Below are 57,671 nucleotides of genomic sequence, written 5' to 3' on the forward strand. Positions count from 1 at the left end.
CTTACGGCGAATAGTTAAATTAGCGTGAGCAAAGGTAAAAAGGGGTTTTTAAGCTACTCCATAATCTGTATAGGGACGTTTATAAGGAGGATGTAAACCTAGTACAATATCCTCTCTGGGAACTCCCATTTTTACTAAGTCTCCGGCGGGATTTTCTTCTGTTAAATTTTGTTGTAGCCAAATTTTGCCATTTTTAATATCTAGGTGTATGACCGTCATATACACGCGGGTTAAATGTTCCCATCCCACGTTCATCCATTGATAATGGTCGTTTTCTGTATCAAAGATGAGTTGTACATCTACTTCGTTAGTGGAAATATCGTCTTTGGCGTAATTTGTGAGTAGAGTTTTAATGTATTCTCGATACTTGCTTATTTTATCCATTCTACAATCACCTCATTCTCTGGTTCATATACCACTAAGAAAACTTGATACCTTTTGAGAGCAATTTGTGTGAACTCCAGTTGAAAAAACGTTTGATAAACTTCAAATGGAACGGCCATATATAGTATACGATCTGGTTCAATAGCTTCCAATGCAAGACGATAACTAAGAAACTGACCCAAAGCAGCGTAAAAATCGGTAATAGCGGAAGGATTGATAAAACTTTTGATTTCTACTGCGATTTTCTCATTTTCTCTTTCAGCAGCAATTACTTTTTCAGCACCTAAGTCAATTTTAAATTTGACGCTGCCAAATTTGAATTTTAATGGATCATCTGTAATTAACCACTGCTCTTTTTCTAAAGCGGTTTTTACTGCTTCGTGAAATATATCTTTTGCAGATACGGGTAACACCAAATATAAACGAGCTACCTACATTTTATGGGGAAGATGGGAGTTGAACCCACAACCGTCCCCTTGGAAAAGGTTCTCGTAAGAACCCTTTTCAAGAGGGGGCTCTACCATTGAGCTACTTCCCCAATAAGTTATTTACTTTATCATAACTCAGTATAGCGCCGAATGTAATTCTTGCAAAGTGCTGAAACTTTTTTATAAGTTTTTCTCTGTCTTTATTTTCCCATGATTTAATAGGCTTATACTCATCTTCAAATTCTTTAATCAGATATTTATAGAGGTTATCTACACCAATCTTGGTAATTATCAGATGATCAATTTTTTCTGATAACCTGTGAATAATATTTAAAATATCAATTACTTCCATAGATTCAAAGTGAGAAACTTCTTTTTTTGTAAAGTCTAGTACCTTGACTTGAAGATTATTTTCTCCTAACCAAAATTTGTTTAGTTCTTTGCCATTGTCTTTTATACATTTTGCAATTTCTTTTTGATATGCACGTTTTTCATCTCTGTGAACAATGCTATTACGTCTCAAAGATATATACTCTAAAGTCTTAAATTCTATTTCTGATAATCCATTGATATCTATCATACCAATGTTTTTCCGTATCTGTTGTAATTTTTTATTAGAAAATAGTTCTTTTAGACTTGTAAGATAAATTCTTGTAAAAGAATAGACATCTGCAAGATAAATTTCAAACTGAGAATAACTCAAAATAAATAAACTGCGTAGAATAAAACTTCTAGTTTTTTCACTCTCATCTATAATTTTTTCCATCTGTGAATTAAACTGATCAGCAAACTTGTTTTCTGTGAATAACTCACTTGTATATTTTTTGGAATTATTTTTGATTTTCAACTGGTTATCAATAATGAATTGCTCAGAAATAAAAAGAAAATGTGAATAATGTGTATTTAGTTCTGAAATTTTTTGATGTAATACCACCAATTCTTTACTACGCATTTTAAATATCCATCCTATGATTTAGCTGTAACTGATTCTGTTTATTATGTTTAAACAAGTCAATAAATTAACTTATTTACATATTATAACAATATAATCTACTTGAGAAAAAATTGAAGAACCTCAGTAAAATAAAAATATAAGGATTCAGATGAGGAGATAAGATCCCCGACTTCTAAGATCAATTAATCATGTATGAACACAATAAATAAAAGAAGTCGGGGATCTGTTACCGTTGGGAGTAGAGAATTTGGATTAGATCCCAATAATTCGTTTTAACAGCGACAATTTACCCTTATATGGTGCATATCGCCAATCTATATCCAAACGAAATGAGTTTTTTAAGACACTTTTATAATGGGAAAAAGTATCAAAACTAGCTTTACCGTGATAGCTACCAATGCCACTATCACCCACACCTCCAAAGGGTAAAGAAGAAACACCAACCTGCATTACTGTGTCATTAATACATACTCCCCCAGATGATGTTTCCTGTAAAATCCGTTTTTGCAGGTTTTTATTTTGGGAAAATAAATATAAAGCCAGGGGTTTTGGTCTAGAGTTAATTAAGCTAATGGCTTCATTAATGTCTGTATATTCAATGATTGGCAAAATTGGCCCGAAAATTTCCTCTTGCATGACTGCATCTTCTAAAGTCACATTTTCTAACAAAGTGGGAGCAATATACAGTTCTTCCCGGTTAGTTTCTCCACCGACAATAATTTTCCCAGCTTTGAGTAAATTAGCCAATCTATCAAAATGTTTTGGATGAATTATTCTCGCATAATCTGGACTGGTAGCAGGATTTTCACCATAGGATGTTTGCAGACATTTTTGCAAAGCATTAACTACATTAGCTTTGATTTTTTTATCTACTAATAGATAATCAGGGGCAATACAAGTTTGTCCAGCATTAATAAATTTACCCCAAGTAATGCGTTTAGCGGTATACTCTAGATTAATGTCTGTATCAATGATACAAGGACTTTTGCCACCTAATTCTAAAGTTACTGGAGTGAGATTTTTAGCAGCAGCTTCCATGACAATTTTACCAATGGCTGTACCACCAGTAAAAAAGATGTGATCAAATTTTTGGGCTAGTAACTGTTGACTAGTTTCTACTGCTCCTTGAATGACGGTAATATATTCTGGAGCAAAGTATTTTTGAATCAATTCGCTGATTAAATTAGAAGTATGGGGTGCAAGTTCTGAAGGTTTAATAATCGTACAATTTCCCGAAGCGATCGCACCAACCAAAGGTGAGATAATTAATTGAAAGGGATAATTCCAAGGGCCAATAATTAAAACCACTCCCAATGGTTCTGGATAAATTTTAGCGGCATAGGGGAAAAATTCTAAAGGAACGGCTGCTTTCTTTGGTTTTGTCCAGTTATTAATATGTTTGAGAGCATAATCAATTTCTTTATTAACACCGATTTCTGTAGCGTAACTTTCAAATTCTGGTTTATGTAAATCTGCCTTTAACGCTTGGATAATTCCCCCTTTATTCTCACTTACTAATTGTTTGAGTATTTTTAATTGAGAAATCCGAAAAGCTACATCTTTAGTTTTACCTGTTTGGAAAAACTGCCGTTGTTTAGCGATTATATCGAGAGGTTTGGATAATTCGGTACTAATCATTTTTTATCTCAAAAATAAGTATTATGGGAGTATTATTATTTAGGTTCTACCGTACTTGTTATGCTAAATAACCAGTCTGAAAGGGGAAAGAGGGAACAGGGAATAGGGAACAGGGAATAGGGAACAGGGAACAGGGAATAGGGAATAGGGAATAGGGTAAAGAGGCAATATTTTTGTACATTAACTAATTATTTGTCAATTTAACAAAATATTGTCACAAAAAATAAAAATTATTGAAACCCTGCTATAACAAGGATCATAGCAGGGTTTAGTTATTATACCTTCTAATCATTTTGTGAAACCTTTTTTAACAAATTAATTGTCAAAAAAGGGAAAATTAACAATTTAAGTGTCAATTCCCAAAATCCATGTAAACTACTCTACTTCTGAAAATTTCACACATTAAATGTCACTTTTGATTTATAATATACAAATATGTTCCAATTAAACATCAATGTATATGAGGAATGAAACACCTATAACTCCAGACAACTTAGAAACTGAAAGTGTTACCGCCAAAGATACTCAAATCATTGTGTCGGAACTTTCCGACGAGGCGAAACTAAAAATGGAGATTATTCAAAGTTTATTAGAAGCAGGCGATCGCACTACCTATGCTCAAAGACTCAAAGAAGCAGCAGTAAAACTGGGTAAATCAGTACGAACAGTAAGGCGACTGATTGATAAATGGGAACAGGAAGGCTTAGTTGGTCTGACGCAAACTGACCGGGTTGATAAGGGTAAGCACCGAGTTGATGAAAACTGGCAGGAGTTTATTCTCAAGACTTATAAGGAAGGTAATAAGGGCGGCAAACGCATGACTCGCCAACAAGTAGCAATCAGAGTGAAGGTAAGAGCGGATCAACTAGGTGTCAAGCCTCCCTCTCACATGACTGTTTACCGTATTCTTGAACCTGTGATTGAAAAGCAAGAAAAAGCAAAAAGCATCCGCACTCCTGGTTGGCGTGGTTCTCGATTATCACTGAAAACTCGTGACGGACTAGATTTATCTGTCGAATACAGCAATCATATCTGGCAATGTGATCATACTCGTGCTGATATTTTACTGGTGGATCAACATGGTGAACTTTTAGCTCGTCCTTGGCTGACAACGGTGATAGATACTTATTCTCGTTGCATCATCGGAATTAATTTAGGTTTTGATGCACCTAGTTCTCAGGTGGTGGCTTTGGCACTGCGTCACGCCATATTACCCAAAAAATATGGAGCAGAATATGGACTACATGAGGAATGGGGAACTTATGGCAAACCAGAACACTTTTTTACTGATGGTGGTAAGGATTTTCGTTCTAACCATTTACAACAAATAGGTGTGCAGTTAGGCTTTGCTTGCCATCTTCGAGATTGCCCCAGTGAAGGCGGTATTGTCGAACGTCCCTTTGGTACTTTGAACACTGATTTATTTTCTACCTTACCAGGATACACAGGCTCAAATGTGCAGGAACGTCCAGAGGAAGCGGAAAAAGAAGCTTGTTTAACTTTACGAGAATTAGAACGTCTATTGGTAAGGTATCTCGTAGACAAATATAACCAAAGTATTGATGCTCGTTTGGGTGATCAAACTCGCTATCAAAGATGGGAAGCTGGGTTAATTGTTGCCCCCAATTTAATCTCTGAGGAGGATTTGCGTATTTGTTTGATGAAGCAAACTCGACGCTCGATTTACAGGGGTGGATATTTGCAATTTGAAAATCTCACCTATCGGGGTGAAAACCTAGCTGGTTATGCTGGGGAAAGCGTGGTGTTGCGATTTGACCCGAAAGACATTACAACTATCTTGGTTTATCGCCAAACAGGTTTTCAAGAGGAATTTTTAGCTCGTGCCTATGCCCAAGATTTGGAGACTGAAGAATTATCTCTGGATGAGGCTAAAGCTATGAGTCGTAGAATTCGCCAAGCAGGTAAAGAAATTAGTAATCGTTCGATTTTGGCTGAGGTAAGAGACAGAGAAACTTTTGTTAAGCAAAAGAAAACGAAGAAGGAACGCCAAAAAGAAGAACAGGTTGTGGTGGAAAAAGCCAGCAGTGAGCGAAGTCGAACTGCTAAAAAACCTGTGATTGTTGAACCTGAAGAAATAGAAGTGGCATCTGTGGAAAGTTCCTCAGATACAGATATGCCAGAGGTTTTTGATTATGAACAAATGCGCGAAGATTACGGGTGGTAAATTATGATTTCACAACAAGCTCAAGGTGTTGCTCAAGAATTAGGTGATATTCTCCCCAATGATGAGAAGTTACAAGCGGAAATTCACCGATTGAATCGGAAGAGTTTTATTCCTTTGGAACAGGTGAAAATGCTCCATGATTGGTTAGATGGTAAGCGACAATCACGGCAGTCTGGGAGGGTGCTAGGAGAGTCAAGAACGGGTAAAACTATGGGTTGTGATGCCTACAGACTCAGGCATAAACCGAAACAAGAACCAGGAAAACCGCCAACTGTGCCTGTTGCTTATATCCAAATACCTCAAGAGTGTAGTGCTAAGGAGTTATTTGCCGCAATTATTGAGCATTTGAAGTATCAAATGACAAAGGGAACGGTGGCAGAGATTAGAGATAGAACGCTGCGGGTTCTCAAAGGTTGTGGGGTGGAAATGCTGATTATTGATGAGGCTGATCGTTTTAAACCTAAGACTTTTGCGGAGGTGCGGGATATTTTTGATAAGTTGGAAATTGCGGTGATTTTGGTGGGTACTGATAGATTAGATGCTGTAATCAAACGAGATGAGCAGGTTTATAACCGTTTTCGCGCCTGTCATCGGTTTGGTAAGTTTTCTGGGGAAGATTTTAAGCGCACTGTGGAGATTTGGGAAAGGCAAGTTTTAAAACTGCCTGTTGCTTCTAATCTTTCCGGTAAGGCTATGCTGAAGACTTTGGGTGAGGCAACTGGGGGTTATATTGGGTTGCTGGATATGATTCTTAGGGAGTCGGCTATTCGGGCTTTAAAGAAGGGATTATCAAAGATTGATTTGGAAACTTTGAAGGAAGTAACGGCGGAGTATAAGTAATGGAAGTTGGGGAAATTAATCCTTGGTTGTTTCAGGTAGAACCTTTTGAGGGGGAAAGTATCAGTCATTTTTTGGGGCGGTTTCGACGGGCAAATGATTTAACAACTACTGGTTTGGGTAAGGCTGCTGGGGTTGGGGGTGCAATATCCAGATGGGAAAAGTTTCGTTTTAATCCTCCTCCTTCTCGGCAGCAATTGGAGGCTTTGGCTAAGGTTGTGGGTGTTGATGCTGATAGGTTAGCGCGGATGTTACCTCCTGCTGGGGTGGGTATGAATCTTGAGCCGATTCGGCTTTGTGCTGCTTGTTATGTGGAGTCGCCTTGTCATCGGATTGAGTGGCAGTTTAAGGTGACTCAGGGGTGTGAGGATCATCATTTAAGTTTGTTGTCTGAGTGTCCTAATTGTGGGGCTAGGTTTAAAGTTCCGGCGTTGTGGGTTGATGGTTGGTGTCTTCGGTGTTTTACGCTGTTTGGGGAGATGGTAAAGAGTCAGAATTTTATTGAATCACATAACAAAATTTAAACATAAATCTTCAAAATTCCTATTCGATAATACTTTCAGCCATTCTTTGATTTTATAAATGCCTAAATTTTTATTTTCAGTCACATAACCGTCACATAAGATTAATTTATTTATTCCATAGATATAAATAATCATTTATGCCCAAAATGGCACATATTTAGCGTGTTTCTTAGATTTATTTTCAGGATCATAGGGCTTAATTAAGTTTTCATTAATTGTATCCGCAATAATTCGGGAAGCCATAGAATAGTTTTTATCATCAATAGCAAATCTTTGTCTTAAGGATTCATTAGTCATTTGCTCACGACAGACAAATCGTAAACAAGCGTGCTGATAACAAGCTCTCATGCGATCGCTTTTATCCATATCTTTTAATTCTCTATAGCTCAATAAAACAGCTTCTGTATGTTGATGTTTAACATTAAAATCTGGAGCAGGTAATTGAAAAAACTCAATTGCATCAATTACTTTATCTATACCACTACCACGTTCTTCACAGATATTAATTCTTCTCATAAAAGCAGCTAAATTTTCATTGCGAGATTGAGGTGGTATATCTATAAAACGCATTGTATCAACTAATGGTTCACCCGGATTCCTAATTTCAATTCTGTCAGAAAATATCTCAATAGTAGAACTAACACCAGTCATATTAAAATCTTGGTGAATCATAGCATTAGCAACTAATTCTCTAATCGCAATCTCTGGATACATTTTGATATTTTGGCGTAATGCTTGACCAATTTGTTCATTCTCAGGTAATTGATCATTAATAAATGCAATTATTTCTTCATAGCTTACAGCATAACCTTTCTCAAATACCCGTTCTCTTTGAGTAAAAATTCTACCTTTATCTTTGTAGATAATAACTCTAATTGCTTTTCTTCCTAGTCTTTCAAAATCGCTTAATTTTTTCGCAAAAAGAATTGCACCTAAATTAGTAATATCATAATAATTATTAGCTTTTATATTAATTAGTTTTTCTTTTTCTAACCGCTCTAAAATCCCTTGTTTGTTGTCTGGTAAATTTTGTTTTGTTAATTCAAAATAACTGGGATAATTAATCTTCGTTAAAATTTCATCTGCTGTTATATTTTCTAAAGCTATTCTTTTTTCAAAAGTTTGATAGGAAAATAAATTCCACAATTCTCTTTCTTTTTCTGGATAGTCTTTAAGTTTTTTCTTATAGCTACCAACTCTAATATATTCTATTCCTTGAAAACTAACAGGTTGATAATTAGCACTAGGAATTTCCAATAATACTAAATTTTGATTTTGAAACGGAAGTTCATAAATTTTAAAGTTAATTCTAGGGAAAAGAAGTCTAAGTAACCAATTTTCCAATTCTTCATTGCCAATTTTTGTTTGTTTAGGTTTAAATTGAGTACCTACAATATTACGAGTATTATCTTCAATTCCCCAAACTAAATAACCTGTATTTTGCCCGTGTAAAGTAGCTGAATTTGATAATGCTGAAATATATTCTCCTATTGCTTCTGGTTTTTCGTTATTTTGTTTAAATTCTACCCACTCGGTTTCTTGAGGAAGTGAAATTAGTTGTTGCACAATGATAGATAATTGACTTAATTCCATAATTTTCCTTTAAATATTAATTATCTATAATATTTTTTCAACATTCCAAGCAGATTGATTACCAATTTTTCCGCATTTAGTAAACTGAAATGCTCCTCTTACAAAAGGTGATTTTCTAGGTTTTACCCCTATGAGTTCTCTAACTTCAGCAGTTGATAAAATCCATCCATTATCAACTACTTGTTGTAATTGTTCCCAATGAAAAATTGTTTTATATTGAGAAGCTCTATTTTTTAATGATTCATATCCAGACATTGTTAAAATAACCTCTCGTTCTTTTTTATCTATATTAGTGTTTTTTGGTGTTGTTATTACTTCTGAATAAAAACTATTAAACAATTCGGGACAATACTGAGAAACATAATTATAATCAGCTTCTAATCTAGCCCATTCTTCAAAAGGACGTTTAAGATTATCTTCAAAAAATTCCTGAAAACTATTATATATTTTAGAGTTATTTAAAGAACTTTCTTTTTTATACAGTTCTTTTTCTTCTACAATTTTAAGAAGTGTATAAATAACACTCCAAGTTTCATTAAGTGCTTCTGAAGATTTAGAAAGCCAAGTTCTGGCAAAAGCAGCCCTAGCATCATCTGATTGAAGTTTATAAAAGTCTGCTAACACTTCAGTATGTGTTAATCCATGAACTGCGTTACCAGCAGACCTTTTTGCTTTACCAGCACCTTGAGCAATTGCAATTTCTCTATCTCGTTGAGAGTTCGACATTTAATTTAATTTTCCTCTTGTTCAATTTCAAAAGCTATAGCTAACTCAGGACAATATCCCTTGGCAATTAATTTATTTCTTACCCATCCTTTGATTTTTTGTGTAACATCTTTACGGGTTAGAATAGCTTGAGCTTGAGGACAATTGTATCTACTTTTATCTGTTAATGATTCATTTGTTCCTAAAACTTGTTTCATTGCACTACCAACTAATGGATAAACTATGTTTTTATCAGATAATTGAAGATATTTACCTAAAGAATTGATAACTTGAGAACCTAGACTTGTACGAATGTCACTCAGTTCAGAAATATTAGGAATATGACCAAGATCAAAATTTTCAGCCCATCTTGTATAGAGTCGCTCTAATACCAAGTATGAATTAGCATCATTTAATAAGCCAATTAAATCAGGTTCATGAGTTTTAATAAACTGTATAAGTTGATCTTGTGTTGGACTAGAATCAATTTTTTCATCCCAAACTACAGGGATTTCAGGTAACATCCCAGTATAATTAATTTCCCGTTCTGCATCTTCAGGAGAATCAACTACTTTTTGTACCCATTCAGAAATTTTCTTACGCTTAGTTTCATTATTATCTCCCCAAATATCCTGGTATTTTCCTGTATTAATTGGTTGTTCGGTATTACTTTGTTTGGTTTTTCCAATATCACCAGCAATTTCTATTTTTTCTTTTGTTTTCAAAATTCCCTGTACAGGAATATCAATACCTGGAGTAACTTGACCTTCCATTAATTCCTCTATTGTTGGTATTGATTCTAAATGATCTCGCATATTGCAAATATAAGAAATTGCTCTGCGGATATCACTAGCATTTTCGTAAGTTTCATGAGTAATAATTTTAACGCTATCTAGTCTACGAGATGGGGTTAATAAGGTAATACATTGTTGATCTAAATCAGTATCTCCAGGTTTAAATTGTTTTTTCAATTTTTCAATTTGATCATAACTACGAATTTGACGACCAATAGCTCTTTGTACAAGTTCAATTAGAGACTGAGTTTTACAAGCATAGCCAATACAACCACAATAACGATTACTTACTCCTTCCCTTGCCATCCCAATTACAACAAGAACACGATTACAATTTTCATTAAGTATTCCTGTTTGTTGATATAACATCCAAGGATGTTTAGGAGACATTTTTTTGCCTTGGATATATTTTTTTTCGGTTGATTTTAGGCTTTTATCTTTGTCTATCTCATCAATGTTTGAATGAATAATATCAGCATGGTATCCTTTACTTTTGGGAAATCTTTTACGATTACTTTCAAAAATTTGATTAATTTGTTCACATATTTTTCTTCCTATTGGTACACTATCTAAAACAATCATAGAATGTACTGGATACCATAACTCTGCCTTAGAACCTTCAGGACGATGAGGCGCAATATCACTGATTACTGAGGTTTTATCCTCAATTTTGTCGCAAGATTCCATATAAGTCAGAACTGCTTGTACAACAGAAAGTTGTGGTATTAAATTTTTGTCATACCCTTCTTGTTTAGCATCATCTGTTTCTTCAAAACCAAGCTCATTATCAGCAATTAATTCTGCTCTTTTAATTCCAACTTCTTCAACAAAATATGTAAATTCTCCTTCTTTGTCACTTACATATTTCATTGAATGATCATTTTCATTAGCATCATCATAATCATAAACAGAAAGCAAAGTAAATTGAGACAGTGTTTTACCATCAGCTTCAATTGGTGTTCCTGTGTAACCAAAAACTAAAGAATCTACCGCTTTTTGAACAATATTTAAAACCTGGTATAAAGCATAATGAGGTTCATCAATAGCAATAAAAGGAAATTGAGCTAAAATCTCAGATAAATTTTCTTTGGGATTGTCATTTGTTTCAAAAAACTGATGAATACAAGCAACCCAAATATCACAACGCTCTAAACTAGGATAATCTTGAACTTGCCAACCTTCAGATAATATTCCTACTCTGGGTGCGTTAGAAGAAATACCATATTTGACAAGCTCATTTTCTCCTTCGCCTTCACCACTTAAAGAATTAGCTATTTGATTTCTAATTGCTTGTTCTTTAGTTAAAATTAAAATTCTATTAATACGAGGATATGACTTTCCTAGTTGTTTCTGGATAATATAATTTAATGCACAAGCCTGTATAACTGGCGCTAAAGTTTTACCTGCACCAACAATCCAAAAATTACCGTAAATAGTACGATTAATTTGATTCCAAGGATGCAAAAACCAATCTTGATAATCAAGAATCCGATCCCAACCTTCGCGTTTTTGGGCTGTTCTTAACTTATCGAGATTTATTCTTGGATGATCAAAAAAGAATGTTTTTGACCAATATTCATCAGGTTTAATACCTTTTTTACTATTATGCTCTCTGCAAAGGGGTTGTAAATTTTCTATTTCATCAGGACCATTATTACGTCTGGCAACAATATGGTCTACTGTATCTGCTGGTTTAATACAACCTGGATGATTACATTGAGGTGAACTACTCCACTTATTAATAAATTGTGTCCATGTATCTGAAGTCATCCAACTTGGTTTTTTAAGAGACATACATTTTTCCTTATACTGGTTTAACTACTTAATAATATTATGCCTTAGATTGTGATAAATAACATCTAACCACACAGGAATTACAGCCTTACCTTCATCCAGGGATACTAGACGCGAAGTAGCTTTTTGTTAGACATCCTTACTTTGGTAACTTGCTTGCTAACCCCTGATAAATAACATCTAACCACACGGGAATCACAGCCTTACCTTCATCTAGGGATGCAATAGCCATCTTCCGATCAAATTCTACCAAAGAAAGCGAATCATCCTGTGATAACAACAACATAAACCGCTTCCCGTGACCAGAAATAAACAACTCCGGTTCTTGTTCCTTCAGTTGTTTCAGAATAAAACAAGCAACATCAAAACTTATCCCCGTAGACAGCCAATATACCAAAGCAGCCAGTTCCACCAGATTAGACCTGGAGTAATAAATACTGCGTCCCGTTCCCGTCTCACTAATCACAGGCACAACAATCCCTTTCTCTCGCCAATACTGGATCTGGCGGAGAGTACAACCTGTAATTTGAGCCGCTTCCTTACTTGTGAAAAATGTTTCTTGCATAAAAAACTATTTTACAGAAAGAAGCTATAGTACAAATATGGTAGTATTAAACAAATATGTTTATTATATGAGCCAAATCACTATTCAGTGCCGTCTACTGGCGAGTGAATCTACCCGTCAACAGTTATGGCAATTGATGGCTGAGAAAAACACGCCACTGATTAACGAATTACTCATGCAAATGGGTAAACATCCAGAATTTGAAACTTGGCGACAAAAAGGTAAACACCCCACAGGTGTAGTCAAAGAACTGTGTGAACCTTTGAAAACTGATCCGCGCTTCATGGGACAACCTGCAAGGTTTTACACCAGTGCCACAGCATCAGTGAACTATATTTATAAATCCTGGTTTGCCTTAATGAAGCGGTTTCAGTCCCAACTAGACGGCAAACTGCGCTGGTTAGAAATGCTCAATAGTGATACTGAATTAGAAGCAGCCAGTGGAGTCTCCTTGGATGTACTTCAGACTAAATCTGCCGAAATTTTGGCTCAATTTGCTGCCCAAAATCCTGCTGAAACTCAACCAGCAAAAGGTAAAAAAGGGAAAAAATCTCCAACTTCAGATAGCGAACGTAATTTATCAAAAAACTTATTTGATGCTTACAGTAATACAGAAGATAATTTAACTCGTTGTGCCATTAGTTATTTACTCAAAAATGGCTGTAAGATTAGCAATAAAGCAGAAAATACCGATAAATTCGCTCAACGTCGCCGCAAAGTAGAAATTCAAATTCAACGTTTGACAGAAAAATTAGCTGCTCGAATCCCTAAAGGACGAGATTTAACTGATACCCTAAGATTGGAAACTCTTTTTAATGCTACTCAGACTGTTCCTGAAAATGAAACCGAGGCGAAATTATGGCAAAATATTCTGTTAAGAAAATCTAGTCAAGTGCCGTTTCCAGTGGCTTACGAAACCAACGAAGATTTAGTTTGGTTTAAAAATCAATTTGGGCGGATATGTGTAAAATTCAGTGGCTTGAGTGAGCATACTTTTCAAATTTATTGTGATTCTCGCCAACTTCACTGGTTTCAAAGATTCCTAGAAGATCAACAAATTAAGAAAGATAGTAAGAATCAACATTCTAGTGCTTTATTTACCCTGCGAAGTGGTCGTATTTCTTGGCAGGAAGGACAAGGCAAGGGAGAACCCTGGAATATTCACCATTTAACTCTTTATTGTTCTGTAGATACTCGTTTGTGGACAGAAGAAGGAACAAATTTAGTCAAAGAAGAAAAAGCCGAAGAAATTGCTAAAACCATCACCCAGACAAAAACCAAAGGTGATCTTAATGATAAACAACAGGCACATCTCAAACGTAAAAGTTCTTCTTTAGCTAGAATTAATAACCATTTCCCTCGTCCTAGCCAACCTTTATATAAGGGACTATCTCATATTCTAGTTGGTGTGAGTTTAGGTTTAGAAAACCCTGCCACAATTGCAGTTGTAGATGGTACAACGGGAAAAGTTTTGACATATCGCAACATTAAACAACTACTTGGTGAAAGTTATAAATTACTCAATAGACAGCGACAACAAAAACACCTGTTATCCCACGAACGCCATGTCGCTCAAAGGATGTCAGCACCAAATCAATTTGGAGATTCAGAGTTAGGGGAATATATAGATAGATTACTTGCAAAAGAAATTATTGCAGTTGCCCAAACATATAAAGCTGGCAGTATTGTTATTCCAAAATTGGGAGATATGCGAGAGCAAATTCAGAGTGAAATTCAATCTAAAGCTGAACAAAAATCAGATATAATAGAGGTTCAACAAAAGTATGCCAAGCAATATCGAACTACTGTTCATCAGTGGAGCTACGGTAGATTAATCTCTAATATTCAAAGTCAGGCAAGTAAAGCAGGAATCGCTATAGAGGAGGGAAAACAACCAATTCGAGCGAGTCCATTAGAGAAAGCCAAAGAATTAGCGATAAGCGCCTATCAATCCCGAAAAGCCTGATTGACAAAATACCGAACCTTAATAATAGAATAGGAATTAACAATAGCGCCGCAGTTCATGTTTTTGATAAACCTCTGTTCGGTGACAAATGCGGGTTAGGTTGACTGTTGTGAGACAGTTGTGCTTTCTGACCCTGGTAGCTGCCTACCTTGATGCTGCTGTTCCTTGTGAACAGGAATAAGGTGCGCCCCCAGTAATAGAGGTGCGGGTTTACCGCAGTGGTGGCTACCGAATCACCTCCGAGCAAGGAGGAATCCACCTTAATTATTTATTTTTGGCGAACCATAAGCGAGGTCAAAAACCCTGGGGTTCTGCCAAAGGTCTAAATCCGTTGTCTAGTCTGTGTTTCAGATGTTAAGATGCTTTGATAATGTTCTCTTCAGAGGGAAATTAGGAGCAAATTTAGGACATCTGCCAAAATTGCTTTTGGAGGTGTCTTTAGATAAGGGTTTGGTCGGGCGGAGTTTTAACACCCCTCCCGGAGTGGGGCGGGTTGAAAGACACAGATGGAAGATCACCACGGCACAGGATTTATAGGTTTCAACACCCCTCCCGGATTGGGGCGGGTTGAAAGACATTTATGCAAGTATAATAAAAAATATCTGGGTGGGTTGAAAGATCAGTAGGTCGTGGGTTTAACTCTGAAAACACTATATAAATACAGTGTTGCTTGTGATAGTTAGGGACAATTAATTTGTTAACAGTGACACGAATTAGTTAAAATGACATTAATCTGTTAACAGTGACAAATAAATTGTTAATGTACACGAACGTACAACCTAAAGCCGATGATGAGATTTGAACTCACGACCTACTGATTACGAATCAGTTGCTCTACCCCTGAGCCACATCGGCGCATACAGTCTAGTATAATAACATAATTTACTAATGATGGAACAAAATTCTCAAAATAATCTTAAACCTCAACAATATCAACGCCTCAAAGCCGAAGCAGCCGCACCCTATCGGGGTTTGCGGAAATTTATCTATATCAGCGTCGGTGCATCGGGCTTTATCGGTGCATTCGTCTTCTTCTTTCAACTCCTAGCAGGACGGGATATTGAACAAGCCCTGCCTAATTTCGCCCTTCAACTAGGAGTAATAGGACTAATGGTACTTCTGTGGCAATGGGAAAACAGAAAGAAGAAGCAATAGGCAAGAGTATGGCTAACGCCACGCTTTGCTATCAGGAGGAAGAAGAAAGAAGGAAGAACTAAAAATATAATTCTCCTCTGCTCCCCTACCCCTGCTCCCGGTTGGTGAGCGACTTGCCCTGAGCGAAGTCGAAGGGAGTCGAACCGCTGCCCCCTACCTATTTACCTGTCACCAAATAGGGAGAATTAATAGGTTTAACCCGTCCAGCATTAACCAGCGCTTGATAGACAAAGGCGGCAATATCGGCTCTAGTTGCTTGACGTTGAGGTGCAAGTTCCTTCACATTGGGATAGTTAATCACCAATTGGCGTAAAGTTGCTGCTGCAACCGGACCGACTGCATAACTAGGAATTTTACCAGCATCCACATAGAAGCTGATGATACTTTGAGAACTAGCAGTTAAACCCAAACCATTAGCCAAAGCTACCAAAGCTTGAACTCTAGGAATTTGTTGCTCTGGTTTAAAAGTGAAATCAGGATAACCAGAGAGGAAAGGACTACTAGAAGCAATTTTAATGGCATTATAAGCCCAATAATTGCTGGCTACATCATTAAAAGTAATAGCCGCCCGTGTTGACTTAGGTTTAAAAGCCTTATTAATAATGGCCGCAAATTGAGCGCGAGTTACAGGTTCATTGGGTTTAAAACTACCATCGGGAAAACCAGCGATAATATTTTGGGAAGCTAAGGCTTCAATATAAGTTTTTGCCCAATAACCTGTTGGAACATCTTTAAAAGCCGTATTCCCAGTATTCCCAGTATTATTATTGGGAGGAATAGTCACAGCAGTCGCCACAAAATCAACTGCGCCAAAAATCTTCTTCTCATTGATATCATTACCAACTGCGGCAATTCTTATACCTTTTGTCGCATTGTTAAGATCATAACGAACGTTATCGCGGATGAGATTACCACCAGGACTGTCATTAGTTCCCAGGTTAGGGACTGCGCTGATAGTAGCAACTATACCATCCTGTGTATTATTGCGAATGGAGTTTTTACGGAGTATGGGTTTTGCCGTGTCATTGATATACAAACCGCTTTTGTTTTGGATGATATTGTTGCCCTCTATCAAAGGTGTGGAACTACCACCAACTGACAGACCAAAACCATTATCTTGAAACAAGTTACTACGAATTGAACCTTGGGCGGATTTAGTTACGGAAATCCCCTGACCCTCGTTTTTCAAAAAGACGTTATTTTCAATTTGGGGATTAGCTGTACCCGTAAGATAAACCCCGTCTCTCTTGCTGTTAATAAAGGTACAGTTTTTGATCACAGGGCTACTCGATTCTAACCAAATAGCCGTTCCCCGTGAATTAGGATTGGTAAAAGTTAAACCTGTAATCGTAGTATTATTGTTAGCTAACAGTGTAATATCCTGTTTTGCCCAAGTACGACTGGTGTAAAAACCACCACCAATAATTATGATTCCTTCACCTTTATTGGATTCATTACCTTGAAGTGTCACACCTGGGTTAAGCACAAGGGGAAATTTTTCACCACTATCCTTAGTATAGCTACCAGGAGCAACCTGAATTACTGTACCTGGTTGAGCCTTAGATAAAGCAAAGGTAATTGTTTTATAAGGTGAGGCAACAGTTCCCGTCCCTGTTACGTCTTGTCCTGTAGCGGAATTAACATAAATGACATTAGCACTAGCTGGAGCTTGGGCAGTTACCACTGGTATATTACCTGCTTTAACCTGAGTAGGTATAAGGGTGGAGCTACCAGCAATTAACAACAAAGCTGTAAAGGTGCTTTGCAAGGATAAATTGGAAATGTGAAAACCCTGATTTTTCATTTTGTTACTGAAGTTATCTACTTAATTGTGGTACTCTCACAAAAGTTTAAGCTAAAACTCATGACAAACTATAGCGGATAATTAGCACTTATTCAGCTAAAATCGGCATTAAAAAATAATATAACTTAAGATAGCAATCCTATTTGATTGTTGGACTACACGTAGGTTTGCTGAATAAGTTCAGGACTTACGCAAACCAAAATTAGGGGTAATTCATGAATTACCCCTACCAAAGAATAAGGGTTTCAGTTACATCTTGCGTAAGTCCTAAAAAATTTGATTTGGAAGTCCCTCAACCAAAATAAAAAAGGATGAATATATGCTTATCTATTGCCATTGGTGCATAGTTACTGATTTCATTGAGTTTTAACTTATCAAGCTTTGCTTAACTCCTGTACAAGTAGCACAAGCAATACCTATAAAAAACACAGTTCAATTAAAAGCGAATCAAAAGTTATTGATTATAGCTTTCAGATGGCTGATAAAGAGTTATATCTTAAGAGGGTGTTTGAAAAGTGATAAACCCTAATTTTCATCACATTTCCACCCTCCTTGTCAAGGCTACGGTCTACACAGAAGTCTAATCAGGCTGCCTAATAGAGTTTTAATGCCTCCTAACCCCCAATACGAAGACAGATAGGACTTGTGTGTACACCGTAGCTTATCAAGGGGAAATAGTGAAAATTTTCAGCCACAATAAAAAATGAGGATAAGATTTCTTATCCCCAAATTTCCTGCCAAGACCAGGGCAACTGGTAAGTATTTACCAAATGGTTAATAAGCTAAAGTTTCTAAAGTTTCTCTTAGATACATTTGTACTTGTTGATCTAGACGTAGACTTTCTAATTGGGTATTACATTCTAGTTGCCATCTTTGAAAGCCAGAACTAGCAGAGATCACGTATTTCAGATTATGCCAAAGTTGAGTGTTAACAGATAATTGGCGATCTCTACGCTCACCCTTGATATAGTCTTTGCTATCGTGGTTATGGGCGTAATCGCTAGAAGTTGGAAATTGAGCCATAATTCCTCATTCCTTATGTGTGACTTCCAGAGTTAGACAATTGGGGATTTGGGATTTAAAATTGATTATTTGTTTCGCACTTAAGGGGAAGACTTGATTTGAGCTACCCAAACCTAAAATTGAAAATTTTTGCTCAATCCTTTCTCAGGATAATGGTTTTATACTGGAAAATTCTGTCTCATTCATCACTAAATTGAGAATTTTCTGCGAGAAATTTCTAAAATAACTTGTTCTTAATTAAACCGAGAACTTTTTTAATTTGTATCAGCAGTCAGGGGATTTATAAACTGAAATTAATCATGAAACTATTTCTCATACCGGGTTTTACTGTTTCTGAATCCTCAATTACGGAGTGCTGAGTTTATCTTATTTGAGTGTTGAACCCTCAATAATTTTGATTCAACACTCATCAACTCAGCACTCAACGCTGTGATCACCGGACTACTTTGTCATAGTCAGGGTACGACGTTTAGTTACCATTTGATAGGCTTCGATAATGTCATTTTCAGCCCAGTCATGGAACTTATCAATGCCGATACCACATTCATAACCTGAGTTAACTTCGCGGGTATCTTCCTTCATCCGTTTTAGGGAGTCAAGGACACCCTCATAAATTACCTTGTTGTTACGACGCACGCGCACTTTACAGTTGCGAACGAGTTTACCAGATTGGACATAACAACCGGCAACAGCACCACGACCAACGGGGAAGACTGCACGGACTTCTGTTTGTCCCAAGGGTTCTTCCACCAATTCTGGTTCAAGTAGACCTTCCAAGGCACCTTGAATATCTTCCAAGAGTTTGTAGATGATGTTGTATTCCCGAACATCCACACCTGCTTCATCCGCAGCTTGTCTAGCACCACTGGCATAGGTAGTATTGAACCCAATGATGACAGCATTACTAGCCGCAGCTAAGTCTATATCTGTTTCGGTGATCTCGCCAGCCGTAGCCAGGAGCATCCGAATTTGGACTTCGTTTTGAGGAATTTGGCGCAGGGAGCCGATAATAGCTTCCACAGAACCTTGCACGTCGCCCTTGAGGATCAAGTTGAGTTCTTTCAACTCGCCTTCTTGTGCTTGTGCTGACAGGGTAGTGAGGGTAACACGACCTTGTAACAAGCGAGATTGACGTTGTTTGTCGGCGCGATCGCTTGCCAATGCACGAGCTTCTTTTTCGTTTTCAAAGACCTCGAAATCATCACCGGCAGCAGGTACATCACTTAAACCGAGAACCTCAACTGCAAAGGATGGACTAGCAATATCTACGCGCTTACCGCGATCATTGACCATCGCCCGGACTTTACCGAAGGCTGATCCAGCGACTAGCATATCGCCAACGTGGAGAGTACCGTTTTGAATTAGTAAGGTCGCAACCGCACCCTTAGCTTTATCCAAATGTGCTTCAATAACTGTACCTTTAGCCACCCGATCTGGATTGGCGGATAGTTCGGCAACTTCCGATACTAGCATAATCATTTCCAGGAGGGTATCCAGGTTTTCACCTTTCATGGCACTAACAGGAACCATGATTGTATCACCACCCCAGTCTTCAGCGGTTAGACCATAATTAGTAAGTTCTTGTTTCACCCGTTCTGGTTGTGCGCCTTCTTTATCAATCTTATTGATGGCAACAACAATGGGAACATCTGCGGCTTTAGCGTGGCTAATAGCTTCGATGGTTTGGGGACGAACACCATCATCAGCCGCTACAACTAAAACGGCAATATCTGTCACCCTAGCTCCTCTGGCACGCATAGCTGTAAAGGCTTCGTGACCGGGAGTATCTAGGAAGACAATTTGGTGTGGTTTACCTTCATGTTCGATATCTACGTGGTATGCGCCGATATGTTGGGTAATACCGCCAGCTTCGCCAGCAGCGACTTTAGTTTTGCGAATGGAGTCAAGGAGAGTGGTTTTACCGTGGTCTACGTGACCCATAATGGTGACAACGGGAGGACGACGAATCAGGTGATCCAAATCTGCCAAGTCAATCATTTCTGTGACTTTGCGAGCTTCAGCTTCACGTTCGACCACTTCCACTTCCACTTCTAATTCTTTGGCGACTAGAGTAATGGTGGGAATATCGAGGTTTTGGGTGATACTCACAGCCATGCCTTTCATAAACAGGATTTTGACAATCTCTGTATCGGCAATGACTAAAGCATCCGCCAGTTCTTGAACTGTTAATGGACCGGTAATAGTTAATGTGGCTGGACGTTCAGCTTTTTGTTCTACTTCTTGGCGACGGTTTTGTTCGCGGGGAGAACTAGATTTTTTACCTTTGGTACTAGGCGCGGCGATAACTGCTGCTGTTGGAGTAGCGGCGCGAGCGGATTTGGGTTTGGGAGGACGGGCAATGGAAAGACTAACCTGTACAGCAGTACCAATGTCTATGCCATTCTCATCTAGTTCTTCGTCATCGAGTAAATCATCATCCAGGATGGGTTTGATCCGTTTATTCTTGGGACCGACCTTAGCCTTTTCTTTGATTTCGTCAATGATTTCTTCTTCTTGCCATTTTTTGCCACCTTTGCTAGGACGAGGTGGTGTGGGGCGCTTGAGATCCAGAAGATCGGGAACAATTGGTGTCTCGTCTAATAGTTCTTTTTTCGCTCCCCCTACATTATGTCTGGGTGGAGTGGCAATGGGCATGGCTGCGGCTGGTTCACCGGAGCGTGCAGGTCTACTAGGACGTTGAATATCGCCTGGTGCGCCAAGGGATGGTCTATTGCCCCGTTGTTCTGGTTTGGTCGGGGCTGAGTTACCGCGACTGGGTCTTGGTGGCGCAGTTTGTGAACCTTGGTCGGCTGAGGGTTTATTGGCTTTACCTCGGACGGGTTGCCTATCTTCATCTGTGCGCTGTTGTGGGCGATCGCGTTTGAGAATTGGTTTGTCCGTAGTTCCGATCTGTTCTGGTCCTGATGACTGACCATCTGGACGAGGAGGTGGAGAAGCCAGTTGGGGTTTTTGTGGTTTCTCTGGTTTGGGTCTAGGAGTAGATATTTTTTCTGATTTTTCCGCCGTAGGCTTCTGAACTACCAATTCAGGTTGAGATTCCTGTTCCGGTGGGTTAAGATTAGGCTTTTGCGGAGTCTCAGATTGATTCCGTGGTACTGGTCGAGATGGTGCCGTCGGCTTCATGGGTGAGACTGGTGTAGCGAAAGGCCGTGGAGGTGAAGGATGATTAGCGTCAGTTGCGACTGAGGCATCTGGGCTGTTGGTAGTAGTGTTTCTCAATATCTTGGGTTTACGAATTTCCAGAATTTGTTGCTTGTGATTGGCGCTAGGACGATTTTTAGCGCTGTTTTGGGATGAATTTGGTTTATGGACGTTTGCACCTTGTTCCTTTTTGGAGGCTAAACTCGTGGCGGCAACTTTTTCGGCTGCGCTACGAATTTGTTCAGCTTCAGATTCGGAAATGGTACTACTATGGCTTTTAACGGCAATATCAAGCTGGTCGCAGATTGCTAATAGCTCTTTATTATCCAAATTCAATTCCTTTGATAAGTCATAGATTCTAACTTTGCCGTTGTTCATCCACTCTTTCCCCTTTAATTTACAGTTTTAACGGATGGTTGCCTGGTTTGTGACATCTCCACCCTTTGATCACTGTTTTTTTGCGGTTGCCCTTGGTGATTTTGCCGGTGCCTCCAGTTAGGAAAGAGAGATGTTTCGGTTTAATGCTGGCATCTCCACCAGAAATGATGGTTGATGTCCAATTGCGCTTTAGCGCTACCAGGTGGCCATGTTTGATGTTTTTGTTTTGCTGATTGGTGATTCTTCCACAACACGATCAAGAAAAACTTCTGTGGAGGTAATGCCGGGAGTCTTCTACCCAACAATTAGGTAGATGAAATTAGCGGTTTACATCCATTTACTATTTTGGCACTAACTTGAGCGATACTAAAGGTTATGATTAAAAGTGCCAATAGGTCGGCTTTTTTATCTTCTTTTTAGAGATTATCGCAATTTTAGTTATTACCATTCATCTGATCTTAGGAATCACTGTGATTTAAACGTTGCCACAATGTTTGATACAGTGTGTCTGGGACTTTTCCTTGCAGCGATCGCCGCGCTGGCCAAAGGCAACGCCCTAATCTATTTTTTTTCTGAGCTAGTTGCAAGCAGCTCGCCTGGCGACAAATGTAGGCAGAACGCCCCATGCCCTGATCCAATTGTACATTTCCCGATGGAAAGACGCGGACAATCCGCCAAAACTCTTGTTTTAAGTTGACTTGACGACAACTAATACAACGCCGATAGTTGGGTTTCATCAGTCTTTTGTCGGATTAAATCAGATATCTTTTTGATACTAAAGAGTTTTGTTGTGAGAACGGTTGACGGTTGACTGTGGGGCGGAGTTGACCGCCCCTACTGTCTGTTTAAGCTAGTGTGATAATTTGGGAAAATTAATCTTCCTCGTCGTTGTCAAAACTATCTTGATTTAATTCTAATTCTTCTTCCATTTCATCTTCAAATTCTGATCTGTCATCTTCGTTATTTTCTGCTTGATACTGCGCTCTGACGGCGGCAAATTTGGTATCTTCGGCTGCATGGTCATACTTGGCCTGATCTTTGATATCAATTTTCCAACCAGTCAAACGGGCGGCTAATCGGACATTTTGCCCTTCTTTACCAATGGCTAAACTGAGTTGATCTTCTGCTACTAAAACGTGGGTTTGGCGACTTTCAGGATCCATGAGTCTGACTTCATCTACCCGCGCTGGACTCAACGCATTAGCAATGTATGTAGCTGGATCTGGAGACCAGCGAATTACATCAATTTTTTCTCCCCGTAGTTCATTCACTACCACTTGGATTCTTGATCCCCGCGCCCCAATACAAGCTCCAACGGGGTCTACATCCCGATCTAGGGTGTCAACAGCAATTTTTGTCCGGGGACCAACATAACGAGAGGGCGGGTTAGCTTCTCGCGCTACAGCCACAATTCGCACTACCTCATCTTCAATTTCTGGGACTTCGTTGGCGAATAGATAAACTACTAAACCTGCATCAGCACGGGATACCATTAATTGTGGTCCCCGTTGTTGTCCTTGGGAAACTTTTTTCAGGTATACCTTAAACATAGCATTAGCTCGATAGTTATCGTTGGGTAATTGTTCCCGCTTCGGTAACTCGGCTTCTACTTCTGGCTGTCCTAGTCCACTTGTGACAGCTAAAACTACTGATTGTCTTTCAAAACGTAAGACTCTTGCCTGTAATACTGTTCCTTCTAAGTCTTGAAACTCTTCTTGCACCATTTGGCGCTGTTGATCCCGCAATTTCTGCGCTAATACTTGTTTGGTTTGCATGGCGGCCATGCGCCCAAATTCGCCTTGATCGGGAGTGACATCTAATACTACAGAATCGCCTAGTTGGGCTTCTGGGGCTACTTGCTGTACTTCGTCTAAGGAAATTTGATGATCGGAGTTTGCGACTGCTTCCACAATAGTTTTAGTGGAAAGTACCCGAAATCCTTCGCCGTCAATATCTAGTTCTACTTCAAAATTTTGAAAATATTCTTCGTCAAATTGTTTACGTTCTAAATTTTGGGCGCGACGATAACGTTCGTAACCTTTGAGTAAGGCTTCTCTAATAGCTGCTTGTACAGCCAAACGGGGTAAATTTCGTTCTTGGCTAATATTTTCAATTAGGTCTTTTAATCCTGATAAAGTCACCATTGACATACGCAGTCTCCTAAAATTTTATGTAAGTGGTCAGCAAAATCAGATAATAGGTAAGGAGTCATTGTTTTCCATGACAAATTACTCCTGACCAATTACCAGTTACCAGTCCCTAATCCAATGTCTAAAATCTCAAATGATTAGCGACGCTCATCCAGTTGTACTGTAGTGATGAGATTACGAGGAATTTCTACTACACGACCTTTTTGATTGAGGTAAACTGTAGTCTCATCCCGGCGAACTAATTGGCCTATCCACTCTTGCTGTTGTTCGTAGGGTGGGGAAGTGGAAATGATGACAGGAAATCCTTTGAAGGAAATAAATTCCCTGTCTGTTACCAGTTGCCGCGAAATACCAGGACTGGATACTTCCAATACATAAGCGTCTGGAATAATCTCTGCCGCGTCTAATGAAGCTTCTAAGGCACGGCTCATCCTTTCACAATCATCCAAACCAATGTCCTGTAGAGGATTACAGATATCTACCCGCAAGACTGGGGGACGTTGGTTTGTGTGAAAAACAGCGCCAACAATTTCTAATCCTAGTTCTGCTGCTACTGGTGAGGCTAAATCAATAATTTGTGGTATTAAAGGATGAGTCATGGGAAAATTCAATAAAAAAAAGTGGGCTTTAACCCACTTCTGGCGATAGGGATATCTTCCAAGAAGTATTGTGGCGAACTGGCATTAGTTCGCCCCTAACATGAGTGTAGCGTATTTATTTCATTAGTCATGACTGACCGGGAAAAATCAGGGAACAGGGAATAATAATGGTTGGCTGAGTTTTTGATACATCACCAACCACTTTAAAACATTATCCAAGAGCGATGACGAACCACTGCTGCAAGGAGTCTGTAATTTCTCCATATATTAGTTCTATGTTACGGTTATTTAATCTTGATAAATCACTTGTTTTTCGCACTAAATATTTAATTGTATGTCCTTGATTTTCTAATGTTTTGACTAAATGCGAAGCTGTAAATCCATTTCCACCATAAATATTTTCATATTAAATAAACCACGAAGTAACGAAGTACACGAAGAAGGAAGAGAAGAAAAAGATATATGGCAATTGTATTAGATTTTTGAATGATATAACGAACCACAGAGACGCAGAGAGCGCGGAGGTAGAGAACAAAGAGAAATTTTCAAATCTTATCTCACGTAATCTCTATTCATACGTGAAATAATTGGTAGTATGGGTGATCTTCCCATACCCAAGAAAGTTCTGCTGTTTTATATTTACTATTTCCTCCTTGCATTCCTAAATAAATTAAGCTTCTTCTAAAAATTCTTCTTCATTGCGAGGAGTAGAACTCCAATTATTAGCAAAAGCTTTAGTAAATAGATGGTATAAACTGCGAGTGCCTGCTAAAAATTCTGGGTCTTTGGTGCGAAGATATCGGAATGTAACACCAGATTGTAAGTTTAGTAATACTACTTCTGAGAGGTTGCACCCAATTGGGATCATTTTGATATATTCTAGTAGGGACAGCAAAAAAATTTTTTATCTCGGCTTCTGTAGTCACAGGTTTAATTTTAAACTGATGGTTATTGATTTTTGTAGTTGTAGTTAAAGAAGTATATTGAGGAGAAAAACAATGAAAGCGATATTAATGACAGCAGCAGGTAAACCGGATGTTTTAGAGTTACAAGAAGTTCCCCAACCTATACCAACAAATAAAGAAATTTTAGTTCAGATATTAGCGGCTGGTGTTAACCCTATTGATACTAAATTACGTCAACGGGGGACATTTTACCCTGAGCAAATGCCCGCTATTTTAGGATGTGATGGTGCGGGGATAGTGGAAGCTGTGGGTAGTGATGTTGAAAAATTTCATGTTGGTGATGAAGTATATTTTTGCTATGGTGGTTTGGGAGGAAATGCAGGAAATTATGCTGAATATACCATTGTTGATGAAAGATTTGTTGCCTTTAAACCTAAATCTATTTCTTTTGCACAAGCAGCAGCAGCACCTCTAGTTTTAATCACTGCTTGGGAAGCTTTATATGAAAGGGGAAGACTTGAACCAGGAGAAAAGGTATTAATTCATGCCGGTGCTGGTGGTGTTGGTCATGTAGCTATTCAACTAGCTAAACTCAAAGGTGCAGAGGTAGCAACTACGGTAAGTTCTCCAGAAAAGGCTAATTTTGTGACTAAACTGGGTGCGGATAAAGTAATTTTTTATCAAGAAACTGATTTTGCAACATCTGCATTAGAATGGACTAATGGTGAAGGTGTAGATTTAGTTTTTGATACTATTGGTGGTGATACTTTTGAAAAATCTTTTCCCGCAGTGCGAGTTTATGGAGATATTGTCACTATTCTTGAACCGAAAGCTAATACTGTTTGGAAGGTTGCGAGAAATAGAAATCTCCGCATTGGTTTAGAGTTAATGCTGACACCAATGTTATTAGGAAATGTGGAAGCATTAATACATCATGGAGAAATTCTTCAACAGTGCGCTAATTGGATAGATGCAGGTAAGCTAACAATTGAAGTTAGTCAAACTTTTCCTTTAGCAGAAGCAGCAAAAGCACACGCTGTAATTGAGTCTGGTTCTGTTCAGGGTAAACTCGTTTTATTGAATTAATAACTACTCCCTTCCAGCTAAAAGATTACAGATGTTTTTCTCTGTGTTCTCTGTGCCTCTGTGGTATGCCTTACGGCACGCTACGCGAACGTGATTAAAAATTTAGGTAATTTAATATTAGGATAGGAGTAAATATAAAATTTGTTGAGCTATTTACAAAAATGGAAATTTCCCCAAGTTTATTACATAAAAAACACTGTTAAACAAATAAAATCCTTTGGTGCGGTATTAGGAAAAAGTCTGATTTCTAAATCCGTACTAATTGGACTTCTTTGCATATTAACTATATTTTTATTTCCTGTTCCTACTTTTGCAGCACCAACAGAACAAAATGAACCTATCATTTTAACCTTAGAATTGTTACAAGAAAGGGTTAAATCACCTATTTTAAAAGATGGTAATTTAACTGTAGATTTAAGGAAAATGGTGATTAATTTACGTTCTGAAAATACTATGTTTCGGGATAGTTTTTACCAATTACTGAGAAAAGAATTGCAAAAAACAGGTGCAAAACCTTTAGGTTTAGATTTGAGTAATTCTATCATTGAAGGTGATTTTTATGGGAGTGATTTAGGTTTAAGAACTCCTCTTTATGCTCAAGGTATAGCTCAACTTTTTACACCTACTGAACGGGAACAGTTAGAAAGTCTTCATTCTGTATGTTTGCAATCTTTAGCATTAGATTTTCCTAATTCTAAAGATTGTAAATCTTTGTTAGGTAATAAGTCAAATAATTCTAGCAATATTGCTGTATTTCGTGGTGCTTTAATTATGGTTGACAGTCGTTTTAATGGGGAAGTAAAATTTCCTAATACGTTCTTTCTTCAATCTGTAAATTTTCAAGGAGCAAATTTTTTAAAACCTACTAATTGGGATGAATCTAGATTTAGTCGAACTGTAAATTTTAATGGTGCTATTTTTCACGCCCTTACTAGTTTTCAAGGGAGTATTTTTTTTGATAAGGCTAATTTTCAAAATGTAAACTTTATAGAATCTGCTAATTTTCAAGGTAATATTTTTTGTGATGATGTAAAATTTACTCAAGGGAAGTTTCAACAGATCGTAAAATTTAATAGTAGCTTTTTGCAAAAAAAAGTTGATTTTTCTAATGTTACTTTTAATAATCAAGTAAATTTCAATAAGGTTGATTTTCATGCAGCTTTATTAATGAAAGATACTATTTTTAAACAAGCTCTAATTTTTAGAGAAGCTGAGTTTAATCAATTTGTAGATTTGCAAGGTGCAAGTATTTTGAATCAAGCTGATTTTAGTGATGTCAAATTTGCAGAAACAGCTTTTTTAAATGTTGCTGGTTTGGTGTTTAATTCTAATCAAGCAAAAATTTTAGGTAATGTGGGGGAAATTGGGAAAAAGTTGATTGTCCCAACATTACAAGGTAATCAAAATATTTTGCGGAATTTAAGTCAAAATTTCCGTCTTCAGCAACAGGTAAGTGACGCAAATCAGTTAGAATATACTAAACAACGTTTAAGGTTAATTGAATTAAGTCATCGGTTAGTAGCTGTGAATATTAATACTGCTTCTATTAATAGGTTGATAAATTTAGGTTTTTCGGAAACTCAAGCCATTGAAATTAGCAAATATCGTCAAATTCAACATTTTCGGAATATTAGTGAGTTACTAATTTTACCAGATGTGGATTTAGAAATATATAATAAATTAAATGATAAAATTATCGCAACTGAACCAATGGTTTTCAGTGGTTGGATAGTTAAATTTTTAAGTTGGTTGTTATTAAGTTTATTATTATTAATAAGTGGTTATGGTACTAACTTTTGGTTAGTTTTTGGAGTCGGTGGTGTAGTTATTTCCTGTTTTGGTGTATTATTTTGGTTAGTTGATCGCTATCGTCGTTTGTCTCCTGTTCCTATTGTTCCTCGATATTATGAAAGTCTTTGTATATTATCTAGTTTTATCTGTTTAATATCTGGTAGTGTGTTGGCTATTTTTCGTAATTCTGGTAATCCTTGGTTAACTTTACTGTGTGTATTATTAATTATTGTTCCTATCCCAGCAATTTTAGTATGGCAACTTTATCAACAAGGACGCTATCATGATTTAATGGATATTTCCTATTTTCGAGAAGATGGAACTTTAAGACAGTTAAGATTATTAATTGGGAGATTACCGGTTATTCCTAGAAATCCCAGTTTTCGAGAAAGATATATGCCACTACTGTGGGATAAACGCTGGAATTGGTTAAATTATTATGATTTTAGTTTAAATAATTGGGTGAGATTAGGATTTAATGATATTCGTTTACGAGATGAACATTTACCAGGAATTATTTCTGCACTTGCTTGGTATCAATGGAGTTTAGGTTTACTTTATATTGTGTTAGCTGGTTGGACTCTCTCGCGGACAATTCCCGGATTGAATTTATTGATTTATCTTAAATAAATTGAAGATTCCTAAATTTAGAGAAAAATATTCTTCACCAAATCTTTATTTTTCTGATCGCCTATAAAACTAAGATATATTGATTTAGATATTTTTTGTACTCGGATCTCTATTGAATTATTAAAAATCAGTATTTCTAGATTTTGTGCCTCTATCAATAGACATATTTCCAGTAAAATTACTAATAAGGCAATTAATCACAAGGTTGATAATTATGACGATAGCTAAGATTGGAATTATTGGTGGTAGTGGGTTGTATAAGATGGAAGCACTAAAAGATGTGGAAGAAATAGAAATTTCTACACCTTTTGGTTCACCCTCAGATGCGATAATTATCGGAACTTTGGAAGAAACTAGAGTAGCTTTTTTAGCGCGTCATGGTCGTAATCATACGTTGTTACCTTCGGAGTTGCCGTTTCGGGCTAATATTTACGCCATGAAGCAATTAGGGGTAGAATACTTAATATCTGCAAGTGCTGTGGGTTCTTTGAAAGCTGAAGCTAAACCCTTAGATATGGTGATTCCCGATCAGTTTATTGACAGGACGAAAAGCCGAGTGTCAACGTTTTTTGGTGAGGGTATTGTAGCTCATATTGCCTTTGGTGAGCCGATTTGTAAACATTTAGCCAGTATTTTGGCAGAGGCGATCGCTGCTTTAAATTTACCAGATGTAACTTTACATCATGGTGGGACTTACGTATGTATGGAAGGCCCCGCATTTTCCACTAAAGCTGAATCTCATCTCTATCGCAGTTGGGATGCAACGGTAATTGGGATGACTAATTTACCGGAAGCGAAGCTAGCACGGGAAGCGGAAATTGCCTATGCAACCTTGGCGCTGGTGACGGATTATGATTGCTGGCATCCCGATCATGATAGTGTAACGGTGGAAATGGTGATTGGGAATTTACACAAGAATGCGGTAAATGCTCAGGAAGTTATTAAAGAAACTGTGAAGCGGTTGAGTGCAAACCCCCCTGCTAGTGATGCTCATTCGGCTTTAAAGTATGCGATTTTGACAAATTTGGAGAAAGCACCGATAGCAACAAAGGAAAAGCTGGGTTTATTGTTAGATAAATATTTGTAAAGGGGGCAAGGGGTAATTATTGCCCCATTTTCTGCATCTTGATCTGCGGGCAATTCCATCTCATGATACATTCGCCAGGGTATTTGCGAGAATAGAACTCGCTAATTTCCGTTGTTGATCAAATTTACGGAAACTAGGAATCGTTTATGCACAACCTTAACTAACCTTCATATAAAATTTCATTGCGATTAGCTGCACCATAGACAGGTAGAGAATTATCTAAATGAGGGACTAGAGGAGCATGAATATCCGTAGATACTTCTAATTCTTTTTCTAAATTTTGTAAAAGTCTATCTTGTGCATCCCGAAAAGCGGATATATTTGAACCACGATTAATAATAGTAAACCAAACTAAACCGCGATCGCGTGTGGGAACAACTCCAGCTAAAGCACTAACATTATTGAGAGTACCTGTTTTCATCACAGTTGCTTTTGGCATATGGCGGGAATGAATTGTACCTCTATGATCTAGTCCAGAGGTAGGAAATAAATCAGCTAAAGTCAATTGATAAAGACTAGCTTCCCGTTGCAATGCCATAAACATAGCGGATACTGCTCTAGGAGAAATCTGATTTTCTGTACCTAAACCAGAACCATTAATCAGAAGAATTTCGGACTTGGGAACTCTGGCTAATTGTGATGCTATACTACTAACCGCATCTGCTCCACCCATATTATCAGCTAACATTTGGGCAATATAGTTATTACTGAAAACATTCATTTCCTTAATGATTTTTTGTAAAGGTAAGGAAAGATGGCGTACCAGTAAAGTTTGTCCTAATTTGACTTCTTTTTCTACCTTGACATCACCAGTAATATTTATTTTTGGTCTAGCAGTTTCAGAAGGCATCCTAGAGTAATGGGAACTAATAGTACCAGACCAATTTTCACGATTTAATGCTTGTTTCAGAAGTTCCCCAGCTAAAGAACGATGGCTTTGAAAATTCATGGCAAAAGCACCATTAATAATCAAATTGCCCTTCACTTTTTTAACACCTATTTGATTGAGAGTATTACCTAAAGCGATCGCTTCTTGCCAAACAAACATCGGATCACCAGTACCAGTAATTACTAAATCACCTTGTATCACCCCATCTACTAACTTGCCATTGGTACTAACGAAAGTTTCAAATTGATGATTGGGTCCCCAAGCTTTAAAAGCTGCTAAGGAAGTAGCAACTTTAGTTAAAGAAGCGGCCGGTAAAGGTATAGTTCCTTGATGATTAGCCATTAACATTGCACCTGACTGTAACCAAATACCCTGAGATGATACGAGACTTGAATCAATCAATTGTGATGAAATTAAATTCCGCAGATATTCTTGTACTGTCATAGCTGCTGTAGGACTAGGATCAGGTACAAGAACAACACTAGGGCTACCTTGCCAAGCTAATACATTTAAGGCTTGTAGAGGTTGAAGCTGCATCTTAGCCATTTCTAAACATAAGGAAAACAAACCTGATCCTAATAGTTCCAGCATAGTGAAATTCCTCGATAGGGTAATGGGTAATTTGTTAAATTTGTCCTCAATTTTATCGGCGTAAACCTCAAAATCAGACAATTGTTAATTTGACGTTTTCTCTTTTCTTCGCAACTTTTACTAATATACGAGCCTGATTATATTTATCAGTATTTAGTTCTGATGAAGTCAGAATTTAGGGTTGAGCGAATCAACAGCCAGGAGTCAGAAATACTAATCACAGCAGAATGCAACAGATTTCATATTTTTGAGTAATATCAATTGTGATAGTGCCAGTCTTATTGCTCAAAAATAAAGTTCTCTCCTGGTTAATGTTTTTTGTATATTTTGGCTAATTCATAAATTAGTATAGTTTACTTTCTTTCTGGATGTGCTGCTTCCTCTAGACTGCACGTTCCCACTTGATTAATCATGCCAATCATTTGATACAAACGGCCTAAATCTCGCTGATTGAAATATAATACTAATCGTGGTAAATCAGAAGTTTCATCTTGTCCTTCTTGGGGTAATGCTTGACTTTTAGTAATTTTACCCGCTACTAGAATATCACTGAAATTAGTATTTAGCGTATCCACTTGAGCATCTGATAAATCTTCTCTCAACCTGATAACTAATTGATCCCCAACATAACGACTAGAATGATAAATCTGATAAAAACAGGTAATGGCATGACAAGCAACTTCTATATCATCTGTAATAGTATATAAACTGGGATCATCAGGACTAACCAACCCTGTTTTTACCAATTGCTCATTAATATATTTACTCCAAGAGCGCCAATAATCACCCCCAGGTTGATCAATTAAAACTAAAGGAACTGGTCCAAATTTTCCTGTTTGGCTTAATGTCATACATTCAAAAGCCTCATCTTGAGTACCAAAACCTCCAGGAAATAAGGCTACAGCATCACTTTCTTTGAGGAGAAATAACTTCCGGGTAAAGAAATATTTAAAGTTAATTAGTTTAGTATCACCTTGAATAATGGGATTAGCTTGTTGTTCAAAAGGTAACTGAATATTTAAACCAAAGGAATTTTTTCTACCAGCACCTTCTTGACCAGCTTGCATAATACCACCACCACCACCTGTCATCACCATAAATCCTAACTGGGAGACTGCACGACTAAATGCAGTTGCCATTTGGTAGGCTGGAGTATCTGGTGCTAGACGGGCAGAACCAAAAATAGTAATTTTCCGTACATGACGGTAATCATAAAATAATTTAAAACCACGTTCCATATCTGCTAAAGCCGCAGATAATATTTTCCAGTCTAGACGTTCAATTTCAGTATCAGCAAGCTGCAAAATAGTCGTCAGTGATTGTTGAATAAACTGACGATGTTTGAGAGTGGGTAAACGATCTATTAATTCAGCTAGATCGGCTTTGAGGGAATCTAAGGAAGAAAATAACGGTTCAGAGGTCATGGGTACTGCCGCAATAATTGGCACTATATTATAACCTAAGTTGCTAATTTAGGAAGTAAAAAAGATAGGCGTTGCTGATATTGAGTGTCAGAATTTATCTTGATAGGACTCACGATAACAACAGAAATATACAAAAATGGTACTGACCCCAGACTTTTGCTTTTAATTTAAGAAAAAGATAGGGGACGCACCATATTTATCCTGTAATTGATGTTGTAAATGAATAACTCAACAGAGGTATTGTGTGGATTGAGCTTCAAAGATACTTCTCTAAGGTGATAGATAAAGTACTTCTAGGTACAGCACCGACAACCATATCTACTTTTTGTCCATCTTTGAAAATCATCAGTGTAGGAATACTGCGAATACCGTACTGACTAGCAATCTGAGGATTTTCATCAGTGTTAACCTTGACAACTTTTAATTGTCCATCATACTGAAGAGCGATTTCCTCCACTACAGGGGCTACCATTCGGCATGGACCACACCAGGGAGCCCAAAAGTCAACGAGTACCGGAACCTCATTATCCAGTACCTCTTCCTTAAACGTAGAATCTGTAACTGCTGCTGCTGACATACCTAAAAACCTTTACATAAGATATTTCTGAGCTTGGTGAAAATTCTACCATAGCAAAAACATCCTCTTAGGGATAAACCATGTACATTTACAAAGAAACAATAAAACTTATGATAATAATAAGGAACCGCCCGAACATTAGTCCGGGCGGAATGTGGTGTGAGGAGTGAACGGAAACATGCGTCTCCGCCATCTCTATTGTAGGCTAGATATTAGATTTTTCCAGTAGATTCTTCAGACTGATACAAAAGTTTTTGTGATGGTATCAGGAGGAACAATCATGGGGTAGGGGACTAAGGGAGTAGGGGTTCGGCTTCCTTCGACTTTGCTCAGGGCAAGTCGCTCACCGACCGGGAAGCCAGGGAGTAGGGAAGCAGAGGTGCAGGGGAGAAAATTCTATTCCCTCTTACCCATTACCTATTACCCATCTTTTATTTACCCATACCTAACTGTTGAGCTTTTTGATAAACTTTGCCTTCGGTAAGTAGGGAAGGAGCAATGACAACTTCAACTTGCTGCATTTCTTGAATGTTTTTAGCACCTAAAGTTCCCATGCTGGTTTTTAAAGCTCCTAAAAGATTATGAGTCCCATCATCTAAACCGGCAGGCCCTGTGAGTATTTGTTCTAAACTTCCTGTCGTACCCACTTTAATCCGAGTTCCACGAGGTAATACGGGGCTAGGGGTAGCCATACCCCAATGATATCCACGTCCAGGGGCTTCGGCGGCTCTAGCGAATGGAGAACCTATCATGACGGCATCTGCACCACAGGCGATACATTTACAGATGTCTCCACCAGTGATTAAACCACCATCGGCAATCACAGGGACATATTTACCTGTTTCTTGGTAATAATAGTCTCTAGCGACTATACAATCAGCGATCGCTGTAGCTTGAGGAACACCCACGCCCAGGACACCGCGAGAAGTACAAGCAGCACCAGGTCCAATACCCACTAATACTGCTGCTGCGCCAGCTTTCATTAACTCCAGTGTGACTTCATAGGTTACACAATTACCTAATGCCACGGGAATGGGCATACAAAGGCAAAATTCTGCTAGGTCTAGTGGAGTAATAGATTCTGGTGATAAGTGATCAGTAGAAACTACTGTAGCTTGGATAAAAAATAAATCTGCTCCTGCTTTAGCTACAACTTCACCATATTTACTTGCACCTGCTGGAGTTGCGCTGACTGCTGCAATACCGCCTTGCTGTTTAATTTCCTGAATACGTTTTTCAATTAGTTCCGGTTTTATTGGTTCGGCATATAGTTCTTGCATGAGGGCAACAAATTCATCTTTACCCACAGAGGCAATCCGATCTAAAATCGGTTCAGGGTCAGCATACCGAGTCTGGATACCCTCTAAGTTGAGTACACCCAATGCCCCTAATTGGGACAAGCGCACAGCCATTTTTACATCCACCACACCATCCATTGCACTGGCAATGATGGGGATTTCTCGCTCAATATTGCCAATTTTCCACTTAGTATCAGCTAAACTCGGATCGAGTGTTCTGTTACCAGGGACGAGAGCAATTTCATCAATTCCATAGGCTCGGCGAGCCTTTTTTCCCCGCCCAAGTTCAATTTCCACGCTTTAACTTTTCTCAAAACTGTTTAAGCTAGGGTATCAAATTGTGGCAAGATTGGGAATTGTCCGCCAATTAAAAATTAAAAATTAAAGTTCCTTAACGAATCTAGCGCTTATTTTTAGCATGATCAGCGCCAGTATAACCTGTAGCTAACCAAACAACTGCCCTCGCACCATCCCGAATGGATTTTTGAATGGGTTCTGGGGAATTTGCTGAGGGAACTGAGACGGGCTTGAATTTTATCCCCCGACTACCTAAAACAATTTCCCCAACGATGCAAGCACGACGCATATGGAAATCGGATGTAATTAAATAAACACTTTTAATGCCACGAGCCTGTAATTCATCTACTAAGGTAGTAAAATTAGTAACTGTATCTACAGCTTCATAATCTAAGTTTAAACGCTGGAGATCAATGCCAGCATTGGCAAATATTTTTTTTGTATGCTGTGGTGGACTACCGCCAGATATCCAAATCGGTATATTTGAATACTGATGAGCTAGTTGGGCTGTAAACTTTTCTCTTTCTAATAGGGGGGTAGAACCTCCTAACACTAATATTGCCTGTGGTTGTACAAATTGATTTTGGACTGATTTTGACCCCCACCAGATGCATAGGGAGAGGATGCAACCCATCAGCCTTACAGATTTAGTGCTAAAAAGGAGCTTATTCAAAGCTCTATCATTTTTTTTTGGAGTGGAATTTTCTTTAAAAATCAGCACAATGACGGTTAAGGATGATGGTTAGTATAAGTTTTTGCGAAGTATACCTAAAAAAATGGGTAGCTGGGCAATGTAAGTTACTAAATCTATTTCACTGTAATTGCTGCCATATCCTAAACTATATTAGAAAATTGATCAAAGGTGTTTCACCAGTCGTTTATAGCTGAATTTTGAGATGTAGATAAAAAAAACTAACACAGCTAAAATTTTGAGTGGGTGTATTTTATTGCTAGGTTATAGCTTTATTCAGCAACCCCTAATTAGGAAATTATACACACATTACCAGATCAATAATTGTCAAAGAGTACGATAAATTCAAAGAGCTTTAGGTACTGTTAATACGGTTCGCTACTTTTAAAGACGTAATGGTTTGCGTGTAGATGGTGTTGTTGGCCAATCTACTCGCAGAGCTTTGGGTATTTAGGTGAGAGTTCACCTGTTATCAGTTATTAGTTAAATAGTTTTTAACGATTTGTAGGATGCGTTCTGCTGCATGGCCATCGCCAAAGGGATTAATGGCGGTGGCCATTTTAGTATAAGCGTCTGGGTCGCTAAGTAGTTCACTTGCGGCTGTGACAATATTTGCGGTTTGTGTTCCTACGAGTTTAGCTGTACCTGCTGTGACTGCTTCTGGTCTTTCGGTGGTTTCTCTGAGGACTAAGACTGGTTTACCAAGACTGGGGGCTTCTTCTTGTAGGCCACCGGAATCTGTTAGGATTAAATGCGATCGCTCAATAGCCCCCACTAATTGAGCATAATCTAAGGGTTCTGTGAGGAAAATTCGCGGATGATTGCCTAATAAATGTTGCAATGGTTCTCTGACTGTGGGATTTTTATGTAATGGCAGCAATAAGGCTGTATCGGGAAATCGCTCTAAAATTTGTAAGAAACTTTGGGCGATATCTTGGAGTGGTTCTCCCCAATTTTCTCGTCTGTGGACTGTTGCCAATATTATTCTATATTTATGCCAATCTAAACCAGGTATATGACAATATGGTTGAGTTGCCGCCACATTCAACAAGGCATCAATGACTGTATTTCCTGTTAAATGAATTTCTCCCAATACCCCAGATTTTTTTAAGTTTTCCAGTGCTAAAGTAGTCGGTGCAAAATGTAATTGGGTAAGTTGAGAAATTAATCTTCTATTAGCTTCTTCGGGAAAAGGATTAAATAAATCATCTGTCCTCAAACCAGCTTCTACATGACCAACAGGGATTTTTTGATAAAAAGCTGCTAAACTTGCGGCAAAGGCTGTTGTTGTATCTCCCTGAACGATCACAAAATCTAATGTTTGTTCGTGAAATAATGCTTCTAAACCTTGTAAACTCCGACAGGTAATATCACTGAGAGATTGTTGACGCTGCATAATCTCTAAATTCCAATCGGGTTTGAGTTTGAACAATTTCATTACTTGTTCAACCATTTCTCGATGTTGTCCTGTGAGAATTACTTGTAATTCAAAATCTGGAGAACGTCGAAACGCCTGGATTACCGGAGATAATTTAATCGCTTCAGGACGAGTTCCTAAAATAATGCCAATGCGGTGTTGATTAGTCATTAGTCAAATAATTATAATTTACTTTTAATTTTCAATTTGCCAAGATGGTAATTAGGTTGTTATTGTATTATACATAATTATTGTCTACTATTTGCGGACAAAACTATCAATATTATAAATTATGGGTACTTGGGTATCTGGTTGGATTTGAACTAATACAATGGCAAATTTAAAATGAATCTGCATAGCTAATCATAATTAACCGCCAATAAACGCAGATAATGTCATGAATTTTATGATTATGTCCAGCTTCATATAAAATTTAAAATTGGTATTATACTCCAATTATCTATAGCGGTTCTCGGTTGAGTAAGATACAAGAGACTCACTCCAACCCCTCCCCGCAAGCGAGGAGGGGCTTATAATATATCTCATTCAAGTGCATACTGCTATAATTTTTCTAAGCAGGTTTCCATGTACCGTGGAAACTGTGGGGTATGACGCTGGGTAATCCCAGTTTACAAATAGGTTGTTCATTTAACCTATCACTGGCAAATACCCAAACTTCGCTACTATGGGTATTACCATCATAAACCACTGTTAACAGCCAACCTTGCTCAGGGTTTTGCCGATTTTGTACATGAATAGGTTCGGAAGGATAGTAATTTTCTCCTATGTTTGCTTGGGTTAAAGTTCCATTTTTGTGATCAAAACAAGCAATAGTATTTAAAATTTCCTCACGGGTATTTGTTCCGGTGTGAAATCCTGACATATAGGTATAGGGAGAAAATTGACCTACATTTTTCTGAGGAACACTGGGAAATTCACAATGTTCATTTGCAAGTTCCTCAATTTTAATTACCTTGCTGGTGAGTGGATTAAGTTGGACTTGTGAAAATGTACTCTTGGCAATTGTGTGAGTTTCTCCTGTTGCGACTTCTCGAAGATATTGATTAGTTTGAAAGTCTTCATAACGGGCAATATCTACAACCATTGCCCCACTATTATCTACATAACCATTAGCAAAATGCCATTGAAACCAAGGTTCAGTTTCTCCTCGACTGACTAAGGATAAATTTTCTCTGTCAAAAACTATAATTTGAGTTCCCAGTTCAGGATGCCATTTTAGGGAATCACTATAATTACTAATTCCGACTAAAACAGGCCACAGATTTAATCGCACTGGGGAAATAAAAAAGACAAGATACTGTCCTGCTAATACAAAATCATGTATTAGGGGTACTCCTGCTAATTGGTGTGTTGCTGTTTGAATAATTTTGCCATTGGGGCCACTTTTATAAATATTCAGTGTGGCATTTAATCCCGGACTAACACCAAAATTAAAAATTTCTCCTGTTTTTATGTCCTGTTTATAATGTGCAGAATAGCTTTGTTCTTTAGTTAAACTTCCTAAATTATCTTCTCCAAAAGTTTCTAAAGTTTGTAAATCTAAACTATGAGGTTTACCACCTTCCCACAATGCCAAAAGTTTATCAGGTAATGCCAAAACGGAAGTATTCGCGGCATTTTTGACAGGTTTTGTCCATTGATTCCAGATAATTCCCGGTGCAGTCATGCCATAATTACCATAAAGTAATTTATCGGCAGTCGTTTCTTGTTGATAACCAGTAGTTTGCACATAACGATAAACCCCAGTTACAGCAGCATCAGTAAAATTCACAGCCAGAATTGCCCCATCTCCATCAAACCAATGTCCCATAGAGACACCATTTCGTTCTAGTCGCGCTGGCCCATTTCGGTACATTGTACCCCGCAAACCATCAGGTAGTTTACCTGCGATAATAGGTAATACAGTTTGTGTAAATTCCGTTGCGGGTTGAGATATTGCTCCAACCCATGCTTTTTTGCTTGACTTTTTGTTGATTGTTTGCATATAGGATTTATTCTTTCCATCACATATACTAAATTTTATCTGATTTCTAAAAAGATAAAAATTTGAGATCCTTAACATCTGACGCTTTATTAATCATGGTTGGTGGGTATTACCCACCCTAGTAAATTATGAGAGTTATGTTATGGACTTTTATTTTCGCAATAATGATGATAGTGTAAGCAGTTGGGGGCTGATTGAAATATTTTTTTCACCGATAACTAACATAATATCAAGAGTTGGTAATTGTAATGTTCACAAAAAAATTTAAAATTAAAAGCAAATTGATGGCTTTCTTATTTATTGCCACGTTAGCCATCTCTCTGTTCTGTGCTAATTTTTCATTTTCCTCTGTAATTGCTCAATCAAATTCGGGGAAAATTTTAATCATGGTGACATCGGCAGATTACCCACCTTACGAATTTCGGAAAACTGGTAGTGGGAATAATGAAATAATTGGGTTTGATATAGATATTGCTCAATATATTAGCCAAAAACTAGGCTATCAATTAGAAATTAGAGATACAGATTTTAGTGGAATTATTCCCGCTTTACAATCTGGTCGGGCTGATTTTGCTATGGCAGGAATGTCTCCCACTGCGGAACGGAAAAAAAATGTAGATTTTTCTGATATTTACTACGAATCGAAAAATACTATTGTTGCAAAAGCAGGTAGTAATCTCAACAAACATGAGGATTTAACTGGTAAAAAATTAGGCGTGCAATTAGGATCAATTCAAGCTAACGCAACCAAGAAATTAAAAAATGTTCAGGTTATTTTCTTGAATAAAACAGGTGATATCATTCAAGAAATTAAATCAGGTCGCATTGATGCGGCTATTATGGAAGATACTATTGCTAAAGGATTTATTGCTAATAATGCCGATTTACAATTTAATGTTATTCCTAGTGATGCGGAAGAAACTGGTTCAGCTATAGTTTTTCCTAAAGGTTCTGCTTTATTAAAGCAATTTAATCCGGTGCTGGAAGATATGAAAAAGACCGGAAAAATTGAAGAATTAGTCAAAAAATGGTTTGGTGATCCTGCGGTTATCATTACGGATAATAATGATAAAATACCGGCTGGTACAACTACCAAAAAATCGCCTTTATCTTTTAGAGAGATAGCAGCTAGTATTCCGTTTATTTTAGAAGGAATATTAGTTACCTTACAATTTACTTTGATTTCTACGTTTTTTGGGTTTATTTGGGGCATAGTTTTAGCATTGTGCAAAATTTCTACAATTAAACCTTTACTGTATTTTGCTAATGGCTATACTTCTATATTTAGAGGTACACCCCTATTATTACAAATTGCTTTAATATACTATGCAACACCTCAATTAACGGGTTATGATATTCCGGCACTTTTCGCAGGTGTAATTACTTTTACCCTTAATTCCGGTGCTTATGTTTCAGAAACCATTCGCGGTGGTATTTTAGCAGTAGATAAAGGACAAATAGAAGCTTCTTTATCCTTAGGTATTGCTTATATTCCGATGATGAAAGATATTATCTTACCTCAAGCTGTAAAAAATATTTTACCTGCTTTAGTTAATGAAAGTATTGGTTTATTAAAGGATTCATCATTAGTATCAACAATTGGGGTAGTAGATGTCTTACGTCGCGCTCAAATTGTTGGTGCAGAAAAGTATATTTATTTTGAGCCTTTGTTGTTAGCAGGAATGATTTATTATGTAATGGTGATAGGATTAACTTGGGTTGGGGGTAAACTGGAGGAAAAATTGCATCGTAGTAGTTAAAAAGTGATATGGTGGTTCTTTTATTGAGTGAGATCTAAGAACCCCACCCCCTTCGGGTTCACTAGTCGGTGGGAAACTCTGCTACAGCACTGATTCACCGCAAGGGAGGAGGAGGCTATGATGTATCTGATACCTTACCTATAGTTAAAAAATTAAATGGGAGTTATATATATGCAATTAAATGATAATGTCAATGTGGCGATCAAAGTTGAAGATTTATATAAATCTTTTGGAAAACTCAAAGTTTTAGAAGGAATTTCTGTGGAAGTTAAAAAAGGTGAAGTTGTGGCTATTATTGGTCCTTCTGGATCGGGAAAATCAACTTTTTTACGCTGTTTAAATTTGTTGGAAGTTCCAACTTCTGGAAGAATTTATATAGATGATGTGGAAATTACTGCACCGAAAATAGATGTGAGAAAAGTGCGGCAAAATATCGGCATGGTGTTTCAGCATTTTAATTTATTTCCTCATAAAACTGTTTTAGAAAATATTATGTATGCACCAATGGAGGTAAAAGGAATTTCTGAATTGCACGCGCGAGAAATAGGGATGGAATTGTTATCAAAAGTGGGATTAGCAAATAAAGCTGATGTCTATCCTTCGCGGTTATCTGGTGGACAAAAACAACGGGTGGCGATCGCCCGCGCTTTGGCAATGAAACCAGATATAATGATGTTTGATGAACCTACTTCTGCTCTTGATCCAGAAATGGTAAAAGAAGTATTAGCAGTGATGGGAGATTTGGCTAAAAGTGGGATGACAATGGCCATTGTGACTCATGAAATGGGGTTTGCGCGAGAAGTTGCGAACCGGATTTTATTTTTAGATGGGGGTAAATTAGCAGAAGATGCACCTCCTATGGAGTTCTTTAGTAGTCCTAAGTGCGATCGCGCTAAACAATTTTTAGACAATGTTCTGTAAGGGAAAAGATATAGCAGGAGGCAGGAGGGAAAGCCTTATCCTGTATAATTTTTAACTTTTAGTTTTTATCTCATTCAACTGCATACCACTATAATATTTAATAATATTTAATGTGAAAAATTTCATTTATTTGGTAGAGTTCTATATATTTATCTACCCATGGGTTGAAGTTTGGAGAACTTAACAATGATATTAGAAAACTCAGTTACTTCCGGAGATTTTAAGAATACAGCAGATACAGGATTAATAATGTCTAGCACCCGATGGCTAGTAGATCATTATAAAGCTAAAGAAAAATATCGTCTGCAAATGGTTGAAGATTTGAATTTACAACCTGGCAGTATTGTTTTAGATGTAGGTACTGGGCCTGGTTTATGGTCAAATCAATTGGCCAAAAAAGTTGCTCCCCATGGAAAAATCATCGGCATTGATTTATCTTTAGATGCTCTCAATTATGCTAAGAGTAATTTAGAAAATTATGATCATCAAGATATTATAGAATATGCACAGGCAGATTTTTTTAATATGCCTTATGCTGATGAAACATTTGATTTTGTTTTTTGTGCCAACAGTCAGATGTATTTCACTGATGATCAAAAAGAACAATTATTAAAAGAGCAAAAACGAGTTCTGAAAATAGGTGGCAGAATCGCATCTAAAGAATATGATGGAGAAACTATTATTCTTTATCCAATTCCTACAGAATTGTGGTTCAAACTGAAAAATGCAGTCTGTCAGGTCTTATTTGCAAGAGCCGAAAAAGATTACTATGATGAATATGTAGCTCGCAAAGAAAGGACATTATTCTTTAAAATAGGATTAAAGGATATTGCTACTATAGCTTATCCTGTACAAATGTTTGCACCCTTATCATCCCATCAAAAAAACTATATTGCCCAAGAAAGTCAGTGGTTTATCAAAACAGCTTCTCCTTATTTAAGTAAGTCAGAAATTTTGCAACTTGAATCTTATTTTGATCCTGATTCCAGTGAATATATTCTTGATAAAGAAGATTTCTCTTATTTAATGGTGGAATTTATGTCAATTGGAACTAAGACTGCGTAGAGAAATACGGCAGGGAATAGGGTGGGGAATGGGTTTCAAAATATAAATCATTTGGTGTTTTATCAATGCAAAAAATTATTCAGTTCTTCTTGGTATTACTACTTTGCTTTTTTCTGAATGTTGCAAACGCTCATGCAAATCAAGTCACCGATTTGCCAAACATCAAACTTACCAATAATGCTCAAATTGATTTTAATGCGAGAAAATTTATAGATGCCTATTTGCAAATTTGGAATGATCAAGCGGTGGAGGAAGCTGATAATTATTATACGAAAGATGTGATCTATAGAGACATAGCATTGGATACAACTAATAAAGGTATTAAAGAACTAAAACAGTTCATGCAGGAGCAATTTCAATCTATACCTGATATGAAATTCAAAACTCTTGATGTAGTAGTAGAAAGCCCAGAAAAAATGGCTGTTGTCTGGTTAATGACAGGAAGCGAAAATGGTCAACCGTTTGAGACGGAAGGAGTTTCTGTTATGGAATTAAAAGAAGGTAAAGTTTTCCAGAATACAGACTATTACCATTAATATATGTGGGTATCTATAGGACTCCTATTTGATTTTTGAACGGGATTTTTTTTTACGATAGCGAAGCGTGGCGTTAGCCATACCACAGAGATCACAGAGGAAGAAAAAGGGGCAAAATCTTCACATCTTATTTAGGAAATGACTCCTGTGAACTTTTAAAAAATTAACTCTACCTACTTTCAAGAAATCAAAATACACGGCAAAAAAAAGAACTTTTGATTTTATATAATTCTTGCGGGCAAGATGCCCGCACCACAAGAAATAACAATATCAGGATTATTGGATCTAGCTGCGTAACAATTGAATTATTTTTGAATAATTCCTGATCCTGCGTATCCCATCCCCTCATGGAGTAGCCTAGCTGCTAAAATTGCGGTCTGATTATTTACATCCCGGTTTGGATTTAACTCAACTACATCCATCCCCACCAAGTTCCACCGCGCTTGCTGAATCAGATTTAATACCTGTCGTGAACTCAAACCACCGGGAACAGGATGGGAAACTCCAGGAGCAAAAGCTGGATCTAAACCATCTAAATCAATTGTGAGGTATACTGGTGCGCCTGTGGGAATATGTAACAAAGATGGTAATTTTTCGCTTAATTCCCGTGCTGGTAGTAAATGTAGGCGATTCCTAAACTTATTAACTACCTCTTTTTGCACTCTATTCATAGTGCGAATTCCTATTTGGGTAATAGAGGCAATATGCTCGTATTCTAGTAACCGTGATGCCACACAAGCATGAGAATAGGGATTACCACCCAACTCTGGATAAATGTCAGGATGTGCATCAATTTGGACGATATGAACTGGCTGATCTAAGACATCCAAAGCTGTAGCAATGGGAATTGTCACCGCATGATCTCCACCGGCAAAAAAGGGGATTTTCCCGTCACGAAATAGAGACTGCGCCTTTTCATAATAGCTCTGTGCCGTTAATTCTCCAGAACTTTTTGGTAGCCAGTTACCCAGATCAACGACAGCCTTGGCTAGATCAATACCGGACTCGGTTGTACTGTTGTAACAATAGCCATCATAAGCATAACGGATTTTATCTGGCGCTTGAGCGCAGCCTTGAAGGTAAGAAGATTGCTGATCATCTGGCAATCCTACAAATACTAATTTACTGTTTTTTTGACTTTCGGAATCAGTCGTAAAACAACCACCAAAAGGAATAACTGCTTGAGAAATTTTCATAAGTACCTCAAAGGAAAATTAAAAATTTTAAAAGTATGTTCTACAAACTTTTTAGATAATAATAAATAATTGCTTGACTAAAGATGTTGTTGATTAGATGCAGGATATTTAAAATATTGTGGGACAGGCAAGATGCCTGTCCAAATTAAGAGATTGAATGGAATTTACCGTTATGAACGATTATGGTTTGGCGTTCCAAATCTCTCTAGCAATCTTCCATTTTCCCTGCTCTTTCCGCATTAACCATAGTACGCGGAACTTGGCATTTATGGTAGGACTACCATCTTTTGGGGAAATTTTAGCCACAGAAGTACCAATAATATAAGCAAAATTGCCCATAACTTTGATTTCGTCTGCGGTCAAAACGGCATCAATATTAACAGCACTGGCCTGGTTGGCAAAAGCTTCACCAATGTCTTTGGGGCCAACTTTATCCAGTCCTCCGGGTGGTATCCATACTGCATCTTTAGTGAACAGGGTCATATAAGTATTTACATCTCCTGTTTTGAGGTTCGTAGCATAGGTTTTTTCAAAGAGCATTTTGATCTTATCTGCATCTTTACTACCAGCTTTATAAGCAATAGCTTCAGCTTTACTATGAGTTGATGCCAATGCTCGGCTGTTAGATCCTATGATTAAATTTGCTTCTCCAAAAATTGATATTGGAGTGATAATTGTTAACAGACCTAATTTTGTAAAATTAGACCCCAAAAATTTATTAAGCATATATTTTTCCTCAATTGTGATGGCTAGACTTAATCATTAAAAATGAGAAGATCCCCTGATGGGGATCTGGAATTAGCTATTTTTTAACCTCTGACAATGGCATCAACACCATCCCAATAGGCTTCTAATAGGTCCAGATATTTATTGATGCCATCTTCAAACAAATCTCTACCTTGCTTGTTCACTACATAGGGTGCGATCGCATTAAAGGCATTATTACTGTGACTAATTTCCACATTCATGTGCATTAACCAATGCTTTCTCACATACTTATCATAGCCTTGGTTTTCTAAGGCATCATTGAATTGTACTGCTAAAACTGCTGACATAGTTTCATCAGCATATAATGCCCCTAAATTTCTTTCAATGGGAGGTTCACTATAAAGTTTTTTTGCTCCCTCATTGATAGCTACCGTGCTGGGTAAACATTGGTAATTATCAATGTCATAGTTAGTAATACCCATAGCATTAAGTTGCTCACGGAAGAGGGTTTCATGGGTTACTTTTCCAGCTACTTCATCATAAACATTGAGGATAATCTCCTTCAATATATTATAATCGCGAGTATTCAATGCCATACTCGTAATGTAGAAAGGTTCGTATTGGAAGTAGTACCAAGTTTCCAGATAGAATTTCTTTTCCTGTTCTTTAGTAAATGCGTTTTTCCGGTAGTAGTTAAGGAGAGGATGTTCTACCGCACGATGATTGAGAATATACTTCATCTGGTAGTTTAGATAATCTTTTATTTCTTGTTCGTTGATATCTAAACGCTGACGCATCGTGGGATCTTGTACTTTCTCAAACTCTTCTATCTGCAAAGCTCTCATGGGACTATCTCCTATACAGTTATGAATTAATTTTGGGAGGGATTTTCATTCGTAGTTAGCTATAAGTACCGGCTTCTACTTCTTCCTCTGCCCACCAACGATCATTACCATTCAAGTTTCTTTTCTTATCATCCATGCATCCCCAAGTCATGTTGAGCATGATTCGTGTAGCATCACGATTTAAGGGGACTGTACGATGTAAAGTAGTGTCGGATTTCAGTAAGTAAATATCACCACTCACAAATCCATAGGTGCTAATAGGATTCTCACATAGATATTCATGAATTCTGGGATTAGTTTTGTTCCAGCTAGTATGAGGAACACATTGCAACATACCACCATACTCAATGGGTGGAGTTTCCAAAATCCAGATTAGTGCATAACGGTAATCTCCCCAGTGCCAACCGTGGGTATCTCCGCTTTTTTCATGTCTAGTAATCAAAAATTCTTCATCTTTAGATGGACAAGGTAAGAAAGGCTCACCAGCCAATTTTTCTAGAATGTTTAGCAGTGCTTCTGATTTATATATGGTATTAACGAACTCACTACTGGCGGCAATATTTTCACTAGTAACTACACTCATATTTCTAGGTGTATTTCCAGTAGTTGCTAATTTTAAATCACGTCGTTCTGAGTACAATTCTAATAGTCTGAGAGCCTCTTGTTTCATCTCTTGGCGGATTTTCCAAGGCATAATATCAGCAACTTTGATAAATCCATCCCGTTTGAACTGATGAGCTAAAAATGTTAAGGATGATTCAGAAAAATTGGTAGCAATATTTTCTGCAATTTCTTGTTCCCAAAAGTTGACTTTTGTAGCAGTTGTCATTTGAGCCTATGCGTAAATCTACATAACAGAATCTACCTTATAGTTTTTCTTGCCAACTATCAAAATTCCTCAATATTTTTTAACATTTAACAATAGTATATAAATACTATACCAATCGTGAGGAAATACGTAGATAAAAATTCTTGTTTTATAAGCATTTGAGCCTTTTTGAACTCTCACGTATCATTTAGGATTGCTATAGGACTTACGCATTGATAGAACCAACAAAATATGAAGTGTGGATTTCGGGCATTTGAACGTGATTTTTTGATGATTTTTGAGGGAATTGCTTGCAGCAGCGCTTCCCTATCGCTATTAAGCGGCAGTTAATCGCCAAAAGCCTGAAAAAACAGATTTTCGTTCACTCACATCATGGTGAATTTGTACAGTGGGTAAGTCATATAATTTTACATTTTTTTGAAGGCTTGATCTGACAATCAATTAAGCAGAAATTGACAATTATAAACCAGGAAGTTTTACAGCCCGTCGTTTGACTAATCTCTGTGAAGCAAATGAGAATTAGAGAGGATACTTGTACTGTTTCCCCAATTGTTGTAGAGAGAACACCAGATGAAAAAGATTATCTCAGTATTATTGTTAGGCATTGCTATCTTAACCTTTGCCTTCAGTGATATGGCTTTAGCAGTAGATGGAGCAGCATTATTTAGTGCTAATTGCGCTCAATGTCATGCTAGGGGTAAAAATTTAGTCAACCCTTCTAAAAGCTTGAAAAAAACAGATTTGGAAAAGTACGAGATGTACTCATCTGAAGCCATTATTGCTCAAATTACTAAAGGTAAAGGTGCGATGCCGGCTTTTGGTAAGAAGTTGAAGGCAGATGAAATACAAGGTATCGCTGCTTATGTACTAGAACAAGCTGAGAAGGGCTGGAAGAAGTAAGTTGATACTCTACAAGTTATGAGTCTGACTTTGGGTTAGATTTAGATACATTTCGCTAGAGACGTTCCAGTGGAACGTCTCTAGATTATTGTGCCGAGATATTTTTACATCTATGGGGTACTATCAGCACCAAAGGCGATTCTGATTACCCAAAATATCATTAAAGTGGCGATCGCTAACCAATCTCCTAATCTTAATTTTAACTCTTGCCATCTAACTCGATGTTCATTGGGACTGGTAAAACCTCTCACCATCATTGCATTTGCCATTTGTTCTGCCCGCAGGAGGAGATTTTCTAATAATCTCTCTGTGACAATTAACCAAACTTTCGCGCCTCCTTTTAATCCTAGCTTTTTCCAATTAATTGCCCTCGTCATCACAGAACGCACTAGATTTTGAATTTCTTCTAAAACTAAAGGAATAAATCGCAAGGACAACGTTAAGGTTAAAGTTAGTTCTGTCACGGGAATATTCAAGCTGCGTAAAGGCTGCATTAAACTTTCCATTCCCGATGTAATTTCTTCTGGTGCGGTGGTAAGTAAATATAAATTAGTGCTATAGATTAATGTAAAAACTATTGTACTCAAGCTAATTGCTAAATCCAAGGAACGACGAGTTACTTTGACAAATCCTTGATGAACTAGCACATATTTATATTTTTTATTACTATGGGCAATTTTTGGTGTGATTTGAGTATTTTTATCAGTAATTGGTTGGGTGAGGATTCTTTCGTTTGCGGGTAAGCGGGATTGATAATTTACCCCTAAGCCATCAGGACTAATGGCAGTAATTACTAAAACTAAAGATGATAGTATTAATAGCCAACCCATTTGTTGTCGCCATACTCTGAGGGGAATTTTAGCAAAGAGAGTAAAAATAATTAGCAGTAATACTAGAAAAACTCGCCAATAATTATTAGCAATAATGTAGCTACTTAGAAAACTCAATAACCAAATTAATTTAACTCGCGGATCGAGTTTATGTAACCAAGTTTGCGGTTCTTCTAGATAAAGTCCCAGGGGGAGCGATCGCAATAAATCCATTTTTTGTGGGTTGTCAGTTGTCAAAAAATTTTAGATTTTAGATTAGGAAAGAGATTTTTGATTTTTCCATAGTTCCAAATAGTTGCTTAAAACTAAGTTTTAACTATGGAATCATTCAATCCAAAATCCAAAATTTAAAATCTAAAATTCCGTCAGTTTTCTATTTTACACGAGTTGCTCGATTCAAATTACCAACTTCCATGTCTCGAACTTTCTTACTCCGCCAAAATAGCCGAATTGGTGTACCTTGAAAGCCTAAATGTTTGCGGAATTGTCTTTCAATGTAGCGGCGATAGTTTTCATTAAACCGGGCAGCATCATTGACAAATAAAGCAATAGAAGGGGGCTGAACACTCACTTGAGTACCATAGTAAATTCTACCTTGACGGCCGCCCCGTGATGTTGGTGGTGAATGCCAACTAACAGCATCTTCTAGAACTTCATTAATAACTGATGTACTAACACGGCGTTTATGAGACTCAGCAGCTTGATTTACCAATTCTAAAATCTTTTCTACCCGCAATCCTGTTACTGCACTGACAAAAATAGTATCTGCCCATTCAGTGAAGTGTAAGCGTGATTCTAAATCTTTTTCGTGGTCATAGATGGTGTAAGAGTCTTTTTCAACAGCATCCCACTTATTCACAACAACTACACAAGCGCGACCTTCTTCTAAAACCCGACCTGCTAGTTTTTGATCTTGCTCAGTGACACCATCTATGGCATCAATTACTAATAAAACTACATCAGCCCGACGGATAGCTTTAAAAGCGCGGTTAATACTGAAAAATTCCGTTCCGTATTCTATATGTTTCTTTTTGCGAATCCCGGCGGTATCAATCAACCTGTAGGTTTGTCCATCTCGTTCAACTATAGTATCAATGGTATCTCTGGTTGTTCCAGAAATAGGACTGACAATAGCTCGATTTTCACCAACGAAAGCATTTAGCAAACTGGATTTACCTACATTTGGTCTACCAATAATGGCGACTTTAATTTCAGGATTTTCCTCTGCTTCTGCTGCATAAGGAATGTGATTAATTAACTCATCCAGAATTTCCCCAGTCCCACTACCATGAATGGCAGAAATGGGGTAAGGTTCACCTAGTCCTAATTCCCAAAATTCCGCCGCTTGAATGATCCCTTGATCTGGAGATTCACATTTATTCACCGCCAGTAATACGGGTAATGGTTGCTGACGTAACCATTCAGCTATTTCTTGATCTGCGGGTAAAAGACCTGCTTGGCCATCTACTACGAAAATAGCAGCACAGGCTTCTGCAAGAGCTGTTAAAGCCTGTTGACGAATCAAAGGGAGAAATTCGGTGTCATCGTTAAAAACTAAGCCACCTGTGTCTACTACCACAAATTCCCGATCATTCCAAAAAGCTGGACGGTAAGTGCGATCGCGTGTTACCCCTGGTTCATCGTGAACTATGGCGGTTTGATCTCCGGCCAGACGATTTACAAAGGTGGATTTGCCCACGTTGGGGCGACCGATAATTGCTACAATTGGCAAGGCCATAAATTCGATTTTCTTCGTGCTGAGTGTGTAGGTGTGCTGAGTTTTGTTTTGTCCTACGTTCTTCACCCAGCACTATTTGACAGAACTACTAATTATATCATGTTTTGCAAAGTTTAATTCACTGTTGGGAGGTGGTTTACTCTCAAGGTATTTTTTTTAGTGAACCACGAAGACACGAAGAACACGAAGGAAGAGGAAAGGTAGATGGGTACTCTTTCATGCTTTGTTCTGCGGAAATTGGCGTTTTAGGGCGGCAAAAAGGGGACAAGGGGCTGATGTTTGTAAGTTTTGGGGTTTACTCCAAGTAAAAGGGGCTTTTTGTGCCGCAGACATCCATAAAAGTTTTTTGGCTCTGGTCATGGCAACATATAATAAACGATATTCTTCGGCTATTTTTAGATATTTTGATTCTTCCCAAGCTTGCTGAATATTGGGTATGGGTTTGTGATGAAGTCCAGCACGAATTTGAGCGCGGGCTACTTCTGATAAGGTAAAATCTCCTAAAAATTGTCCTTGGGGTGGTATCCAAAATTTGCCGGGAATTAGGTTTTCGTGGAGAAATGGCAAAAATACATAATCCCAGTCTAACCCTTTGGCTTTGTGCATGGTGATAATTGTTAATTGCCCCTCTTTAGTATATTGTTTTTCTACATCTTCTGGTTCTACGGATTCAAATCTTTCGGAACTGACAATTTCACTTAAAGCTGATATCATCGCTCCCATAGAACTATTACCAAAAATTTGTTGATTGACTCTTTCTGCAAGTTTATCAGCAGTAGCTAATTCGGCTTGATCATATTTTAATGTTAAGGCAAAAAAGGAAATTATTTGATAATAAGGCAGTTCTAAATAAGCGCGGAGTAAACTACGGCAAAGATGAGCCGCTTTTTGCACTGTTTCAGTTTGGGGTGTAGTTAAAGGACTGGGATATAAAAATTCTTCTGGTAAACTAGCCAGAGTGTTAATATCTTGGGTAGGAATCAATTGACGTTCAACTAATACATCTAAAGTAGCTTTGAGATAATCGGGAGAATGGGGGCGATCGCAAAATTGCAATAATGATAAAATCTCTTGAGGAACATGAGAACGGCGTTCTCTTTCTCCCACATCATAAAGTTTAATTTTGTGTTCTTTACATACTGTTTCTAAAGCACTTACTAACCATCTACCTTGGCGATTTTCCCTGACTAATATGGCTGCACTAGCTTGGGTATTTTCTGTAAATAATTCAATTATTCTTTGAGAAATTAAGGTGACAGTATGATAAATATCTGTAGGTGTATATATTTCTAATCCTTTTCCTACTGGTTCAGGGTTTTTTTGACTATCACCAATATCAAGGAGAGAAATTTGCTGATCTAAAAATAGTTTTTCTCCATGTTTACTTTTAGCAAAAGGCTGATTATTTACCCATGCTAAAGCAAAATTAGCAGCATCAATAATTATTTGGTTACTTCGCCCCGCTTGATACATTTTTGCGAGTTTATTTTTCTGTTCACAATTTTCACAAAATTGCCGAAAATAAATCGGATCGGCCGGGGTAAAAGTAGAATTAATAGCTTGATTAGGATCACCAACACGAATTAAGTTTAGACCAGATTCTTGTTCGGCTAATATTTCTAATAACTTTGTTTGTAAAGGACTAGAATCTTGGGCTTCATCTTCAAAAACTGCAAGGATTTTATTTTTTTCAATCTCACGGGTACTGGGATTTTCTAAAACTTTTAAAGCTCCTAAAATCATATCATCATAATCTATAAAATCCTGGGTTTGCATTAAGTTTTTATATTCTGTATACAAACCGGCAGCTATTTTTAAGATTTGATATTTATTGGGATTTTTTTCACTCCATTTTAATAAGTCTTCTGGTGATATGTCTGAACTTTTGGCTTCATGAATAACTGTATAAGCTAAATCTGGTAAAATTTCTGTTCTCAGTACAGATTGACGACGCAGTTTTTCTGTTTCTTCTCCATCAAATTCTTTTCCTGCAAGTAAGTTTAAATAAAGTTCTGGATGATGATAAATCCATTTTTCTACAGCAGTGCGGATAAATTTATGACTTTGATTCGGTGTGATTAAAGTCGCATTTTCTAAGTCTAAACCTGATAAATTGGGATGACGACTAGCAATAATTAAAGCTAAACCATGTAAGGTATAAACAGCAAATCCCGTTTGTGGTAAAGATAATTTTTTTAAATTTTCCCGAATTTTAGATTTAATATTAGCAGTAGCAGAACGGGTAAAAGTAACAACTATTAACTGTTTATATTCCTTATTGCCTGTATTCAGATAATATTGATATTGTCGAGCAATAGCGATCGCTGCTGCTGCCGCCATTCCTGTAGATTTCCCCGCACCAGGCACAGCAGAAACCGCCAAGGGTCCCCATTGCCAATCCGCCATTTCTGTTTGTCCTGGGCGCAATTTAGCCCGAATCTCGGCAATATTTTCTTTTAATTTAGTAATCGGTGATGGTGGCAAAACTTCAGCAGTAATTTGGGACATATATTAGGAAATAGGGAATAGGGAATAAAAAAATGAATTATTTCTGCCGATGGTAAGAGTTTAGCAATGCTAACCCCCTACTCTTATTACTCACAAAAAAGCTTTTTCATTCAATCCTACATAATTAGAACTTACACACAAATCACGGAATAACGAACCACAGAGGCACGGAAAATCAGGGTTTCAGAGATATTTTGCGTAAGTCCATAAAACAAATATTCTGACTCCTGACTCCTAAATCCTTCCAGTACTAACTTTTCACAGGTGTACCGCAGGGATAGGTGGCTACTTTTTCTTTGCTACTATTACTAACTGGCTGATCTTTAGCGGCTAAATAATCTTTTCGCAATGTATTGAATAAGGCTTCTCGTTGATCATATAACCGTTTGAGAGGACGGGGTGAACATTGATTGAGTACATAAGCTGTCATCAGTGGCAGAGCAATTGTACTATCAGTATAACAAACGATGGTACTGGGCAATTCATCGGGGTCAATTTTACCCCAGCTTACAGCTTCGGCGGGAGTTGCACCAGACAAACCACCGGTATCAGGACGTGCATCAGTAAACTGTACAAAGAAATCATGTCCTCTTTCTTCTAATCCTAAAACCTCGTGAAGTTGCGGTTGTGTTTGTAATAAAAAGTTCTTAGGACTACCACCACCAATAATTACTGCTGCACTTGTACCGTCGTTTTCTCGCGCCCCATAGACAATGGCGGCCGTTTCATTTACGTCAATAGCAGGATCTATTACCAACTTAGAACCCTCCAACGCCAAAGCTGCCACATTCATACCAATGGAACTATCTCCAGGGGAAGAAGTATAAATAGGTACGCCACATTCATAAGCTGTGGCCAATAGGCAGGAATTTTTCACCCCCAATTGCTTTTCTATTTCCCAGACGCACTTACCTAGCAAATAATGAAATTCAGCCGTTCCCATGGGTTTTTGAAATGGTTCTGCCTGGAGAACTTTACGAATAAAAGCGTCGGTTTCTAGCAGTACATCGTAACCAAAAATAATATCATAAATTCTGATTGTCCCTTCTTCCCGCAATTTGACATCATCTAAAAAGGGACTACCGGCAAATAATTCAAAACCTAAACCATAGTGGATATCATGGTAAAGATTCGCACCAGTGCTAATCATCCAGTCAATAAAACCATTGCGAATTAAGGGCGCGAGGGCGGAAACCCCAAAACCTGCCGGTGTCATCGCCCCGGAAAGGCTAACGCCTACTGTTACACCTTCTTGAAATACATCATTACTCAACAGTTGACAAGCTTCTCGTAGCCGGGCTGAGTTGTAAGCAGTAAAATAGGTATCAATCAAGTCAACCACGCTAACATTGTTAGACATGGGGATAGGTGCAATTTTCTTACCTGGCTTTTGTGACATTTTTAAGAAATCCTGAATAGTAAATACCCTGAATATAATGTTATCGTATTCAAATGTACGGAAGTTGCTAAAATGTTATCAGGAAAACCCATGGCTAAGGCGTGAAAGTCTACTGAGGGATAACTGCTCCCATGATCCCTTTGAAGTAGAAAGTAAAGTCTAGTTTTGTCCAGATTTTATATAGCAGTAAAAGCCTAAAAAGAACAACGTGGCGTTACTCTGCGTAGAAGAAGCGATTACTAAGCCGTGCTATCTCTTCGAGACTCTACCGCAAACGCTATCGCACTTTTCATATTACAATAAAGTCATACCAGAGGATTAAGTCAGAAACCGATGCAAATGCTCACAGACATTTCTACTTTGATTGTTAGTACACCAGGTACTTGTGGTGGTCGTCTACGAATTGCTGACACTCGTATTACTGTTCAGTATATTGTCAATGAAATTAAATCTGGTATGACTCCAGAAGAAATTATTGAAGATAAACCTTATTTGACAATTGCAGGTATTTACACTGCGTTGGCTTATTATTATGCTAATAAGGAATCACTAGATATTGAATTTGCTCGATATCAAGAAGAATGTCAACAACTTGAATTAGAATATAAAGCAGGACATCTCTCGTGAATCGTATTTGCTTCTATTTGGATGAAGATACTATCAAAACGGCACTGATACAAGCATTGAAAAATGCTGATTTGGATGTTGTCACAGTTGCCGATGTTAAAAGATTGGGTTATGCCGATGAAGAACAACTAATTTGGGCAACAGAACAAAAGCGAGTAATTTATAGTTTCAATATCGGTGATTTTTGCAGATTACATCGTGATTTTATGGTTGAGGATAAAAGTCATACTGGAATAATTTTGGCTTCACAACAACAATACTCGATTGGTCAACAACTACGAGGATTATTGAAACTGGCTGCTGACAAGTCAGCCCAAGACATGGTTAACGAATTGATATTTCTTAGTGCTTATGTTTAAAAACTACTGAAAAAATAAATTCTATCAATTTTGAATGATTAAGATCGCTGCTAACAGAATTTATATCATTTTTAATCTAACATAGCAAAGACAGAAAAATTGTATCCGCTCAATAAATGGGGGCGGACTACCTATTCGGGAACGATTTTACGCCATTTGAGGCTTGTCATTAAACGATTTACCCCGGATTATTGAGCGGTTACGAAAAATTATACTCTATGCTCTTAGTTGTAACAGTTATTTATCAATAGGGTTTATGCAAGGAAACACACCAGAAGAATTAAATGCAGATCAAGAGATTGTCCGTTTAATTGATGAGGTAATATCATCATCCCAAACCGATGACAAGTATCGTCAGAAAATGCAGCGACGGAAAGAAGTTCAAGATGAACGAATAGCTAAAGCCATACCAGAAAAAGGGTTAATTATTGTCAATACTGGTCATGGTAAAGGTAAAACTACGGCCGCCTTGGGAATGGTTTTGCGATCGCTTGGTCATGGATACAAAGTAGCCATAGTTCAATTCATAAAAGGGGCATGGGAACCAGCCGAAAAACGCGCTTTTAGCTATTGGGAAGACCAACTAGAATTTCATGCTATGGGCGAAGGTTTTACCTGGGAAACCCAAGATCGTGATCGTGATCTTGATAAAGCCGCTGCTGCTTGGGAAAAATCCCTAGAATTTATTAAAAATCCCGATTTTAAATTAGTTCTATTAGATGAAATTAATATTGCCCTAAAATTAGGTTATTTAGAGGTTGAAGAAGTATTAACAGGTTTAGCCGAAAAACCACCAGACAAGCACGTAATTCTCACTGGTAGAGGTGCACCACCAGCATTAATTGAAAAAGCTGATCTAGTCACGGAAATGACATTAGTTAAACATCCTTTCCGAGATCAAGGTGTCAAAGCCCAAGCAGGAATTGAGTATTAATTTAATTAAAATCTTGTGGTGCGGGCATCTTGCACGCTAGAATTATGCAAATTCAAGACTCAAAAGCCACTTAATGGACAAAACACCAATTACTCTTTATAGACAAGGAAATGCTAATTCCCCCAGAATGGATAATGTTCGCCCTGATAAGGATATTGCTTGCTATGATAAAGACGGACAGGTGTGGGTTATGACCACGTTACCAGATGGAAAATCACCAGGAGGAATATCAACATCTGCTCATCCAGGTTATGGTAAAAATTGGTGGAAATTAGAAGCTGGAATGAAAATACCAGATCAAATAGAATTAGTTAATGACGATGATGATCATTGGTTGTGGAAACCCATTCAGAATATGCCATTGGATGATTACAAAGCAGCACTAAAAAAGATAGGCGCATACTTTTCTAAAGTTAATGAATAATAGTTACAATTATCACTGTAAGGAATTAGCTATGAATTTATCTTTCAAAGACATGAAGTTTATGATAGAAGCTGTTGATAATTTGATTGAAAAATACCAAACCAGAATCTATCAAATTGAGGACTTAGAGGAATATGAAGATGAAGTTTCTGATCTAGGCAATGACATAATGTTTTTATCATCACTTCGTAAAAAAATAGATGCTAGTTTAAATGATAGTCTGAATCCGAAAATAGATACTACTGCTTTAACAAAATTTGTCAGTAGCGAGAGAAGAAATGTATTCAAAACCCCAAAAATACCCACCCCAAAAACCCCAAAATCAACAACAAAGGCATCAACCAATCTCCCCAACGTACATATAAAGTCTGAGTTTGACGAGGATAAATAGTTTCTGCATGGGTTTGGTAGGTGTTATATTCTGATTTCCAAATAGTTTGTCCATGGGGATCAACGAAAGCGGAATAGCCTGTATTTGTTGCCCTCACAGCCCATCTATCGGTTTCAATTGCCCGCATGATATCCTGGGCATGATGTTGATTTGCCATTGCTGGCGTATAATGGGCATCATTGGAAGAACTGAGAATAAATTGCCCACCCATAGAGGCTTGATAACGGAAGTTTTCCGCAAAAGCAGATTCGTAACAAATACCAATAATAACTTTACCAAAAGGAGTATCAAAAATTTGCTGGGCTTGACCGGGAACTTGATGGGCTTCTAGTGGTGATAAACGTTGAATAATTGCCCCAAAAATATTTTCAAAA

General features: G+C 37.6%; 49 protein-coding genes and 2 tRNA genes (1 of these 51 running past the window's edge). 17 read left to right on the top strand and 34 right to left on the bottom strand.

All coding sequences use genetic code 11. The features are described 5' to 3' along the window. Positions 1-48: 48 nt before the first annotated feature. The 5 genes from CUN59_RS06650 to CUN59_RS06670 all read right to left on the bottom strand — a co-directional run bounded on the left by CUN59_RS06650 (position 49) and on the right by CUN59_RS06670 (position 3,405). A complete protein-coding gene (locus CUN59_RS06650; RefSeq protein WP_104387104.1) occupies positions 49-384 on the bottom strand; it encodes a XisI protein in 336 nt (111 codons plus the stop codon). Continuing rightward, positions 372-797 carry a XisH family protein gene (locus CUN59_RS06655; RefSeq protein WP_104387105.1) on the bottom strand — a complete coding sequence of 142 codons (426 nt, stop codon included), beginning with the start codon at positions 795-797 and terminating at the stop codon, positions 372-374. Before CUN59_RS06655 ends, CUN59_RS06650 begins: the two co-directional genes overlap by 13 nt. A 28-nt stretch (positions 798-825) precedes the next feature. Continuing rightward, a tRNA-OTHER gene (locus CUN59_RS06660) sits at positions 826-922 on the bottom strand. Next, a complete protein-coding gene (locus tag CUN59_RS06665) occupies positions 913-1,764 on the bottom strand; it encodes a hypothetical protein (protein ID WP_104387106.1) in 852 nt (283 codons plus the stop codon). The genes CUN59_RS06660 and CUN59_RS06665 overlap by 10 nt, the downstream gene beginning before the upstream one ends. A gap of 255 nt (positions 1,765-2,019) precedes the next feature. Next, on the bottom strand, positions 2,020-3,405 hold the full coding sequence (locus tag CUN59_RS06670; protein WP_104387107.1) for an aldehyde dehydrogenase: 1,386 nt from the start codon (positions 3,403-3,405) through the stop codon (positions 2,020-2,022). Positions 3,406-3,859: 454 nt separating this feature from the next. Here CUN59_RS06670 and CUN59_RS06675 point away from each other — a divergent pair, with 454 nt between their 5' ends. The 3 genes from CUN59_RS06675 to CUN59_RS06685 are packed head-to-tail and all read left to right on the top strand — an operon-like array spanning position 3,860 to position 6,951. Next, positions 3,860-5,590, top strand: a complete 1,731-nt coding sequence (locus tag CUN59_RS06675; protein WP_104387108.1) for a TnsB C-terminal domain-containing protein — start codon at positions 3,860-3,862, stop codon at positions 5,588-5,590. Positions 5,591-5,593: 3 nt separating this feature from the next. Beyond that, on the top strand, positions 5,594-6,430 hold the full coding sequence (locus tag CUN59_RS06680) for a TniB family NTP-binding protein (RefSeq protein ID WP_104387109.1): 837 nt from the start codon (positions 5,594-5,596) through the stop codon (positions 6,428-6,430). Then, positions 6,430-6,951, top strand: coding sequence for a TniQ family protein (locus CUN59_RS06685; protein WP_104387110.1), 522 nt, complete (start codon positions 6,430-6,432; stop codon positions 6,949-6,951). Before CUN59_RS06680 ends, CUN59_RS06685 begins: the two co-directional genes overlap by 1 nt. 135 nt (positions 6,952-7,086) lie before the next feature. Here CUN59_RS06685 and CUN59_RS06690 read toward each other — a convergent pair whose 3' ends face one another. The 4 genes from CUN59_RS06690 to CUN59_RS06705 form a co-directional block, all read right to left on the bottom strand. After that, positions 7,087-8,544 (bottom strand): RNA-binding domain-containing protein, encoded by a 1,458-nt coding sequence (locus CUN59_RS06690; protein WP_104387111.1) that lies wholly within the window; start codon positions 8,542-8,544, stop codon positions 7,087-7,089. 24 nt (positions 8,545-8,568) lie between these two features. Continuing rightward, positions 8,569-9,270: a hypothetical protein gene (locus CUN59_RS21665; protein ID WP_207765380.1), complete on the bottom strand. Its 702-nt coding sequence runs from the start codon at positions 9,268-9,270 to the stop codon at positions 8,569-8,571. 5 nt (positions 9,271-9,275) lie between these two features. Next, complete coding sequence (locus CUN59_RS06700) at positions 9,276-11,837, bottom strand: HNH endonuclease signature motif containing protein (protein WP_104387112.1); 2,562 nt, start codon at positions 11,835-11,837, stop codon at positions 9,276-9,278. A gap of 139 nt (positions 11,838-11,976) precedes the next feature. Beyond that, positions 11,977-12,402, bottom strand: coding sequence for a MerR family transcriptional regulator (locus tag CUN59_RS06705; protein WP_104387113.1), 426 nt, complete (start codon positions 12,400-12,402; stop codon positions 11,977-11,979). A 67-nt stretch (positions 12,403-12,469) separates the two neighbouring features. Here CUN59_RS06705 and cas12k point away from each other — a divergent pair, with 67 nt between their 5' ends. Next, positions 12,470-14,368, top strand: coding sequence for a type V CRISPR-associated protein Cas12k (gene cas12k / locus CUN59_RS06710; RefSeq protein ID WP_104387148.1), 1,899 nt, complete (start codon positions 12,470-12,472; stop codon positions 14,366-14,368). A gap of 783 nt (positions 14,369-15,151) precedes the next feature. On the opposite strand, the gene CUN59_RS06720 is transcribed toward cas12k, so the two are convergent. Continuing rightward, positions 15,152-15,223, bottom strand: a tRNA-Thr gene (locus CUN59_RS06720). A gap of 33 nt (positions 15,224-15,256) precedes the next feature. Here CUN59_RS06720 and CUN59_RS06725 point away from each other — a divergent pair. Continuing rightward, complete coding sequence (locus CUN59_RS06725) at positions 15,257-15,523, top strand: DUF3493 domain-containing protein (protein ID WP_104387115.1); 267 nt, start codon at positions 15,257-15,259, stop codon at positions 15,521-15,523. A gap of 157 nt (positions 15,524-15,680) precedes the next feature. Here the strand turns inward: CUN59_RS06725 and CUN59_RS06730 are convergent, their stop codons facing one another. The 8 genes from CUN59_RS06730 to CUN59_RS06770 form a co-directional block, all read right to left on the bottom strand. Then, positions 15,681-17,327, bottom strand: coding sequence for a DUF1565 domain-containing protein (locus tag CUN59_RS06730; protein WP_104387116.1), 1,647 nt, complete (start codon positions 17,325-17,327; stop codon positions 15,681-15,683). 774 nt (positions 17,328-18,101) lie between these two features. Beyond that, positions 18,102-18,350, bottom strand: a complete 249-nt coding sequence (locus tag CUN59_RS06735) for a hypothetical protein (protein WP_243406888.1) — start codon at positions 18,348-18,350, stop codon at positions 18,102-18,104. A 441-nt stretch (positions 18,351-18,791) separates the two neighbouring features. Then, positions 18,792-21,890, bottom strand: a complete 3,099-nt coding sequence (gene infB, locus CUN59_RS06740; RefSeq protein ID WP_104387150.1) for a translation initiation factor IF-2 — start codon at positions 21,888-21,890, stop codon at positions 18,792-18,794. Positions 21,891-22,348: 458 nt separating this feature from the next. Next, entirely contained in the window at positions 22,349-22,627 is a 279-nt protein-coding gene (locus CUN59_RS06750) for a YlxR family protein (RefSeq protein ID WP_104387117.1), read from the bottom strand. Positions 22,628-22,762: 135 nt separating this feature from the next. Further along, entirely contained in the window at positions 22,763-24,040 is a 1,278-nt protein-coding gene (nusA, locus tag CUN59_RS06755; RefSeq protein ID WP_207765381.1) for a transcription termination factor NusA, read from the bottom strand. 137 nt (positions 24,041-24,177) lie between these two features. Beyond that, positions 24,178-24,639, bottom strand: coding sequence for a ribosome maturation factor RimP (rimP, locus tag CUN59_RS06760; protein ID WP_104387119.1), 462 nt, complete (start codon positions 24,637-24,639; stop codon positions 24,178-24,180). 211 nt (positions 24,640-24,850) lie between these two features. Beyond that, positions 24,851-25,036, bottom strand: a complete 186-nt coding sequence (locus tag CUN59_RS06765) for an NAD(P)H-binding protein (RefSeq protein ID WP_104387120.1) — start codon at positions 25,034-25,036, stop codon at positions 24,851-24,853. 273 nt (positions 25,037-25,309) lie between these two features. Beyond that, positions 25,310-25,507 carry a hypothetical protein gene (locus CUN59_RS06770; protein ID WP_104387121.1) on the bottom strand — a complete coding sequence of 66 codons (198 nt, stop codon included), beginning with the start codon at positions 25,505-25,507 and terminating at the stop codon, positions 25,310-25,312. Between the two features lie 130 nt (positions 25,508-25,637). Here CUN59_RS06770 and CUN59_RS06775 point away from each other — a divergent pair, with 130 nt between their 5' ends. The 3 genes from CUN59_RS06775 to CUN59_RS06785 all read left to right on the top strand — a co-directional run bounded on the left by CUN59_RS06775 (position 25,638) and on the right by CUN59_RS06785 (position 30,138). Further along, entirely contained in the window at positions 25,638-26,630 is a 993-nt protein-coding gene (locus tag CUN59_RS06775) for a zinc-dependent alcohol dehydrogenase family protein (RefSeq protein ID WP_104387122.1), read from the top strand. Positions 26,631-27,053: 423 nt separating this feature from the next. Then, positions 27,054-29,051 (top strand): pentapeptide repeat-containing protein, encoded by a 1,998-nt coding sequence (locus tag CUN59_RS06780; RefSeq protein WP_243406890.1) that lies wholly within the window; start codon positions 27,054-27,056, stop codon positions 29,049-29,051. Positions 29,052-29,265: 214 nt separating this feature from the next. Then, positions 29,266-30,138 carry an S-methyl-5'-thioadenosine phosphorylase gene (locus tag CUN59_RS06785; RefSeq protein ID WP_104387123.1) on the top strand — a complete coding sequence of 291 codons (873 nt, stop codon included), beginning with the start codon at positions 29,266-29,268 and terminating at the stop codon, positions 30,136-30,138. 160 nt (positions 30,139-30,298) lie between these two features. On the opposite strand, the gene CUN59_RS06790 is transcribed toward CUN59_RS06785, so the two are convergent. The 7 genes from CUN59_RS06790 to CUN59_RS06825 form a co-directional block, all read right to left on the bottom strand. Further along, a complete protein-coding gene (locus CUN59_RS06790; RefSeq protein ID WP_104387124.1) occupies positions 30,299-31,618 on the bottom strand; it encodes a D-alanyl-D-alanine carboxypeptidase in 1,320 nt (439 codons plus the stop codon). Positions 31,619-31,971: 353 nt separating this feature from the next. Then, positions 31,972-33,042, bottom strand: a complete 1,071-nt coding sequence (locus CUN59_RS06795; protein WP_104387152.1) for an LOG family protein — start codon at positions 33,040-33,042, stop codon at positions 31,972-31,974. Between the two features lie 256 nt (positions 33,043-33,298). Continuing rightward, a complete protein-coding gene (gene trxA / locus CUN59_RS06800; protein ID WP_104387125.1) occupies positions 33,299-33,619 on the bottom strand; it encodes a thioredoxin in 321 nt (106 codons plus the stop codon). A gap of 431 nt (positions 33,620-34,050) precedes the next feature. Beyond that, on the bottom strand, positions 34,051-35,214 hold the full coding sequence (locus CUN59_RS06805; RefSeq protein ID WP_104387126.1) for a GuaB3 family IMP dehydrogenase-related protein: 1,164 nt from the start codon (positions 35,212-35,214) through the stop codon (positions 34,051-34,053). A gap of 103 nt (positions 35,215-35,317) precedes the next feature. Continuing rightward, the gene (locus tag CUN59_RS06810) at positions 35,318-35,848 is read right to left on the bottom strand and encodes a YdcF family protein (protein ID WP_104387153.1); all 531 of its coding nucleotides are present in this window, start codon (positions 35,846-35,848) and stop codon (positions 35,318-35,320) included. Positions 35,849-36,377: 529 nt separating this feature from the next. Next, complete coding sequence (gene wecB, locus CUN59_RS06820; protein ID WP_104387127.1) at positions 36,378-37,493, bottom strand: non-hydrolyzing UDP-N-acetylglucosamine 2-epimerase; 1,116 nt, start codon at positions 37,491-37,493, stop codon at positions 36,378-36,380. A 400-nt stretch (positions 37,494-37,893) separates the two neighbouring features. Beyond that, positions 37,894-39,327, bottom strand: a complete 1,434-nt coding sequence (locus tag CUN59_RS06825) for a carotenoid oxygenase family protein (RefSeq protein ID WP_104387128.1) — start codon at positions 39,325-39,327, stop codon at positions 37,894-37,896. A 248-nt stretch (positions 39,328-39,575) separates the two neighbouring features. Here CUN59_RS06825 and CUN59_RS06830 point away from each other — a divergent pair, with 248 nt between their 5' ends. The 4 genes from CUN59_RS06830 to CUN59_RS06845 all read left to right on the top strand — a co-directional run bounded on the left by CUN59_RS06830 (position 39,576) and on the right by CUN59_RS06845 (position 43,609). Then, the gene (locus CUN59_RS06830) at positions 39,576-41,087 is read left to right on the top strand and encodes an ABC transporter substrate-binding protein/permease (RefSeq protein ID WP_243406889.1); all 1,512 of its coding nucleotides are present in this window, start codon (positions 39,576-39,578) and stop codon (positions 41,085-41,087) included. Between the two features lie 171 nt (positions 41,088-41,258). Further along, positions 41,259-42,008, top strand: a complete 750-nt coding sequence (locus CUN59_RS06835; RefSeq protein ID WP_104387155.1) for an amino acid ABC transporter ATP-binding protein — start codon at positions 41,259-41,261, stop codon at positions 42,006-42,008. Between the two features lie 186 nt (positions 42,009-42,194). Continuing rightward, positions 42,195-43,073, top strand: a complete 879-nt coding sequence (locus CUN59_RS06840; protein WP_104387129.1) for a class I SAM-dependent methyltransferase — start codon at positions 42,195-42,197, stop codon at positions 43,071-43,073. 65 nt (positions 43,074-43,138) lie between these two features. Then, the gene (locus CUN59_RS06845) at positions 43,139-43,609 is read left to right on the top strand and encodes an ester cyclase (protein ID WP_104387130.1); all 471 of its coding nucleotides are present in this window, start codon (positions 43,139-43,141) and stop codon (positions 43,607-43,609) included. 305 nt (positions 43,610-43,914) lie between these two features. Here the strand turns inward: CUN59_RS06845 and speB are convergent, their stop codons facing one another. The 4 genes from speB to CUN59_RS06865 form a co-directional block, all read right to left on the bottom strand. Further along, positions 43,915-44,805 carry an agmatinase gene (gene speB, locus CUN59_RS06850; RefSeq protein WP_104387131.1) on the bottom strand — a complete coding sequence of 297 codons (891 nt, stop codon included), beginning with the start codon at positions 44,803-44,805 and terminating at the stop codon, positions 43,915-43,917. Between the two features lie 180 nt (positions 44,806-44,985). Next, on the bottom strand, positions 44,986-45,531 hold the full coding sequence (locus CUN59_RS06855) for a YybH family protein (protein ID WP_104387132.1): 546 nt from the start codon (positions 45,529-45,531) through the stop codon (positions 44,986-44,988). 83 nt (positions 45,532-45,614) lie between these two features. Continuing rightward, entirely contained in the window at positions 45,615-46,358 is a 744-nt protein-coding gene (locus tag CUN59_RS06860) for an iron-containing redox enzyme family protein (protein WP_104387133.1), read from the bottom strand. Between the two features lie 55 nt (positions 46,359-46,413). Next, positions 46,414-47,187 (bottom strand): HalD/BesD family halogenase, encoded by a 774-nt coding sequence (locus CUN59_RS06865; protein ID WP_104387134.1) that lies wholly within the window; start codon positions 47,185-47,187, stop codon positions 46,414-46,416. Between the two features lie 570 nt (positions 47,188-47,757). Here CUN59_RS06865 and petJ point away from each other — a divergent pair. Then, positions 47,758-48,087, top strand: coding sequence for a cytochrome c6 PetJ (gene petJ, locus CUN59_RS06870; protein ID WP_104387135.1), 330 nt, complete (start codon positions 47,758-47,760; stop codon positions 48,085-48,087). A gap of 110 nt (positions 48,088-48,197) precedes the next feature. Here the strand turns inward: petJ and CUN59_RS06875 are convergent, their stop codons facing one another. From CUN59_RS06875 to CUN59_RS06890, 4 genes are all read right to left on the bottom strand, one after another. Next, a complete protein-coding gene (locus tag CUN59_RS06875) occupies positions 48,198-49,130 on the bottom strand; it encodes an energy-coupling factor transporter transmembrane component T family protein (RefSeq protein ID WP_104387136.1) in 933 nt (310 codons plus the stop codon). A 160-nt stretch (positions 49,131-49,290) separates the two neighbouring features. After that, positions 49,291-50,655 carry a ribosome biogenesis GTPase Der gene (gene der / locus CUN59_RS06880; RefSeq protein ID WP_104387137.1) on the bottom strand — a complete coding sequence of 455 codons (1,365 nt, stop codon included), beginning with the start codon at positions 50,653-50,655 and terminating at the stop codon, positions 49,291-49,293. A gap of 216 nt (positions 50,656-50,871) precedes the next feature. Further along, the gene (locus tag CUN59_RS06885; RefSeq protein ID WP_104387138.1) at positions 50,872-53,163 is read right to left on the bottom strand and encodes an ATP-dependent helicase; all 2,292 of its coding nucleotides are present in this window, start codon (positions 53,161-53,163) and stop codon (positions 50,872-50,874) included. A 250-nt stretch (positions 53,164-53,413) separates the two neighbouring features. Beyond that, on the bottom strand, positions 53,414-54,562 hold the full coding sequence (locus CUN59_RS06890) for a homospermidine biosynthesis protein (protein WP_104387139.1): 1,149 nt from the start codon (positions 54,560-54,562) through the stop codon (positions 53,414-53,416). 333 nt (positions 54,563-54,895) lie between these two features. Here CUN59_RS06890 and CUN59_RS06895 point away from each other — a divergent pair, with 333 nt between their 5' ends. The 4 genes from CUN59_RS06895 (at position 54,896) to CUN59_RS06910 (ending at position 56,906) form a co-directional block, all read left to right on the top strand. Next, positions 54,896-55,189, top strand: a complete 294-nt coding sequence (locus CUN59_RS06895; RefSeq protein ID WP_104387140.1) for a DUF433 domain-containing protein — start codon at positions 54,896-54,898, stop codon at positions 55,187-55,189. Then, complete coding sequence (locus CUN59_RS06900; protein ID WP_104387141.1) at positions 55,186-55,548, top strand: DUF5615 family PIN-like protein; 363 nt, start codon at positions 55,186-55,188, stop codon at positions 55,546-55,548. Before CUN59_RS06895 ends, CUN59_RS06900 begins: the two co-directional genes overlap by 4 nt. Before the next feature lie 256 nt (positions 55,549-55,804). Then, entirely contained in the window at positions 55,805-56,482 is a 678-nt protein-coding gene (gene cobO / locus CUN59_RS06905; protein WP_104387142.1) for a cob(I)yrinic acid a,c-diamide adenosyltransferase, read from the top strand. A gap of 73 nt (positions 56,483-56,555) precedes the next feature. After that, positions 56,556-56,906 (top strand): Tse2 family ADP-ribosyltransferase toxin, encoded by a 351-nt coding sequence (locus tag CUN59_RS06910; protein WP_104387143.1) that lies wholly within the window; start codon positions 56,556-56,558, stop codon positions 56,904-56,906. 284 nt (positions 56,907-57,190) lie between these two features. Here CUN59_RS06910 and lnt read toward each other — a convergent pair whose 3' ends face one another. Further along, positions 57,191-57,671: the final stretch of an apolipoprotein N-acyltransferase gene (lnt, locus tag CUN59_RS06915; RefSeq protein ID WP_438501805.1), read on the bottom strand. The gene runs 1,019 nt beyond the window's last position; the window shows 481 of its 1,500 coding nt (coding positions 1,020-1,500); the start codon falls outside the window, past its right edge; the stop codon is at positions 57,191-57,193.

Origin of the sequence: Cuspidothrix issatschenkoi CHARLIE-1 (assembly GCF_002934005.1) — a bacterium.
Classification (GTDB): Bacteria; Cyanobacteriota; Cyanobacteriia; order Cyanobacteriales; family Nostocaceae; genus Cuspidothrix; species Cuspidothrix issatschenkoi.

Excerpts from the sequence above, each read along its gene's own strand:
- CUN59_RS06650 (WP_104387104.1), bottom strand. The coding sequence starts at position 384 with ATGGATAAAATAAGCAAGTATCGAGAATACATTAAAACTCTACTCACA.
- CUN59_RS06665 (WP_104387106.1), bottom strand. The coding sequence starts at position 1,764 with ATGCGTAGTAAAGAATTGGTGGTATTACATCAAAAAATTTCAGAACTA.
- CUN59_RS06670 (WP_104387107.1), bottom strand. The coding sequence starts at position 3,405 with ATGATTAGTACCGAATTATCCAAACCTCTCGATATAATCGCTAAACAA.
- CUN59_RS06675 (WP_104387108.1), top strand. The coding sequence starts at position 3,860 with ATGTATATGAGGAATGAAACACCTATAACTCCAGACAACTTAGAAACT.
- CUN59_RS06680 (WP_104387109.1), top strand. The coding sequence starts at position 5,594 with ATGATTTCACAACAAGCTCAAGGTGTTGCTCAAGAATTAGGTGATATT.
- CUN59_RS06685 (WP_104387110.1), top strand. The coding sequence starts at position 6,430 with ATGGAAGTTGGGGAAATTAATCCTTGGTTGTTTCAGGTAGAACCTTTT.
- CUN59_RS06690 (WP_104387111.1), bottom strand. The coding sequence starts at position 8,544 with ATGGAATTAAGTCAATTATCTATCATTGTGCAACAACTAATTTCACTT.
- CUN59_RS21665 (WP_207765380.1), bottom strand. The coding sequence starts at position 9,270 with ATGTCGAACTCTCAACGAGATAGAGAAATTGCAATTGCTCAAGGTGCT.
- CUN59_RS06700 (WP_104387112.1), bottom strand. The coding sequence starts at position 11,837 with ATGTCTCTTAAAAAACCAAGTTGGATGACTTCAGATACATGGACACAA.
- CUN59_RS06705 (WP_104387113.1), bottom strand. The coding sequence starts at position 12,402 with ATGCAAGAAACATTTTTCACAAGTAAGGAAGCGGCTCAAATTACAGGT.
- cas12k (WP_104387148.1), top strand. The coding sequence starts at position 12,470 with ATGAGCCAAATCACTATTCAGTGCCGTCTACTGGCGAGTGAATCTACC.
- CUN59_RS06725 (WP_104387115.1), top strand. The coding sequence starts at position 15,257 with ATGATGGAACAAAATTCTCAAAATAATCTTAAACCTCAACAATATCAA.
- CUN59_RS06730 (WP_104387116.1), bottom strand. The coding sequence starts at position 17,327 with ATGAAAAATCAGGGTTTTCACATTTCCAATTTATCCTTGCAAAGCACC.
- CUN59_RS06735 (WP_243406888.1), bottom strand. The coding sequence starts at position 18,350 with ATGGCTCAATTTCCAACTTCTAGCGATTACGCCCATAACCACGATAGC.
- infB (WP_104387150.1), bottom strand. The coding sequence starts at position 21,890 with ATGAACAACGGCAAAGTTAGAATCTATGACTTATCAAAGGAATTGAAT.
- CUN59_RS06750 (WP_104387117.1), bottom strand. The coding sequence starts at position 22,627 with ATGAAACCCAACTATCGGCGTTGTATTAGTTGTCGTCAAGTCAACTTA.
- nusA (WP_207765381.1), bottom strand. The coding sequence starts at position 24,040 with ATGTCAATGGTGACTTTATCAGGATTAAAAGACCTAATTGAAAATATT.
- rimP (WP_104387119.1), bottom strand. The coding sequence starts at position 24,639 with ATGACTCATCCTTTAATACCACAAATTATTGATTTAGCCTCACCAGTA.
- CUN59_RS06770 (WP_104387121.1), bottom strand. The coding sequence starts at position 25,507 with ATGATCCCAATTGGGTGCAACCTCTCAGAAGTAGTATTACTAAACTTA.
- CUN59_RS06775 (WP_104387122.1), top strand. The coding sequence starts at position 25,638 with ATGAAAGCGATATTAATGACAGCAGCAGGTAAACCGGATGTTTTAGAG.
- CUN59_RS06780 (WP_243406890.1), top strand. The coding sequence starts at position 27,054 with ATGGTGATTAATTTACGTTCTGAAAATACTATGTTTCGGGATAGTTTT.
- CUN59_RS06785 (WP_104387123.1), top strand. The coding sequence starts at position 29,266 with ATGACGATAGCTAAGATTGGAATTATTGGTGGTAGTGGGTTGTATAAG.
- CUN59_RS06790 (WP_104387124.1), bottom strand. The coding sequence starts at position 31,618 with ATGCTGGAACTATTAGGATCAGGTTTGTTTTCCTTATGTTTAGAAATG.
- CUN59_RS06795 (WP_104387152.1), bottom strand. The coding sequence starts at position 33,042 with ATGACCTCTGAACCGTTATTTTCTTCCTTAGATTCCCTCAAAGCCGAT.
- trxA (WP_104387125.1), bottom strand. The coding sequence starts at position 33,619 with ATGTCAGCAGCAGCAGTTACAGATTCTACGTTTAAGGAAGAGGTACTG.
- CUN59_RS06810 (WP_104387153.1), bottom strand. The coding sequence starts at position 35,848 with ATGGGTTGCATCCTCTCCCTATGCATCTGGTGGGGGTCAAAATCAGTC.
- wecB (WP_104387127.1), bottom strand. The coding sequence starts at position 37,493 with ATGACTAATCAACACCGCATTGGCATTATTTTAGGAACTCGTCCTGAA.
- CUN59_RS06825 (WP_104387128.1), bottom strand. The coding sequence starts at position 39,327 with ATGCAAACAATCAACAAAAAGTCAAGCAAAAAAGCATGGGTTGGAGCA.
- CUN59_RS06830 (WP_243406889.1), top strand. The coding sequence starts at position 39,576 with ATGTTCACAAAAAAATTTAAAATTAAAAGCAAATTGATGGCTTTCTTA.
- CUN59_RS06835 (WP_104387155.1), top strand. The coding sequence starts at position 41,259 with ATGCAATTAAATGATAATGTCAATGTGGCGATCAAAGTTGAAGATTTA.
- CUN59_RS06840 (WP_104387129.1), top strand. The coding sequence starts at position 42,195 with ATGATATTAGAAAACTCAGTTACTTCCGGAGATTTTAAGAATACAGCA.
- CUN59_RS06845 (WP_104387130.1), top strand. The coding sequence starts at position 43,139 with ATGCAAAAAATTATTCAGTTCTTCTTGGTATTACTACTTTGCTTTTTT.
- speB (WP_104387131.1), bottom strand. The coding sequence starts at position 44,805 with ATGAAAATTTCTCAAGCAGTTATTCCTTTTGGTGGTTGTTTTACGACT.
- CUN59_RS06855 (WP_104387132.1), bottom strand. The coding sequence starts at position 45,531 with ATGCTTAATAAATTTTTGGGGTCTAATTTTACAAAATTAGGTCTGTTA.
- CUN59_RS06860 (WP_104387133.1), bottom strand. The coding sequence starts at position 46,358 with ATGAGAGCTTTGCAGATAGAAGAGTTTGAGAAAGTACAAGATCCCACG.
- CUN59_RS06865 (WP_104387134.1), bottom strand. The coding sequence starts at position 47,187 with ATGACAACTGCTACAAAAGTCAACTTTTGGGAACAAGAAATTGCAGAA.
- petJ (WP_104387135.1), top strand. The coding sequence starts at position 47,758 with ATGAAAAAGATTATCTCAGTATTATTGTTAGGCATTGCTATCTTAACC.
- CUN59_RS06875 (WP_104387136.1), bottom strand. The coding sequence starts at position 49,130 with ATGGATTTATTGCGATCGCTCCCCCTGGGACTTTATCTAGAAGAACCG.
- der (WP_104387137.1), bottom strand. The coding sequence starts at position 50,655 with ATGGCCTTGCCAATTGTAGCAATTATCGGTCGCCCCAACGTGGGCAAA.
- CUN59_RS06885 (WP_104387138.1), bottom strand. The coding sequence starts at position 53,163 with ATGTCCCAAATTACTGCTGAAGTTTTGCCACCATCACCGATTACTAAA.
- CUN59_RS06890 (WP_104387139.1), bottom strand. The coding sequence starts at position 54,562 with ATGTCACAAAAGCCAGGTAAGAAAATTGCACCTATCCCCATGTCTAAC.
- CUN59_RS06895 (WP_104387140.1), top strand. The coding sequence starts at position 54,896 with ATGCAAATGCTCACAGACATTTCTACTTTGATTGTTAGTACACCAGGT.
- cobO (WP_104387142.1), top strand. The coding sequence starts at position 55,805 with ATGCAAGGAAACACACCAGAAGAATTAAATGCAGATCAAGAGATTGTC.
- CUN59_RS06910 (WP_104387143.1), top strand. The coding sequence starts at position 56,556 with ATGGACAAAACACCAATTACTCTTTATAGACAAGGAAATGCTAATTCC.